45 protein-coding genes and 1 pseudogene (1 of these 46 running past the window's edge) are annotated in these 57,671 nt (G+C 41.4%); 34 read left to right on the plus strand and 12 right to left on the minus strand.

Annotated features, from left to right (window positions below):
• Positions 1-465: 465 nt before the first annotated feature.
• The 3 genes from ACTQ45_RS12460 to ACTQ45_RS12470 form a co-directional block, all read right to left on the minus strand.
• On the minus strand, positions 466-1,239 hold the full coding sequence (locus ACTQ45_RS12460; RefSeq protein ID WP_441763946.1) for a thermonuclease family protein: 774 nt from the start codon (positions 1,237-1,239) through the stop codon (positions 466-468).
• Between the two features lie 98 nt (positions 1,240-1,337).
• Positions 1,338-2,324 (minus strand): VOC family protein, encoded by a 987-nt coding sequence (locus ACTQ45_RS12465; RefSeq protein WP_441763947.1) that lies wholly within the window; start codon positions 2,322-2,324, stop codon positions 1,338-1,340.
• A 77-nt stretch (positions 2,325-2,401) separates the two neighbouring features.
• Positions 2,402-3,262, minus strand: a complete 861-nt coding sequence (locus tag ACTQ45_RS12470; protein WP_441751387.1) for a VOC family protein — start codon at positions 3,260-3,262, stop codon at positions 2,402-2,404.
• A 252-nt stretch (positions 3,263-3,514) separates the two neighbouring features.
• Between ACTQ45_RS12470 and ACTQ45_RS12475 the strand changes: the two genes are divergently transcribed.
• From ACTQ45_RS12475 to ACTQ45_RS12520, 10 genes are all read left to right on the plus strand, one after another.
• A complete protein-coding gene (locus ACTQ45_RS12475) occupies positions 3,515-5,032 on the plus strand; it encodes an FAD/NAD(P)-binding protein (protein WP_441763948.1) in 1,518 nt (505 codons plus the stop codon).
• A gap of 82 nt (positions 5,033-5,114) precedes the next feature.
• The gene (locus ACTQ45_RS12480; RefSeq protein ID WP_441763958.1) at positions 5,115-5,672 is read left to right on the plus strand and encodes a LemA family protein; all 558 of its coding nucleotides are present in this window, start codon (positions 5,115-5,117) and stop codon (positions 5,670-5,672) included.
• Positions 5,673-5,695: 23 nt separating this feature from the next.
• On the plus strand, positions 5,696-5,911 hold the full coding sequence (locus ACTQ45_RS12485) for a hypothetical protein (protein WP_441763949.1): 216 nt from the start codon (positions 5,696-5,698) through the stop codon (positions 5,909-5,911).
• 564 nt (positions 5,912-6,475) lie between these two features.
• Positions 6,476-7,237 (plus strand): hypothetical protein, encoded by a 762-nt coding sequence (locus ACTQ45_RS12490; RefSeq protein ID WP_441751383.1) that lies wholly within the window; start codon positions 6,476-6,478, stop codon positions 7,235-7,237.
• Positions 7,238-7,255: 18 nt separating this feature from the next.
• Complete coding sequence (locus ACTQ45_RS12495; RefSeq protein WP_441751381.1) at positions 7,256-8,338, plus strand: D-alanine--D-alanine ligase; 1,083 nt, start codon at positions 7,256-7,258, stop codon at positions 8,336-8,338.
• Positions 8,339-8,459: 121 nt separating this feature from the next.
• The gene (locus tag ACTQ45_RS12500; RefSeq protein WP_441751379.1) at positions 8,460-9,863 is read left to right on the plus strand and encodes a UDP-N-acetylmuramoyl-tripeptide--D-alanyl-D-alanine ligase; all 1,404 of its coding nucleotides are present in this window, start codon (positions 8,460-8,462) and stop codon (positions 9,861-9,863) included.
• A 413-nt stretch (positions 9,864-10,276) separates the two neighbouring features.
• The gene (locus ACTQ45_RS12505) at positions 10,277-11,902 is read left to right on the plus strand and encodes a DEAD/DEAH box helicase (protein ID WP_441751377.1); all 1,626 of its coding nucleotides are present in this window, start codon (positions 10,277-10,279) and stop codon (positions 11,900-11,902) included.
• Positions 11,903-11,932: 30 nt separating this feature from the next.
• On the plus strand, positions 11,933-12,331 hold the full coding sequence (gene acpS, locus ACTQ45_RS12510; RefSeq protein WP_441751375.1) for a holo-ACP synthase: 399 nt from the start codon (positions 11,933-11,935) through the stop codon (positions 12,329-12,331).
• Positions 12,332-12,454: 123 nt separating this feature from the next.
• Positions 12,455-13,612: an alanine racemase gene (alr, locus tag ACTQ45_RS12515; RefSeq protein ID WP_441751373.1), complete on the plus strand. Its 1,158-nt coding sequence runs from the start codon at positions 12,455-12,457 to the stop codon at positions 13,610-13,612.
• Positions 13,613-14,893: 1,281 nt separating this feature from the next.
• Positions 14,894-15,544 (plus strand): MBL fold metallo-hydrolase, encoded by a 651-nt coding sequence (locus ACTQ45_RS12520; RefSeq protein ID WP_441751371.1) that lies wholly within the window; start codon positions 14,894-14,896, stop codon positions 15,542-15,544.
• A gap of 379 nt (positions 15,545-15,923) precedes the next feature.
• Here ACTQ45_RS12520 and cbpA read toward each other — a convergent pair whose 3' ends face one another.
• A complete protein-coding gene (gene cbpA / locus ACTQ45_RS12525) occupies positions 15,924-16,559 on the minus strand; it encodes a cyclic di-AMP binding protein CbpA (protein WP_441751369.1) in 636 nt (211 codons plus the stop codon).
• A 248-nt stretch (positions 16,560-16,807) separates the two neighbouring features.
• Between cbpA and ACTQ45_RS12530 the strand changes: the two genes are divergently transcribed.
• From ACTQ45_RS12530 to ACTQ45_RS12620, 19 genes are all read left to right on the plus strand, one after another.
• Entirely contained in the window at positions 16,808-18,199 is a 1,392-nt protein-coding gene (locus ACTQ45_RS12530) for a hemolysin family protein (protein ID WP_441751367.1), read from the plus strand.
• 139 nt (positions 18,200-18,338) lie between these two features.
• Positions 18,339-19,025 (plus strand): O-methyltransferase, encoded by a 687-nt coding sequence (locus tag ACTQ45_RS12535; RefSeq protein WP_441751365.1) that lies wholly within the window; start codon positions 18,339-18,341, stop codon positions 19,023-19,025.
• Complete coding sequence (locus ACTQ45_RS12540; RefSeq protein ID WP_441763950.1) at positions 19,015-19,860, plus strand: Cof-type HAD-IIB family hydrolase; 846 nt, start codon at positions 19,015-19,017, stop codon at positions 19,858-19,860. The genes ACTQ45_RS12535 and ACTQ45_RS12540 overlap by 11 nt, the downstream gene beginning before the upstream one ends.
• 78 nt (positions 19,861-19,938) lie before the next feature.
• Positions 19,939-21,327 carry a L,D-transpeptidase family protein gene (locus ACTQ45_RS12545; protein ID WP_441751362.1) on the plus strand — a complete coding sequence of 463 codons (1,389 nt, stop codon included), beginning with the start codon at positions 19,939-19,941 and terminating at the stop codon, positions 21,325-21,327.
• Positions 21,328-22,184: 857 nt separating this feature from the next.
• Complete coding sequence (yycF, locus tag ACTQ45_RS12550; protein ID WP_441751360.1) at positions 22,185-22,892, plus strand: response regulator YycF; 708 nt, start codon at positions 22,185-22,187, stop codon at positions 22,890-22,892.
• A gap of 12 nt (positions 22,893-22,904) precedes the next feature.
• Positions 22,905-24,764 (plus strand): cell wall metabolism sensor histidine kinase WalK, encoded by a 1,860-nt coding sequence (walK, locus tag ACTQ45_RS12555; protein WP_441751358.1) that lies wholly within the window; start codon positions 22,905-22,907, stop codon positions 24,762-24,764.
• Positions 24,761-26,401, plus strand: coding sequence for a two-component system activity regulator YycH (gene yycH, locus ACTQ45_RS12560; RefSeq protein ID WP_441751356.1), 1,641 nt, complete (start codon positions 24,761-24,763; stop codon positions 26,399-26,401). Before walK ends, yycH begins: the two co-directional genes overlap by 4 nt.
• Positions 26,391-27,245 carry a two-component system regulatory protein YycI gene (gene yycI / locus ACTQ45_RS12565; protein ID WP_441751354.1) on the plus strand — a complete coding sequence of 285 codons (855 nt, stop codon included), beginning with the start codon at positions 26,391-26,393 and terminating at the stop codon, positions 27,243-27,245. Before yycH ends, yycI begins: the two co-directional genes overlap by 11 nt.
• A gap of 155 nt (positions 27,246-27,400) precedes the next feature.
• The gene (locus ACTQ45_RS12570) at positions 27,401-29,353 is read left to right on the plus strand and encodes a DUF2207 family protein (protein WP_441751352.1); all 1,953 of its coding nucleotides are present in this window, start codon (positions 27,401-27,403) and stop codon (positions 29,351-29,353) included.
• Between the two features lie 729 nt (positions 29,354-30,082).
• Positions 30,083-30,829 (plus strand): DUF2207 domain-containing protein, encoded by a 747-nt coding sequence (locus ACTQ45_RS12575; protein ID WP_441763951.1) that lies wholly within the window; start codon positions 30,083-30,085, stop codon positions 30,827-30,829.
• A gap of 87 nt (positions 30,830-30,916) precedes the next feature.
• On the plus strand, positions 30,917-31,099 hold the full coding sequence (locus tag ACTQ45_RS12580) for a hypothetical protein (RefSeq protein ID WP_441751349.1): 183 nt from the start codon (positions 30,917-30,919) through the stop codon (positions 31,097-31,099).
• A 152-nt stretch (positions 31,100-31,251) separates the two neighbouring features.
• Positions 31,252-31,440, plus strand: a complete 189-nt coding sequence (locus ACTQ45_RS12585; RefSeq protein ID WP_441751347.1) for a hypothetical protein — start codon at positions 31,252-31,254, stop codon at positions 31,438-31,440.
• Positions 31,441-31,451: 11 nt separating this feature from the next.
• Positions 31,452-31,628, plus strand: a complete 177-nt coding sequence (locus ACTQ45_RS12590) for a hypothetical protein (RefSeq protein ID WP_441751345.1) — start codon at positions 31,452-31,454, stop codon at positions 31,626-31,628.
• Between the two features lie 114 nt (positions 31,629-31,742).
• Positions 31,743-33,683 (plus strand): DUF2207 family protein, encoded by a 1,941-nt coding sequence (locus ACTQ45_RS12595; RefSeq protein ID WP_441763952.1) that lies wholly within the window; start codon positions 31,743-31,745, stop codon positions 33,681-33,683.
• A 623-nt stretch (positions 33,684-34,306) separates the two neighbouring features.
• On the plus strand, positions 34,307-35,158 hold the full coding sequence (locus ACTQ45_RS12600) for an MBL fold metallo-hydrolase (protein WP_441751310.1): 852 nt from the start codon (positions 34,307-34,309) through the stop codon (positions 35,156-35,158).
• Between the two features lie 229 nt (positions 35,159-35,387).
• A complete protein-coding gene (gene licT, locus ACTQ45_RS12605) occupies positions 35,388-36,218 on the plus strand; it encodes a BglG family transcription antiterminator LicT (protein WP_441763953.1) in 831 nt (276 codons plus the stop codon).
• A gap of 217 nt (positions 36,219-36,435) precedes the next feature.
• Positions 36,436-38,391, plus strand: coding sequence for a beta-glucoside-specific PTS transporter subunit IIABC (locus ACTQ45_RS12610; protein WP_441751307.1), 1,956 nt, complete (start codon positions 36,436-36,438; stop codon positions 38,389-38,391).
• 161 nt (positions 38,392-38,552) lie between these two features.
• Positions 38,553-39,992 (plus strand): 6-phospho-beta-glucosidase, encoded by a 1,440-nt coding sequence (locus ACTQ45_RS12615; protein WP_441751305.1) that lies wholly within the window; start codon positions 38,553-38,555, stop codon positions 39,990-39,992.
• Positions 39,993-41,044: 1,052 nt separating this feature from the next.
• Positions 41,045-42,349 carry a S1C family serine protease gene (locus ACTQ45_RS12620; protein ID WP_441751303.1) on the plus strand — a complete coding sequence of 435 codons (1,305 nt, stop codon included), beginning with the start codon at positions 41,045-41,047 and terminating at the stop codon, positions 42,347-42,349.
• A 419-nt stretch (positions 42,350-42,768) separates the two neighbouring features.
• On the opposite strand, the gene ACTQ45_RS12625 is transcribed toward ACTQ45_RS12620, so the two are convergent.
• Positions 42,769-43,437 (minus strand): potassium channel family protein, encoded by a 669-nt coding sequence (locus ACTQ45_RS12625; protein WP_441751301.1) that lies wholly within the window; start codon positions 43,435-43,437, stop codon positions 42,769-42,771.
• A 25-nt stretch (positions 43,438-43,462) separates the two neighbouring features.
• Complete coding sequence (locus ACTQ45_RS12630; RefSeq protein WP_441751300.1) at positions 43,463-44,839, minus strand: TrkH family potassium uptake protein; 1,377 nt, start codon at positions 44,837-44,839, stop codon at positions 43,463-43,465.
• A gap of 505 nt (positions 44,840-45,344) precedes the next feature.
• Between ACTQ45_RS12630 and rlmH the strand changes: the two genes are divergently transcribed.
• A complete protein-coding gene (rlmH, locus tag ACTQ45_RS12635; protein ID WP_441751298.1) occupies positions 45,345-45,824 on the plus strand; it encodes a 23S rRNA (pseudouridine(1915)-N(3))-methyltransferase RlmH in 480 nt (159 codons plus the stop codon).
• A gap of 417 nt (positions 45,825-46,241) precedes the next feature.
• Here the strand turns inward: rlmH and ACTQ45_RS12640 are convergent, their stop codons facing one another.
• Together ACTQ45_RS12640 and ACTQ45_RS12645 are read right to left on the minus strand one after the other, a co-directional pair.
• Positions 46,242-47,942: a hypothetical protein gene (locus ACTQ45_RS12640; RefSeq protein ID WP_441763954.1), complete on the minus strand. Its 1,701-nt coding sequence runs from the start codon at positions 47,940-47,942 to the stop codon at positions 46,242-46,244.
• Between the two features lie 243 nt (positions 47,943-48,185).
• Entirely contained in the window at positions 48,186-48,956 is a 771-nt protein-coding gene (locus ACTQ45_RS12645; RefSeq protein ID WP_441751294.1) for a hypothetical protein, read from the minus strand.
• A gap of 244 nt (positions 48,957-49,200) precedes the next feature.
• Here ACTQ45_RS12645 and ACTQ45_RS12650 point away from each other — a divergent pair, with 244 nt between their 5' ends.
• The gene (locus ACTQ45_RS12650) at positions 49,201-51,624 is read left to right on the plus strand and encodes a hypothetical protein (protein ID WP_441751292.1); all 2,424 of its coding nucleotides are present in this window, start codon (positions 49,201-49,203) and stop codon (positions 51,622-51,624) included.
• Between the two features lie 828 nt (positions 51,625-52,452).
• Here the strand turns inward: ACTQ45_RS12650 and ACTQ45_RS12655 are convergent.
• The 4 genes and pseudogenes from ACTQ45_RS12655 to ACTQ45_RS12670 form a co-directional block, all read right to left on the minus strand.
• Positions 52,453-53,058, minus strand: coding sequence for a TetR/AcrR family transcriptional regulator (locus tag ACTQ45_RS12655; protein ID WP_441751291.1), 606 nt, complete (start codon positions 53,056-53,058; stop codon positions 52,453-52,455).
• Between the two features lie 24 nt (positions 53,059-53,082).
• Positions 53,083-53,505 (minus strand): DegV family protein, encoded by a 423-nt coding sequence (locus ACTQ45_RS12660; RefSeq protein WP_441751289.1) that lies wholly within the window; start codon positions 53,503-53,505, stop codon positions 53,083-53,085.
• 72 nt (positions 53,506-53,577) lie between these two features.
• Positions 53,578-53,730: pseudogene (locus tag ACTQ45_RS12665) on the minus strand (IS3 family transposase); the annotation flags it as partial.
• 287 nt (positions 53,731-54,017) lie between these two features.
• Positions 54,018-55,118: an IS4 family transposase gene (locus tag ACTQ45_RS12670; protein WP_441751287.1), complete on the minus strand. Its 1,101-nt coding sequence runs from the start codon at positions 55,116-55,118 to the stop codon at positions 54,018-54,020.
• Between the two features lie 788 nt (positions 55,119-55,906).
• Here ACTQ45_RS12670 and ACTQ45_RS12675 point away from each other — a divergent pair.
• From ACTQ45_RS12675 to ACTQ45_RS12685, 3 genes are all read left to right on the plus strand, one after another.
• On the plus strand, positions 55,907-56,578 hold the full coding sequence (locus ACTQ45_RS12675) for a WxL domain-containing protein (RefSeq protein WP_441751286.1): 672 nt from the start codon (positions 55,907-55,909) through the stop codon (positions 56,576-56,578).
• Positions 56,579-56,657: 79 nt separating this feature from the next.
• Entirely contained in the window at positions 56,658-57,524 is an 867-nt protein-coding gene (locus ACTQ45_RS12680; RefSeq protein WP_441751284.1) for a DUF916 and DUF3324 domain-containing protein, read from the plus strand.
• A gap of 31 nt (positions 57,525-57,555) precedes the next feature.
• Positions 57,556-57,671: the start of a hypothetical protein gene (locus ACTQ45_RS12685; RefSeq protein WP_441751282.1), read on the plus strand. 1,441 nt of this gene lie beyond the right edge of the window; the window shows 116 of its 1,557 coding nt (coding positions 1-116); its start codon is at positions 57,556-57,558; its stop codon lies beyond the right edge, outside the window.

Here is a 57,671-nt window from a genome sequence, read left to right on the forward strand (position 1 = left end):
AATTGTCCCACTCGCCATCTGAGTGGTCACGTTAAAGTTTTAATTGTCCCACTCAAATCCCGAGTGGGACAATTAAAACCTAAACATCACCTATAGCGTGTAAAATCAAAGATTTACTTGAGCATAAAAGGGCTGAAATCACCCAAATACCTTCCAAATTCATTCTAATTGTCCCACTCGCCATCTGAGTGGTCATGTTAAAGTTTTAATTGTCCCACTCAAATCCCGAGTGGGACAATTAAAACCTAAACATCACCTATAGCGTGTAAAATCAATGGTCTACTTGAGCATAAAAGGGCTGAAATCACCTAAATCCTCTCTAAATTCATTCGAATTGTCCCACTCGCCATCTGAGTGGTCACGTTAAAGTTTTAATTGTCCCACTCAAATCCCGAGTGGGACAATTCCCCCCCAAAAAAAAAGCCTCCGATCCATCAAAAGATAGATCGGGCGACAAGTATACTTTTATTTCTCATAACCACATAAATCATAACCTTGAGCCATTGCCTCTTCTAAAGTTAAAGCTTCCACCGAGGCAGCCTTCTTCAAGCCGCGACAACGTTCATCCAAATGGTATTTGGTGCCAGACAAGGGCGCGATATAAACAGTTTGATAATCAGCTGAATCGCTAGAAGTTGAATTATCGCCGCCGCCTTCAAACTGGTTGGCCACCGCATTCGCCGAATCGCCGTCATCCAAGGATTCAAAAGCACTCGGCAAGCCCCACAAACCTTGGCGTTCAACTTGGGCAAAGTCTTTAGCTTCATCCAAGAACTCCAAGTAGCGTGTGTTGGGTGGGTAAATGTAAGTGACATCGGCCAAGCCTTCAGCGGCCAGCACTTCCTGCACTAAGACATCATCCGCCCAAACGTAAACTAGATCGCGCTGGTATTTGTCTAAACGCGAACCGATATCGTATTCCAAGTAAATCTGATCGGCATCCTCCAACAATTCGCTAACGCGTGCCTTTGCTTCGTCGGATAAAGGTTGCTTGCCCGTTTTAGGGTGTCGTAATTCAGGCGTATCGATTAATAGAAAGCGCGCCTTGACCTCACGCGAATCTTCCGTCAAGAAATAAGCGGTATCCCCATCGACAACTTTGACCAAGTCAACTTCAAACAAAGCAGCCATGTCAAAAGCTTCTGCTTGCCACTCGTATGACGACGGTACGTCTTCGGCCAAGCCAATCCCTAACGGCCACACGAGCCACAACATGAGTCCTATCAATAATCGTTTCATTGCCCACCTCCTCTTCTATCCTAACCTTTTTCTTACGCAAAATCTACTGGACAAAATAGGAAAAAGACCGCCATGGCGGTCTTAAAAGCGTGCGTTAGTTACTTGCGGATAATGACTGATAAGCCCGAATTATCCAGTAGACTTAATTCCTGATCATTTTCTTCATAACTAATATCGCCAGCGTCAAGTTGTTCCATAATATAAGCGATATCGTCAGATGAGCTTGCTTGCCAAATGGTAGCGCGTAAACCTTGAAGGCCAGCGCTTGGAGCAGGAGCATGTTCGCTTGTCCAACTATTGGTCCCCAGGTAGTGATGGTAATCGCCCGTCGCAAAGAAGGCAGTATCGCTCGTTGGAGCTGAGCTTTGAGCTAAGCCTAAAACTTCGCCGTAAAACCATTCCGACTCCTCAATGTTATTGACGCTCAAATGGAAATGTCCCATCGTAACGCCTTCACCAAAGCCGGTAACGTCCTGGCTTCTTTGAAGCAGATAGGGCGTGATATCTAAGGCCTCATTGCCACCTTGCGTGTAGCCAAATTCATCGATTTGCCACGAGCCGGTCGGCGTGTCTAGGTAAATTTCAATACTATTGCCTTCAATGTCACCTAGATAGGCGGCCTTACTGAAACCATGATCGGAATAGCCATGCATGGGGGCTTTGTTTTCAAGTAGGTGGGCCAGGGTCGTGCCGAACTCGACTTCGGAATCGAATAAGAAAGCCCCATGATATAAGCCACTTGTCTGGCTAGTTCTTGGGGCGGTAGCTGGGAAAATTTCTAAGAGAATCTCGCCGGCTGCGTTACCTAAAGCATAATAGTCAGCTGCCTCGTCGGCTTCAACTAAGTGCATCCCAAGTAAATGGATATAAAAATCTGCCAGAATACTCGGTTTCATCGCATTGAGTTGGTAGCCTACAGGTGTGAGGGCAGTTTCTTGTGCCTGTCTTTGGGCGTGTTCTTCTGCGCTTAAGTCTAGCACCGTACTAGCGTGTGCGAAGGGAACGCTCGTTTGCGCAAAGACGTGGGTAATGGGTAGAAAAGAAAGTAGTACTAGGCTGAGCAGTCTTCTTCTAATGTGTGTCATATGGACTCCTTCTAAATAAAGGCAGTCAGCCGGCCTTGTCAAGGACAGGGTCGGCTAAATGCGTGTGGGATGAGGTTCTATTTTGTTAAACGAACGATGGTGGTTAAACCAGAGTTGTCTTTGAATGTTAGTTCGGTGCCTGAGTTGTCGTAGGCGATGTTGTTGGCGTCTAAGCGTTCGATTACGTAGTCGTAGTCTGCTTGGTTACCTTGCCAGATTGAGGCGCGGAGGCCTTGTTGGTCCAGGCTGGCTGGTCCTGGTAGGTTGCGGCCTTTCCATAGGTTGGCGCCTAGGTGGTGGTGGTAGTCGCCGGATGCCATGAAGATGGCTTGTCCCATTGGGAATTTGAAACCTAGGCCCAGAACGTCAAGGAAAAAGTCGCGTGACGCGTCGATGTCACCTACGTGTAAGTGGATGTGGCCCATGGTTGTGCCATTTGGCATGCCGTCAAATTCTGGGCGGGCATTTTTAACGACTGCTTCGACGTCCATTTGTTCGACGATGCCTGCGATGTGGCCGTCTTCGTGGATGTCCCATTCACTTGTGTCTTTATCGACGTAGATTTCGATGCCGTTGCCTTCTGGATCGTCCATGTAAAGGGCATTACTGTAGCCATGGTTTGACGCGCCAGTTAATGGTACTTCATTTTTCACAAAGTGCATGAGGATTGTTCCTAAGTCAGCCATCGTGGGTAATAGAAAGGCCATGTGGTAAAGACCGGTTGCTTTGATTTCTTCGCGACTTGATGTTTGGAAGATTTCTAATAGGACCTTTTGGTCTGGCGTTCCCAGTGCGTAGTAGCCTTCTTTAGTTTCAATCGGTGTTAGGCCGATCACTTGCTCGTAGTAAGCAGCTAAGTTGGCTGAGTCGAGAGCGTTAATTTGGATGGCGCTGGTGATTAGATTGGTTTTTGCTTGAGTCAATGGATTCAATGTCATAGTAATTCCTCCGTTAAAGTTTTTTATGTGTAGGTGTTAAATTTATCATTCAAACGAACATTATAATGATAACGCTAATGCATGACAGTGTCAACAAATAAATCCAATGAATTCGAAATAATAATCTTTTGGGGGAAACAGATTCAGACAGAACGTGGTAAAATAAGGGGACAGTTTATAAAAGACAAAGAATCATAATTCATTGGACAAAATAGCTAAGTCAAATAGTTGGCTAGATAAAGGGGTTTTCGTATGAAGGAAAAAATAGCGGTGATTGGGATGGGCGTCAGTGGAGCAGGTGTCTTATTGGCGTATGCCAAGGAGTTGCCGCATTATCCGGCGGCTGAAGTGGAATTGGTATGTTTCGACTCGTCTGAAAGTTTTGGGCGAGGCAAGCCCTTTCGCGAGCAGTCGGTACACGCTTTGAATAATTCGCGGAGTCATACGATTAGTTATGATTTTGAAGACGAAGAGGATTTCGTTAATTGGTTAAAGATAGAAGGTCTGGAAGTACCGGAGTTTACCAGTCGCAAATTATTTGGCGATTATTTGAATGCTCGCACGCAAGCATTAGTCAGTGAGTTAGGAGCAAGCGTCATCGAGACGAAAGTGACGGCTGTCAAATGGTTGCCGGCTAGTCGCCAATGGCAGCTTCAGTTGTCGGCTGATGCCGATGGGCTTGAAGACGTTCGGGCTGAGGATTTGCTTTTTGACCGCCTGCATTTGTGTTGCGGCGAATTGCCGGCAGCTGATTATTATGACTTAAAAGGTCAGCCACATTATATTCATGAGCCCTATCCTCTAGCAGCCTTGAAGGAAGGGCCGAAGCCGGGCGACTCGGTGGCGGTGATTGGGACAGGCTTGTCGGCTTTGGACGTTTACAAATACCTATATGATGAATTGGGGATTCGCGAACTGAAGCTGTTTTCGCGTTCAAATTATTTTCCGAGCGTGCGGGGACAAGCGGACTCGCCTTATCAATGTAAGATTTTAACGGAAGAGAATGTGCGAGTATCTATCAAGCAGCAAGAGGGACGGTTTAGTTTTGAGAACTTCGAAAACTTATTGAAGGCGGAGTTGGCACAATTGGGGATTGACCTGACTTATTTTATAGAGACATTTTTTCGACGAGGAATCGAAGGGGTGTTAGTTTCCTACCATAATCCAGATCTAGTGAGTTTGATGCAACAGGTGATGTTGCAAGCGGCGATTATTCTAACGGAAGGTTGGGCGGCGATGAATGAAAGTGACCGCCAGCAATTTAATGAACGCTATGATAAGTTATTGGTTGCTTTTCGTAATCCGATGCCGCATGCTTCAGCGGTTGAATTATTAGAGGGCGTGAGAAATAAAGAGATTACTATCTTATGGGATGTGTCAATCATTGAAGCATGTCAAAGGCCAAGTGAGTTGACGCCAGAGGGGGTAGAGCCTTATTTTGTCCTCGGGCTGGGTGAGGGTGACGCGGATGTGGTGGTTGATTGGGTGGTGAATGCGACGGGCATGGACTTGGCGATGCGCGATCTTGAGGGCTATGATTTGCTGGAGCGTTTAGTCGATCAGCGTTTGGTGCAAGTCGATTCTGCGGGTGGTTTGAGTGTGAATGTTGAGTCGCTGAATCTGATTTCGCCGCGTTATGGTGAGTGGGCTAGTTTACATGGTCATGGGATGTTAGTGGGCGGTGCGATTTATCAGAATAATTCTACTTTTAAGATTCAAGGTCAGGCGCAACGGTTGGTGAGGCGTCTTTTAGCTCAGGCTGAAGTTTAATTTGGCTTAATATTTCACATTATCTTTAGAATCGATTATACTTGAATTAACAAGGTAAGTAAGAAAGGTGGAAAACATCATGATGATCGCACTAATTGGACTCGGAGTCCTGTTGATTTTAGCTTTTGCATGGATTTCAATTTATAATAGTCTTGTAAAACTTCGTACTTGGGCAGAAGGTAGCTTTAGTCAAATCGACGTTCAACTACAAAGACGTAATGACTTGATTCCTAATATCGTGGAAACGGTCAAAGGTTATGCAAGCCATGAACGTGAAACTCTTGAAGCTGTTGTCACTGCTCGTCAACAAATTGTGAACCTGCCGGCTGACGCTTCTCCTGAGCAAAAGAATGCCATGTCAAATGAGTTATCGGGTGCTCTTTCACGTTTACTAGCGGTTGCTGAGGCGTATCCAGATTTGAAGGCCAACACAAACTTCCAAGAACTTCAAAGAACTTTGGAAGATACAGAGAACAAAATTGCAACGTCGCGTCAATTGTATAACTCAAGTATTCAGCAATACAATGAACGTGTGCAAACTGTTCCTACAAATATTGTGGCGGGTGTTCATGGTTTTACAGTTAAACCTTATTTGGAAACACCAGATGCTGCTCGTCAAGCACCACAAGTTCAATTCTAAGCTTGGATTGTTTCTCGATTTGAATGGGACGTCAAAAGGATTATATCTGTAATGAATTAGAAGGCGCCAGTCCGTGGAAAGTGAGCGGGTTGGGGCTTTTTTTGGTTTGCTTGGGGCTGTTTGACGGCCACCAAAGTAAGCAGTGTAAAAGGCTAAAAGAAAAAACGTCAGCCACGATGGGTTTGACGATTTTACAAGGGCAGCAGCTAGCTTCTATCAACGTGAGCCTGGGCGAGTAACACTGCGGGTTTTCTTTGGGGGAAGAAGGAGAGGTTACATATTTAGAGTGAAATTAATTGCTGGTAGCAAAAGACGCAAGAAAGCAGGTTTAGGTTTGTGTATGACGCAAGGAAATTTACCTCGTTGCCTCCTCGACCTGCCGCCCACACGCGCATAAATGACGTTATCATGACATTATGGCGATATTCCCCACAAAGGACCTAGCTTCCTATATAATAGTATTGATGGGCGTTTACACTGTCGTTGAACTGTAATATATTTCCGTAGACAAGGTCTTTAAATTAGTCTTTAAAAAGAGTAAAATGAGGGCTAATGATAATTTGAGCTTTTTATGGGAATCATGACTCACAAAAATGACGCTTTTTTTTTATGGGGGACTCATAAAGGAAGCGTCGCTCGATTTTTGCGGGGCGTCAGACGTGCTCAAAGCCAGATAGCTACACGCCAAGCTTTATAAAAGAAAGCATTAGTATTTACCAAGTAGCGATAGAAAAGCTGGTTTCAAACTGCCAGCTGGCTTAAGGCCCTATTGTATCCAGAGTGAAAGAGGAAGGAGGAAAGAAATGAGTCGAATTAACTTGTATGTGCATTATGATTCGGTAACGAACCATATTATGACGCGTGCAATTTCTTTACGGAGTTCGGATTTTAATGAGCAGTACATGCCGACCCATTTGATTTTAGGTGAAACGCCGCCGGAGTTTGGCCGTTATGATGCGCAGACGAACTTTAAAATTTTACGTGGCCAGACGGAAGTTTACGATTATATGGAAATTTGTCGTAAGGAGAATATTCGGATGTCCAATTGGGTTGATTTTGAGAGTATCGAGTTGATGCATCAATTATCGCCAACGGAAATTTCTGAGCTGTTGTATTTGTTTCATGCGCATAAGACGCTGAGATCAGCATTCTTCTATAAGTTACAGAATAACTATGTCTTTCTAACCTTGCCAAATGGTTTAAATAAGATGTATTATCGACACGTTACTCATTTCTATCCTCGTTTTCAACGAGTGATTCAAGAGGAGACGACTGAGCTTATGAATGAAAGAAAGTCGCGCTTTTTTGGACGTAAAGAAGTTGTCGCAAGTTTGCCGATGGAGGTAGTGGAGCAGTTGAGTCCTCTATTTGCGAGTGGTATTAAAATAAATTATTCGCAAGCTGAACAAAGAGAAAACAGCTGGCGAATTCCATTAATGATTATTGAAGATGAATTAACTCTTTTGTCACAAAATCAAGTCTTGAACGAGGCAGTCGGCAGCTTAGTTTATGACACACAGAGTAAAGAGTGGACGTTAGAGTTGCATGTTGACTTGGAAAGTTAGAATTGGGAGGATTAAAGAATGAAAATCACGCTATTATACGGAGGGCAAAGTGCCGAGCACGAAATTTCAATTATTTCTGCTCACAATATTTGCCAGGCAATTATGTACAAGTATTATCAAGTACAGCCGATTTATATTACAAAAGAAGGGCAATGGCTAAAAGCACCTTTGCTTGAACAGCCAAGCGACAGCGTGGAACAATTGACGCTTCAAGCAAGCGAGACGGCCTATTGGGCTCAATCATCTGATGAGACATCACGTGGCGTCGTGATTAACCCGGGTGCTATCAAAGTTGAGGACGAAGAGACAATCGTTTTTCCAATTTTACACGGTCCAAATGGTGAAGATGGCACGATTCAAGGCTTCCTTGAAGTGCTAGACGTTCCTTATGTAGGAGCGGGCGTTACGGCGAGTGCCAATGGTATGGATAAAATTATTAGTAAACGTTTATTTGACAACAGCAATATTCCACAAGTGCCTTATGTGGCTTTCGATCAAAGAGAGTGGCGCGAAAGTTCTGAGGAATGGATTCAGAAATGTGAAGGCAGCTTGTTATATCCATTATTTGTCAAACCCGCTAATATGGGCTCAAGTGTTGGCATTAATAAAGTACATGACCGTGAGCAATTGGCGGCAGCCATCGAAACAGCTCTTCGTTTTGACCGCCGGATTTTAGTGGAACAAGGGATTTCAGCCGATGAGTGTGAAGTCGCAGTTCTGGGGAATGATGACGCGCATGTCAGTTTAGTCGGCAAATTACTCAAAGAAGTGGATTTTTACGATTACAACGAAAAATATGTCAACAACAGTGTTCATAAGCAGATACCTGCTGACTTACCAGAAGCTGTTTCTGAGAAGATTCAAGAGTATGCGCTTCAAGCTTACCGTGCAATTGACGGCAGCGGCTTGTCACGTGTGGATTTCTTTGTCACAAGCAGCTACGACGTCTATATTAATGAAATCAATACTATGCCAGGTTTTACACCATACAGTATGTATCCAAGCTTGTGGCAAGCAACTGGCCTAGAAGCCCGCGATTTAATTGAAGAATTATTACAATTAGCACTGCGTCGCTACAATGCCAAGAAAGCCCTAAGATAATTAAAGAAAAAACAGGGAAAATAGCCTCACAGTGGAACGTACCCTATTTTGCCATTGTAGTGAGAGGGCTGTTTAATGGGCGAATAATAGAATGAATGAAAGATATTAGGTGGGAAAACGAATGAAAGCTATTAAGTTAATGGATGTTGTGAAACAGGTTCAAGCAATCGATTATACAGCTAAGGACCGATCGATTTCAGTTGAAAATGTTGAATTTGATGCGCGTCGTATTAAGCCAGGAGGCTTATTTATCCCCTTAGTTGGCGGAACGACAGACGGCCACAGTTATATTCAACAAGCGATTGATAATGGAGCAGTAGCGACATTATGGTCAGGCGACCAAGCAGAGGCACCTTCCGATCAATTAGCAGTCGTATTTGTTGATGATACATTGGAAGCTTTCCAAAAATTAGCCGCTTATTATCGCAAGCTAATTAATCCAGTAGTGATTGGGATTACTGGCAGTAACGGTAAAACGACAACCAAAGATATGACGGCTTCAACCTTGAAAGCCAAATACATCGTCCATAAAACAGAAGGTAATTATAATAACGAGATTGGCTTGCCCTATACTTTATTACATATGCCTGAAGACACACAAGTGTGTGTGGTTGAAATGGGAATGAGCGCTTTCGGTGAGATTGAATTATTATCCAAGATTGCTAAGCCAGATATCGCAGTCGTGACTTTAATTGGAGAAAGCCATCTTGAGTTTTTAGGCAGTCGTGCAGGGATTGCGCGAGCAAAGCTAGAAATTTTAAATGGTTTGAAGGAGAATGGCATCTTTATTTATCCAGCCAATGAAGCCTTGATTGAAACAGAAATGCCAGAGATTGAGTTTCCAATTTATATGCGCAGCTTTGGTTTCGATGAGCATGCGGATGTTTTTGCTTATAACTTGGTTGAAGAACCGGATAAAACCTATTTCAAAACCAATATTGACGAGAATGTCATCAGCATGATACCAGTGATTGGCGCTTATAATGTATCAAACGCGCTGATTGCTTTAAGTATTGCAGAAGTATTAGATGTGCCAAGTGAACAAGCAATTTTCCAATTGGCTCAATTTAAATTAACAGCCAACCGCCTACAATGGTTGAAAACCCATCAAGGGGCACGTTTACTAAATGATGCTTACAATGCGAGCCCAACGTCGATGCATGCGATTTTAACTACTTTATCAAATATTACGTTAGAAGGGGTCGAACGTAAAGTGGCTGTTTTAGGAGATATCCGTGAGTTGGGTAATGATAGCGAGCAGTTTCACCGTGAACTCAGCAGCTCAATTCATCCAGAAGCCATCGATAAAGTATACTTGTTTGGCCCTCAAATGGCTTACCTATATGAAGAGTTACAATCTAAATTTACGCTAGACCAACTCGTTTATATCGAAAGTAGACACGAAGAGTTGATTCAAGCATTAGAAGAAGATACCCGTCCTACCGATGTTTTACTTGTGAAATCAAGCTTCGGCGTTAATCTATTACAAGTTGTTACAGCTTTGACTGGACAAGTGACTAAATAATTGTTAAGATACAGTTCTATGTTTGATGGAAGTATTCAAACATGTTACACTATTATAGAAGTTAACAAAGTATCATTTAGTCATCCAATTATTAAAATTGCACCTTGACCGCATGACGCTCTACAAAGCCTTGGCTTAGTAGTCCTTTGTCATCGCGGTTTTTTCGTTGAGAGCGAAAGACCCTGCAGATTGTTTATCAATCATATTTTGCATTAAGTGGGTTGAATATTTGTATTAGAAGCGCGGAGATTGAGGCAGCATCTAGTACACGTCAGTTATGACTTTTGTCATAACCGTAAGCATCGAGTTGATGCATCACTCTCCTTGTGAGAGATATAGTCGGACTGAATCACACTTCTAATAACTTTTATTGTCGTAAATCAAAGAAAACACAGAAGAGGAAGAATAATATATTGAAATTTTCAGAATTAGCTATAAATAAAGACTTACTTAAATCCCTAACAGACATGGGCTTTGAGGAACCAACACCGATCCAACAACAATCAGTTCCTGTTGCATTAGAGGGCAAAGATTTAATCGGTCAAGCGCAAACAGGTACAGGTAAAACTGCTGCTTTTGGTTTGCCAATGTTAAATAAAATCGATAACAGTGAAAAATCTATTCAAGGTTTAGTCATTGCACCCACTCGTGAATTAGCCATTCAAGTACAAGAGGAGCTATTCCGTATTGGTAAAGAGCAAAGAGCTCGCGTTTACGTTGTTTACGGTGGTTCACCAATTGGTAAACAAATCGAACGTATCAAACGTAACCAACCACAAATCATCGTTGGTACGCCAGGTCGTCTATTAGACTTAATTAAACGTAAAGTCTTAAAATTAGACCAATTACAAACATTAGTATTAGACGAAGCAGACGAAATGTTAAACATGGGCTTCATCGAAGACATCAAGTCAATCGTTGAACAAACACCAGACACTCGTCAAACGTTATTATTCTCTGCAACAATGCCTCCGGCGATCAAAGCTTTAGGAAAACAATTCTTAAAAGAGCCTACGCATGTTAAAGTTGAAGCGAAACAAATGACAGCTGATTTAATTGAACAACACTTTGTTAAATGTCGTGATGACGAGAAATTCGACATCTTCACACGTTTATTAGATGTTCAAAACCCAACACAATCAATTGTGTTCTGTCGTACGAAAAAACGTGTTGACGAAGTCGGACACGGTTTATCGTTACGTGGTTTCAACGCTGAATTAATTCACGGTGACATCACGCAACAAAAACGTATGAGCGTTATCAACGCTTTCCGTCGTGGCGAAATTGAAATCTTAGTAGCAACTGACGTTGCTGCACGTGGATTAGATATTTCAGGCGTGACTCACGTTTACAACTACGATATTACTCAAGATCCAGAAAGCTATGTTCACCGTATCGGTCGTACGGGTCGTGCTGGTAAAGAAGGTATGTCAGTCACTTTCGTGACACCAAACGAAATGTCTTACTTACGTTCAATTGAGACAATGACCACTAAACAAATGAAACCTTTAGCGCCACCTTCTGATAAAGAAGCGCGTCAAGGACAACTACAACAATTAATCGACCAATTAAATGATAAATTAGCTTCAGAAGATATCGAAAACTTCCGTAACTCAGCTAAATTATTATTAAATCATTACGAAGTAAATGACTTAGTTTCTGCTTTATTAAGCGAAATCATCTCAGACAACTCTTCTGTAAATGTTCAAATCTCACCACAACGACCATTACCAGGATCTGGTGGCAAACAAGGTAATAACCGTTCACGCGGACGCAACAACCGCTCAGGTGGCGGTGGTGGAAAACGTTACGGCGACCGTGAAGGTCGTGGAAGCCGTGAAGGACGCTCAAGTCGTGATGGCCGCGGCAGTCGTGAAGGACGTACAGGAGCAAGCAGTAGCGAACGCCGTGACCGTCGTGATCGTCCAGACCGCGATAAACGTGCAAGCAGCAGTGATCGCCCAAACCGTGATAACCGCAAACAAACTGCAAGCAAAACAAACAAAAGTTTTTCAATCAAAAAAAATAAAGACAACTAATTTTTAATTATTTGAAAGGGTGACGGTGAAATGCGCGTAGGTACCGATATTATTGAAATCGATCGAATCCGACAAGCCGTTGAACGTCAACCGCGTTTTCCTGAAAAAGTGTTAACAGCCGCTGAATTGAAATTGTATGAGGCCTTCCGTGAGGAGCGCCGCATGAGTTTCCTCGCTGGCCGTTTTAGCGTCAAAGAAGCTTACGGTAAAGCGATGGGGACCGGCATTGGCCGTATCAGTTTTACAGATATCTCGATTCTACCTAATGATATGGGGGCGCCTATCTTGGTGTCAGCACCATTAGTTGATAATGTTCACTTATCGATCAGTCATAGTCGAGATTACGCAACAGCGACGGTGATAGTAGACTTACTAGAGGAAGCGATTGAAACAGCTCTGCAAGAATTTTTCGAAAACAAATATAATTAATTTAGCGTCAATTAAAGCAGTCACCTCGAGTGACTGCTTTATTTATTTGACTAGAAGTTGTAAAATGAATAACAGTAAAGATTCATATTAATAGATGGAAATAGAATACGAGGAGATAAATTCATGTTTGAACCTAGTGAACATCGTCCAACCGAGGCGATTGTCGATTTAAATGCGATTCAACACAATGTGCGTGTTATGTTAGATTTAATGGACGAAGACCAAAAACTTTATGCAGTTGTTAAAGCTAATGGCTACGGACATGGGGCCCCGCAAGTGGCTGAAGCGGCTTTAGCTGCAGGAGCCAAAGGCTTGGCTGTTGCAACGGTAGACGAAGCGATTGAATTACGACAACACGGTCATCGTTTTGTCCCGATTTTAGTGATGGGCTTAACTGATCCACGTGGGATTGCAGAAATTATTTACTACAATTTAACAGTCACAGTCAGTGGCTTGGATTTCTTCGAGAAGGCTTATCAACAATTAGCAGAAACTAACCATCTGTCAATTTTAGACGATGCTAACTTACGTTTCCATTTGAAATTAGACACAGGCATGGGGCGCATCGGCTTAACGACTGTAGAGGAAATTACAGCTTTTGCCGATGCAGTCAGCGAGATAGCTTGGTTGGACTGGGAAGGCGTCTTCACTCACTTTGCAACAGCAGGTGGCGGACCAGAAGACTATATCGATTATCAATGGGAACAGTGGTTAAAGCTATCAGCGGCCGTACCGGAAAACGTGAAGGTTCGTCATTATGCGAACTCAGCTATGGGTTTATGGTATCCACGTGAACCTAAGTCAGATATTGTTCGCTATGGTATTGCGATGTATGGTGTGGATCCTAAAGACCAGTTGCCATCGGCAACGAAAGTGAGTTTAAAACCAGTTCTTTCGATTGTTTCTGAAATCGTTCATGTAAAGAAAGTTCCAGCGGGCAAACATATTAGCTATGGTGCGACCTACTGTGCAGATGAAGACCAATGGATCGCCACTGTACCAATCGGCTATGCTGATGGTTGGTTACGTCGTTTTAAAGACACACCTGTCCTTGTAGACGGCCAAGCCTGTCCGGTTGTCGGCACAATCAACATGGATCAATTAATGGTTCACTTACCTGCTGAATACCCAATTGGTACGACAGTTACTTTATTAGGCCAAGACGGCGCTCTGGAGAACCATGTGTCGAATCTTGCTAAAGTCACTGATACAATCGGTTACGAGATTCTATGTGGCATCGGTGGGCGTGTCCCACGTATTTATTTAACTGACGAAACTTAAGCAGTATTTGGTTTTGGCGAGTAGGTGCTAACTGGTGAGTTAAGCTAGCGATAAAGCTATTACAGATTAACTATGAAGGTAAGTGCCGAGCGGTTCGAAAGAATCTGCTTGGCGCTTATTTTTTTAGCGCAAAGATTATCGATGTTTCATTGGGAATCATTTGCTTGGCGACCTTGGGTTGATGGGGTTAACGCCACATGGCTATTTAGCGACCTTGGATTTGCGGGGTTAATACCACGTGTTTTTTTAGCGACGTTGAATTGGCAGGGTTAACACCACGTGTTTTTTTAGCGACGTTGAATTAGCAGGGTTAACACCACGTGGTTTTTTATCGACGTTGAGTTGGCAGGTTTAACCCCACGTGTTTTTTTAGCGACGTTGAATTAGCAGGGTTAACCCCACGTGTTTTTTTAGCGACGTTGAATTAGCAGGGTTAACCCCACGTGGTTTTTTATCGACGTTGAGTTGGCGGGTTTAACCCCACGTGGTTTTTCAGCGACGTTGAATTAGCAGGGTTAACCCCACGTGGTTTTTTAGCGACATTGAATTAACGGGGTTAACCCCACGTGTTTTTTTAGCGACGTTGAATTGGCGGGTTTAACCCCACGTGATTTTTTAGCGACGTTGAATTAGCGGGTTTAACCCCACGTGGTTTTTTAGCGACATTGAATTGGCAGGGTTAACACCACCTGGTTTTTTAGCGACGTTGAATTAGCAGAGTTAACCCCACGTGGTTTTTTAGCGAGGTTGAATTAGCAAGGTTAACCCCACGTGGTTTTTCAGCGACGTTGAATTAGCGGGTTTAACCCCACGTGGTTTTTTAGCGACGTTGAATTACCAGGGTTAACCCCACGTGTTTTTTTAGCGACGTTGAATTAGCGGGTTTAACCCCACGTGGTTTTTAAGTGACAGGGCTAATGCCATGTGCTTACAGAATGGCGTGCAGTTAGCCTTTCAGTCCCAAACTCGTATAATTTTGAGCCATCTATTTAACCATCAATACCAGCGGAGTCATTCACCTGCGGTTCACGACGATTTTATAAAGAGCCAGTGCTTTTATATAAATAGTCACGAACGTAGTGAAGTGACACCGCCTTTCTTTTTTGCAAGATGGTCGCGTGGTTATAAGTGGACTAACAGCGTACTATCATAGAGGGTTTAGATGTCTCAATTTCACCGACACATCGACTTACTTGCCCAAAAGGATGTGGAATCAAGTATAATAGAATAGAAGACTGGCCAATAGAACGATCATAAGTCTGAGAAGAAAGGAGGTAGATTATGTTAGAAATTTATGGAATGACTTTAGGACCGATTCAAGAAAATACTTATGTCCTAGTGGACCAAGAAAGCCATCAGGCATTGATTTTTGATCCAGGTGATGAGGCAGAGCGCGTGATTTCATGGATACGCAAGCAAGGGTTAGAGCCTTTAGCGATTCTGTTGACGCACACTCATTCAGATCATATCGGCGCGCTTGATGAAGTGCGTGAGGCATTTAACATCGAAGTATACGTACACGAGAACGAAGCGACTTGGTTAGCAGATCCAGAGAAAAACTTGTCAGCAATCCAACCTTTTGGTGAGGTGCGCATGCGTGAAGCAGAAAATATTTGGACGGATAAAGATATGGGCATACAAACTATTGGACCCTTCAGTTTCAAAGTCGCACATGTTCCAGGGCACAGTCCAGGTCATGTGGTTTATATTTTCGAGGAGGCTCAAATCGTCGTAGTCGGAGATGCGGTATTCCAAGGCTCAATTGGCCGTACAGACTTACCAGGTGGGGATTATGCGACCTTAATGGGCGCTATTGCGCGTGAAATTTTAGTATTACCTGATGCTTATCAACTATTTCCAGGCCATGGGGGATTGACAACAGTAGGTGCTGAAAAGGCGAGCAATCCATTCTTTGACGTCTTTCGTCGCTAGAAGTGATTAAATTTCTGTAAGCATAAATAGTAGAAGAAAAAAACACGATTCTCTTTATGTCCTGGCGGCAATTTTTTCGTCCAGAATATAAAGTTATCGTGTTTTTCACCCGTAATATGGCGATTATTTTCTAAAAAAACGTACCGTTAGATGACAGGTTCTCTTAGCGTTCACTCGGAACGTGTGGCGTGATGACAAGTTCTTTTAGCCATCCTCAAAGCAAAATGAACCTCTGAGTGCTCACCTATCAGTAAGTGAGCACTCAAAAGCTTCAAATTTGTGTCATTATGGCACTAGCTGACTGACAATCGGCAGGATGTTCATATCCTTGCCACACCATGGCGTGACAAGTCCTAATCAGGCCTGTATCTTATATAGTCTATTTCACTCGGTAGTGACGTGTTTGATAGCCGCGCTTATTTAAGTCACGCACTAAAGCGTTCAGTTTGATTTGATCTAAGTCGTTTGGTAAAACGAAATTGATACTAGCGTAAGTGTTCGTGTCTGCTTCATCTAGGGTCATCAAAGAATTAATCTCTGAGTAGCGGTGGATAATTTTGAGTAGGCGTTCGTACTCGCCTTTTTTACCAATCGTGCGAACATTAATAACATGACCTGCTGTTTGCATGGACCATGCTTGAGCAAAGTAACGTGTCATAGCGTTGTGACTAATGGTTCCTAAGAAAGTATTCTGCTCATTAAGCACGGCTATATAAGGTAAGTCGGACATTGCAAAAAACAGACCATAAATCGAATCGGTATCATGCACTATTTTAGTAGTGTTCTTTAGGAAATGAGTGACCGGGATTTTATTTAAGTCTGCCTCTGGATTGTTAAATTTATATTGGTAAATGTGATAACGGTAAATATTACCGCGAAATAATGTGTTGCTCCCATCAAGGACTGGAGCCAAGCGTGCTCCTTCTTTTTCGAGAATTGCGACCGCATCTGCGCAATTCATGGTCTCGGGGATGCATGTTAAATGATTCTTATGGATCAAGAGTTCATTAATCATTTAAGAAACTGCTCCTTTAATATCTATTCTTCTAGCGTTCTTATTTTAACAAAGAATTAACGCAGAAGCAATGTTTTCTCATTGTTTTTTAATGTAAAATTCGCTTAAGACGCTAAAGAATCGTCAATAAAGTGAATAAGTTGAAAGAAATTGCACAATCTTATTGCTTTTTGTCAATATATTTTTTATATTTAAAGTAGTAACTTTTTTTAAAAATATAACTTTATCACAAGGGAGAGAAAAATATCATGGACTCCTCGGGGAATTCATTATTGGGTCAACTATTAATAATATTCATATTAACCTTAATTAACGCCTTTTTCGCATCAGCGGAATTAGCGTTTGTATCTGTCAATCAATCTAAAATGCGTGGCTTAGCTGAAGAAGGAAACAAAAAAGCTTTAAGAGTTTTAGACCTACTTGAAAAGTCAGATGACTTCTTGTCAACCATTCAAGTAGCAATCACCTTAGCGGGTTTCCTATCGAGTGCTTCTGCATCAGCAAGTTTTGCAAGTTTAATTGCAGACTGGTTACCGACCTTTCCCGGAGCAGAACAAGCAGCGATTATAATCGTAACGCTTATTCTATCATATGTGACACTCGTCTTTGGTGAACTTTATCCAAAACAATTGGCTCTACAAATGCCTGACGAAATTGCCATGGCAACAAGTGGGGTCATTAAAATTGTCCAAAAACTATTCAGACCATTCGTCAAATTATTATCATTTTCGATTGGTCTATTGAAAAAAATCACGCCAATTGACTTTACCGCTAGAGAAGAAAGTTTCACACGTGATGAAATGAAAGTCTTGTTAGCAGAAACACGTAAAAGTGGCGCAATCGATGTTGCAGAATTTTCAATGTTACAAGGGGTCTTATCATTAGATTCTAAATTAGCTCGTGAGGTAATGGTCCCGCGAACTGATACCCAAATGGTCGATATCGAAGATAATTACGATGAGATTATGCACGAATTACTAACCAGTCCATTCTCGAGAATACCGATTTACCGTGAAGACAAAGATAATGTAATCAGCGTCATCCATGTCAAAAGTTTATTGAAAGCTGCGCGTGAAGAAGGTTTCGAGAATATTGATTTACTGTCTATTTCAAGCGAACCCTTATTTGTTCCTTCAACCATTTATATTGATGACTTATTGGTTGAATTTAAACGAGAACAAACCCATATGGCGATCTTACGCGATGAATATGGTGGTGTAGAAGGAATTGTAACCTTAGAAGACTTAATTGAAGAGATTGTCGGAGACATCGAAGATGAAACGGATGTGAACTCATCTAGCTCGGTTCGTAAGATTGATGACAATAACTATTACATTAAAGGTGGTACACCGATCGATAAGTTTAATCAATACTTTCAACTCGATTTGGAATCAGACGAAGTCGATACGATGGCAGGGCTGATCATCGAACATATCGGCTATATGCCGGACGATGACGAGAAGGTGTCTGTTCGAGCGCAAGAGTATGTCTTAACGACGAGCCATGTCGAAAACGGCCGAATACGTGGGATTCATGTGGCTCACGACGAAGAACGAGCGCTTCATACGGAATTTGACTTCAGTGATGAAGACATGAGCATGTATGATCAATTAAATCTGATTGAAGATGAGGAAGATTAATAGCCCAATCAGTCAGTACCCAATCAAATAAACAAGGCAGAGTGAACATCAGAAACGACAGTCTCTAATGTTCACTTTTTTAATACCACACTAACAGATAACAAAAAAAGGAACGACAGTAAGAAGGAGAATATAAAACATGTTAAACGAAATGATGCATCGCCCAGTCGTGATGCCAGAATTAGTCGAATTTATGCGAAATGGTCAACAGAAATTCCCAGGCGTCTTGGGAGAAATTGAAGCCTATGCGAATGAATTGGGAATTCCAGTCATTCCGCACGAAACAGCCAAGTTTATTGACTTTTTCTGTGCCACTGTTGAACCAAAAGATATTCTAGAAATCGGAACGGCAATTGGTTTTTCAGCCAGTTTAATGGCGCAACATTTACAAACAGACGGCCACTTAACGACGATTGACCGTTATGCCAAAATGTATGAACGAGCCAAAGCTAACTTCAAGCGTATGGGCTTAGAAGAAAGAGTGACACTAATTGAAGGGGACGCTGCGGATGTGTTACCAACATTAGAAGCGGCGGCATACGATTTAATTTTCATGGACAGTGCCAAAGCGAAGTACATTGAGTTTTACCCACAATGCCTACGGGTCTTAAAAACAGGAGGCGTCTTAATTATTGATGATGTTTTCCAAGCGGGGACAATTCTAGAAGACGAAAAGAATATTCCAAAGCGTGTCAGAACCATTCACCGCAAGCTGAATGAATTAATGGATACGGTCTTAAATGACCCCATCCACCGTTCATGTTTAGTACCTTTAGGCGATGGTTTATTAATGGTAAGAAAGGAAGTGGGTCAAGATGACGCATAAAGATATTAAGCTAGTAGCCATTGATTTAGATGGTACCTTGTTAACGGATGATAAACAATTACCTCAAGCGAATATTGACGCCATTCACCAAGCGATTCAAGCAGGTGTTCAAGTCGTTATTTGTACCGGTCGAACGTTACCGGGTGTGCGTGAGATTATGGCGCAGTTACCATTTGATGGCGAAGATGATTTTCTGATTCTTCAAAACGGTTCTGTGACTCACCGCTTGCACGACCTTGAAATTGTTGACCAAGTGACTTTATCTAGAGAAGCGCGTGAAGTTTTAATGGATTTTGCACGTGTTTTTGATGAAGAAGGGGCTCAATTAGTTGCCTTTGACCAAGAAGGCATGATGCTCGTTAGTCAATATGAAGCCAACAAGCTTGTCGTTAGTGACTCAAAAGCGTTGAGCACACCCATTACACCTTTCACGGCCGATGAGTTTTTAGCTTTCGAAAGCTTTAATAAAGCCATGGTTTTAGCTGAACCAGAAATTCTTGACGCTATGAAGGAGCGTCTGCCAAGCGAGTTGTTTGAACATTATTCGACGGTTCGTAGTCAACCAATTATTGCAGAGTTTCTAGTGAAGGGCGTATCGAAAGCGTCGAGCTTGAAAAATTTAGCTAAGTGTTTAGATATCGAAGCCGAGCATGTGATGGCCATTGGAGACCAACTGAATGATTTAGAGATGATTCAATGGGCTGGCCTTGGTGTTGCCATGGGCAATGCCGTCGCTCGCATTAAAGAGGTTGCCGATGTGGTGACTGGATCCAATGAGGATGCGGGTGTTGCTCAAGCGATTGAAAAGCATATTCTATCAAAGGGAAAAGCTTAATAGAATATTTATAGATTCTTCATAATTGTATGCTAAAATGCTTATTTGAATAGGAAAAAAATACACGGTGGTGGAAATATGAAAAAAGCACTAATTATTGTGCTCTTAACGATTGTAGTCCTTGGGCTCGGTTATGGCGCTGGTATCGGCTTTTACGCTGAAAAGTTTCAGGCGAACACGAGTTTTGGGAATATTGATATTAGTAATTTATCTTTGGCTGAGGCGCAAGAACGGATTGAAGCAGACATTAATCAACAAACTGTAACGATTACAGAAAACGGTAAGGGATTAGGGACGTTTTCAATGGCTGATTTGAATGCTCAAGTGAATACGCAAGCTTTCTTGGAAGCTTCATATAATAATCAAGATCCGATGCTTTGGTTGACGGGTTTCTTCGATTCGGTTGAGTACGATAATGTGTTAATGAATCACATTCGTATTGATGATCTTGCAATTGAAAATGCTTTAGCTGAGGTTGGAATCTCGAATGAAGGGCGAATTATTGCTCAAGATGCTTATATTGATTACGGTGAAGGACGCGGTTATTTCGTGGTACCTGAGGAAACCGGTACTCAGTTAGATATCGAGAAGATTAAGGAGTTAGTTGTGTCGGGTATTCAGAGTGGGTCTTCGACTATTGAAATCAACGAGAGCTATCTGCAACCTGAAGTAACAACTGAAGATGAGAAAATCACGTCGGTAATGAATCAGATTGATCAAGTATCGAACACGAAAATTACGCTAACGATTGCCGGAAAAGAAGAAGTGATTGCGAAAGAAACTGTTTTGGAGTGGATGTATTTCGATAGTAATAACGAAGTAGTCTTCGATCAGAATATGATTTACGAATGGCTCGGTACTTTAAATGAAAAGTATGCGACGTTCGATGATGTTCGTCAGTTCTCAAGTACCCTTCAAGGAACGGTTGAAGTGCCTGCAGGAACGTTAGGTTGGTCGATTGATCGAGAAACTGAAACACAGAATATCGCGGCAGATTTATATGCTGGAGTCGATGTAACGCGTGAACCTGCTATTGTAGGGACGGGTTATGCAAACTCTTTAGAAGGTGAAAGTGATATCGGCAATAGTTATGTTGAAGTCGATATGACAAACCAAATGATGTATGTTTACGTGGATGGTGCACGAGTGATAGAAACACCAATCGTTACAGGTCAAATAGGTACCTCTACGGTTGCAGGCGCCTATTCAGTCTGGAACAAAGAAACAGATACAGATTTAAAAGGCTTTAATGCTCATACAGGTGTTGATTATGTACAACCCGTTTCTTTCTGGATTCCTTTTGACGATACAGGTCAAGGGATTCACGATGCCAATTGGCAACCAGCCTTTGGTGGAGAGGTTTATAAAACCAGTGGTTCTCTAGGCTGTATCAACACGCCACCAGGTGTAATGCCACAAGTGTTTGAACATGTCACATTGGGTATGCCAGTAATTGTCTTCTCTTAAGAGCGGCATGTAATGGTTTATGAGTTGGTGTGAAGCGGCTGGCTGTTGCTAGGCTTGAAAGTCGAGCGTCATGGACCGGCCTCTAGCGCCAATTTAAAAAGAATAGTAGACAGAGGTCTGGATCATAACCGTTTAGGTTAGGCCGGACCTCTATTTTTGGTTTTTATAGGATGGTGAGGACGTGTGAGAAGAGCGACCGGGCCAATCGGCTAGATGCTAGTCAGCGAGCTTTTCTAGCCGGGACGTACAGGCGGAATGGATAGGCCACCTAAGCGAGCCATCTGCCACCTAACTCTTGCTCACCAAGCCCTCCAGAGCCAAAGGTGCCGTTCAGTTCGCCTCACGACGACTAAAGACACTCTCTTTTAATCGCCGTGAGTCGGCCGACGAACGACGCTGCTGGCTCTTAGGTTCTTTAGAAGCGAGCTGGAAAGGGAAACGTTCGCGAGAGTTTGGTAAGAACTATTTTGCCAGGAGTGAGTCAATCATTTAAAGAAAAGCATAATATTGAGTGAGTATTTTGACTATTGGTTTCTAAACGGTATAATATGAATGATATAGATAAATTATTTACTTATGTGTGTCGCATCTTTTTTTATGTTGCAGTTGCCGAGCGAGAGGCTTGAAAACTGCTCCCCAATCAGTAAACCAAAGTGCCAGTACTCATGTACGCGCACGTCAAACGGGAAGTTCGACAGAATCTATCAAAGAACGGCAAATGGCCGGAAATGTGTCCGGCAAATTTGAGATGGAAAGCTTGTTAGCTACCTGGATTTTAAGAAGAATTTAGTTATGCCTACGCCGTGAGCGCGTAGGCAGTAGAAGACTCGAAAGAGTACAAAGGAGCGAAATTAATAATGAAACACATTTTAGTCGTTGACGATGAAAAGCCGATTTCAGATATTATTGTCTTCAATTTAAAGAATGAAGGTTATGAAGTAACTACAGCGTTTGATGGTGATGAAGCCATTGAACAATTTGAGAAAGTGCAACCGAATCTAGTGATTTTAGATTTAATGTTACCGAAGATGGACGGTCTAGAAGTATGTCGCGAAATCCGTAAAACGAGTGCGGTGCCGATTATTATGCTGACAGCTAAAGATTCAGAAATTGATAAAGTATTAGGCTTGGAATTAGGTGCCGATGATTATGTCACGAAGCCATTTTCAAACCGTGAATTAGTTGCACGTGTGAAAGCTAACTTACGTCGCAATGCTTTACGCGATGCTAGCCAAGATGAGTTGCCGAACGAAATTGTCGTAGGCGATTTAATCGTTCACCAAGATGCCTATGTGGTATCAAAACGTGGTGAAGAAGTTGAATTGACTCACCGTGAATTTGAACTGATTCATTACTTAGCTAAGCATATTGGCCAAGTAATGACGCGTGAGCACCTGTTAGAAACCGTTTGGGGTTACGATTATTTCGGTGACGTTCGAACAGTTGACGTAACGATTCGTCGTCTACGTGAAAAAATTGAAGACCAACCGAGCCATCCAGTGTACATTGTGACACGTCGCGGCGTTGGTTACTTCTTGAAGAATCCAGAACAAGATCAAACATAATAGGAGTGTATGATGAAACGATCATATAATATTTTCCAATCGATCTATATCAAAATACCTCTGTTAATCATCTTCATTCTGACGATTTCATTTCAGTTTATTGGTGTGTTCTTTATCGACCAACTCGAGACTCAATCGGTCACGACTTTGAAAGATCAAATTAATACACAAGTGGATTTTCTAATTAATAATATTAGCCCCATCTTATCTAGCGATGACCAGAGTGATGGGGAAAGGGACCGGCGCTTAAATCAAGCGCTGGATTCTTTTAGTTCTACTTATCCAGCTAAAATACAAATCGTGAACCCACAAGATTATGTACTGGCGACAAATGACATTACCCAAAGGGCCGTCGGAACGCGTACTAATGATGAATTTGTGATGAATGTGGTGATTAATCAGCGAGCATTTGATAACGAGACCCTCAACCAAGAGACGTCTCAACGTAATTATAATATTTATAAACCGATTATGTCTTTTGAAGAAACGCCACGACTCCTGGGAGCGGTAGCGGTTGAAGCGGATATGATGCGTGTTTATGAGCAAAGAGACTATGTTATGGAACTGTTCTTACGAGCGGCTGTGTTCGCAATTATTGGGTCCTTTATTGTCTCTATTGTGCTGTCTTCAGGCCTTACTAGGCCGATTGAGGACATGCGGCAACAAGCCATTCGGATATCGGATGGGATTTATAACTACCCAGCCAAAATATACGGTCAAGATGAGTTGGGCGAGTTAGCCTTAACCTTGAACGACTTGGCGATAAAAGTTAAAGATGCGCAAGAATTAACTGAATCTGAACGCCAACGTTTAGATGGCGTCTTGCGTCATATGACCGATGGGGTTATTGGAACTGACCAAAGAGGCAATGTTTTGCTTGTTAATGAGCGTGCGCTTTACTTATTGGGTATTCCACAAGAAGAAGCGGTCGGTACTTCACTGCTTAAATTACTGGAAATTGAAGAGCGCTATAACTTGAAAAATTTACTAGGCGGCGATAAGGAGATTATGATAAACCGCTTTGAGGATGGAGTCGATACCATCTTAAAAGTTGAGTTTTCTGTTATTCGCCGTGAAACCGGCTTTGTGACAGGGCTAGTAGCCGTTTTAACCGACGTTACTGAACAAGAAAAAACCGATCAAGAGCGTCGTGACTTCGTATCGAATGTTTCGCATGAATTACGTACGCCATTGACGTCAATTAAATCTTATTCGGAAGCTTTAGCAGATGGTGCTTGGCAAGACCCTAATATTGCGCCACAATTTTTAGAAGTCATCCAGTCAGAAAGTAACCGGATGATCCGTATGATTTCTAACTTGTTAGACTTATCCAAAATGGATGGTGGGCAATTAACGACGAATAAAGAATATATTGATTTCAAACGGATTGTAAACCATATACTGGATCGTTTCGAATTTACCTTAGCCAGCGGGGACGCCTCTAAGAAATATAAAATTAAACGTGAATTAACGAGCCGTGATATTTATGTTGAAATCGACCAAGACCGTGTGACGCAAGTGATTGATAACTTGATGAACAATGCGATTAAGTATTCACCAAATGGTGGGACGATTACAGTCAGATTAGTCGATACGCAAAACAGTGTTGTGATGAGTGTGACTGACCAAGGTTTGGGGATTCCTCAAAAAGATTTACCCCATTTGTTCGAGCGTTTTTACCGCGTGGATAAAGCGAGGTCGCGTGAACAAGGAGGAACCGGTTTAGGTTTGGCTATTTCTAAAGAGGTAATTGAAATGCATGGTGGCCGAATTTGGGTCGACAGTCTAGAAGGTAAAGGCTCAACCTTTAGCTTTGAATTACCATTTACCGTCTTTGAATTTGATGACGAAGGGTGGGATGATTTCGAATGAAAAAATTATCTATAACCTCGATTATTGTTGTCATTTTACTAGGCATTAACTTGATGTTAGTCTATTTTTTATTGTTCAACACTAGTTTATTAAACCGTTGGTTGAACCAATTTGAAGGAGAGACAGTCATCACGACGTCAACGAGTGAACCAATTGAAGATGCCGATGATTATTACGAACTGGCGAATCCAACAGTGGATGAGATCATCACACCTTATAAACTCATTGTTAATGAAGCGGAAGCTTTATATGATGTCAATAATTATGACACTTTACAAAACGTTATGGAATTGCTAGGTAATCAAGCCATAGAAGTAGCGTCTAACAGTGTGGAAACTAATCCTGTCATGTTCCAAGAAATCGTCAATAATGATTACTTACAACTGATTTACCCAACCAAGTTTTCAGTCCTGTCCTTGAAATCAATTATCAGCATGCCTGAGACAATTTCAACTCAATTTGAATTGAACCGAATTGTGATACCAAGAGATGGAGACGATTCAGTATATCTCGTCGATACCAGTAACTATTCTTATTTAACGGCTAAGTTCAAGGAGCCAGAATTAGCGGCAGAAATATTAAGTATTGTTGATGCGGTGCGTAATGAGCAGTGGTTGCCAGTGGCTCACTATGAATTAGGCGTAAACTCAGTCTACTTACCAATTTACGAGACGATTGCGTCTTCGCAAATTTATACACTCGATAAATTACCGGATAGTCTGTTTTTAGATGATGTTTTCCCCAATAATAATTACGATATTTCTGAGCCGGATGCGAATTCGGTCAGAAGTTATTATACATTGCTAACCTCGCTCCAAATTAATGATGCGACCAATGTAATGAATATTAATCATTCGATTTCCTCAAATCAAGAATCAAACAGTATTAATCGTGAATTTGTTCTGCCAGAAGAAAAAGTACGTTTTAGTTTCTCTTACATTCAAACTTATGAATATTGGCCGAGCGACATTCGTCTTTACTCTGAGTATAATAATACGGTCACGTATCGTCGTTTTCTAAATGGTTTGCCGATATATTCAGCACCTAGTTTAGCTGAATATGGTGCAACGCGAGTGACACTGAGAACGAATCCGCACATTGAAGTCTATCGTTATCAAATGCCTTTAGTCACCATTGGGACGCATATTCATGACTTGAGTCGAGTTTATGACATTGAGTCTGGTCCGCAAATCGAAGCATTGTTAACGGAACAAGGTTTATCCTTTGCTAACTTTACCAATATCGTTTTAGGTTATGAATGGCAAAGTGATATGGAGAACTTTAAGACGGTAACATTAGTACCTAAATGGATGTTCCATATCAATAATAATTACTATTCAATCGAACAAGTCCGTGATGGGACGGTGGCTGAATTAACGAGTCAAAACGGCAACAGTGAAAGTGGCAATGGTGATGGGACAGATTATACCTTTATGACGTCACAAGCGATTTATAGCGACACTCTGTCAGCGCCTGTTTATGCCGGACTGAATCAGGATGTGATTGCGCCTGGTAAAGGGGAAGCGTTACTTTTGCCTTACAGTCCACGTTCAACTAGATGGAATAATTTGGTTAAAGTGGCACATCATTCGACTGCTTTATTGAAAGAGCCAGGAGGTGGGGCAGATGGATTTTAATCGAATTCAAAAGTTGCTAGTCGTATTTTTCCTAGCTTTTAACGTCTACCTAGTCTTTTTATTGATTGACCGAATCCCCATCCAGTCACAAAAAACAACGGATATGTCTGCCGTTAGTGTGGTGCAAGATATGCGAAACCGCGGGGTAATTATTCGTCCGGATTTAAGTGGCGACACCGAATACTTGCCATTGATTAAAACAGAACCGAATAATTACTTGCGTGAACAACAATCTCAATTGAAAAACCAGCGTTATAGTCTCAACCGTGAAGGTCTTTTAACCAGCACTTTTATCGAACCAGTGACTTTGGATTTTGAAATTACTGAAACAACCAAAGGAATATCCGCTGAAAATGCACAGATATTCCGCGAGAAGTATCTATTAGATGAAACAATGTTTATTAATGGCCAAGCCTACGGCAACTATTGGTATTCCAATCAAGAAGGCATTCTTTTCTGTCGAATGACAGCTGCAGATGGGACACCGATTGTCGACGGCAGTAGTGAGATTCGTGTTATTTTTGATGATAACTTCAATATGATTGGCTATACGCAAACATACCAGAGTGACTATACCGTTCTGGAAGAGCCGAAAGCCTTAATTTCATCACAAGAAGCGATTAATATTCTTGAGCGCCGTATTGAAACCTATTTGCCGAATGATTCCGAAATTGTGTCGGCTAACTTGAGTTACTATCGCTCATTGGAGACGGACAATTTTAATATTTACACACCGGCCTGGGAAATCATTTATTATCGTCACGAAGGGACGATTACGAATTCCGTGATAGTGGATGCCGTCAGAGGCTTTGTTGCTGAGACCAAGTCCAATCAATCACGCTAATGGCGAACGCCAGACAGTGATTCATCATATTGTTAAATAAGTCGCAGGAAACGAACGTTTTCTGTGATTTTTTATCTTTTTTACGGCCGCCTGTCCTATGATTTGGGGCGTAAATCTGATAAGATGAGAGTACTATTTTGTGAGAGGTGGAGTACATGAAACAACTATTACGTTGGCTGATGCTAGTGAGTTTAATAGGCTTTGTTTGCTTGGGGACAGGCGTTTCCTTGAGTGTTCAAGCAGAGGATGCGAGTTTTGCGATTACTGAGCAAGATGTCGTAGCGCAAGTTGAAGCCAGCGGGGCGGTTAGTTTTGTGAACACGTTTATTTATGACGTTAAGCGGTTAGATGAGGTGCAGTTTGATCTCAGTCATGAGGGGTATGCGATTCGCAATTATCGAGTCGGCGTGCAGACTGAAAAAGACGGCGAGATTACCTATTTAAACGAGAATTACAGCGCGTCGCCGAATACTTTTTCGGCTGAACAGACAAGCTTCGGAACAACTTTTCGTGCGCATTATCCACTCGAAGGTGTGCAGATGCGTTTTATTTTCGAATATACGTTGGATTTTCTGGTGACTAATTATGCGGATACGGCGAATCTTAGCTATGAATTGGTCAATGATAAAATTGCTTACTCGCATGATGTCACTGCCAGAATATTCCTGCCAGGTGTCGTGAACAATCAAGAGAATTTCAAAGCGTGGTTACATAGCGCGACGAATAGTGAGGTCTTTTTGACGGTCGAAAATAATCGTAGTGTGATTCATTTGACGATCGATGACAATCCGGCTAATCAAGCGGTTGAAGTGAATGCGATTTTCCCAGTCAGTTTAACGCCACATAATGTGAATGTGATTGAAAAAAGTATGCGTTCTGAAATCATTGCTGACGAAACGTCTTTGGCGGATGCGGAATTGGCGGCATTTGAACAAAAACGTAATCGTCATTTGATGTTGTTGATGGGCAGTATTGTGTTCGGTCCATTGAGTGTCTTGGCAGCTTACGGTTATTATTTCCGAGCACGCGAAAAGATGAACCCTAACCGTCAAGTATTACCGGAGCATTTATATGTTCTACCTGAAGCGGGAATTACGCCGGCGATTATGGCTACTTCAGTCTTTCGTGGCAAGCCGAATGCGGACGACTTTACTGCGACTTTACTGGATTTAGCTCGTAAAGGCTTTGTGGAGTTAACGGAAGTTCGCAAAGAGCGACGTGGCGTTTTCGGTGATGGTGAGAGTTCGACCATAAAGATTTCAATGGGGCGCGACTATGCGAAAGATTCGCCAACCGCTTTAGGTGTGACTGTTGGTGGGATGGCGCCACTTTTATTACATGAACGCCAAGTATTAAATTATATAATGACGGGCATCCAAGCGGAAGCCTTAGCGGCTAAGCATGATATCGCTCGTCAGTTATTGGCAGATGACTCACATGGCGATAAGACTGTGGATTGGGTGACTCTAGAACAAATGGAGGAACGCTCGAAGAAGGATAAAGATTTCCGTAAGACTCAACAAGTTAATTGGAAGAAGTTTTCTGACTATGCGGAGTTGAATGGGACGAAACGCCGTGGTCGCAAGTTACCAGAAGCGAGTGCAGCTCAAATCTGGAGTATCGCGTCTTTGTTGATCTCTTTTGGGATGGGCTTGTTAGGTGTCTTTGTAGCAGTGGAAGTGAAAGCGAATGGTTTGATTACCCTATCGGTTATCGTCTTTCTACTATCTCTGGCAGCCAGCATTTGGTTGAATATCTTAAGGGGACGACGTCCGATTGTGACTGCCGAGCAAGATCGCACGCGTCAAGAATGGCAGGCTTTCTCTAAAATGTTGACGGATATTCAAGACATCGATGTTCGAAAAGTCGCTCGTTTAGCTTCTTGGGAAGAGTCCCTTGCCTATGCAGTGTCTCTTGGAGTGATTGATGATTTACTCGAAGTTTTAAATCAACAATATAGTCAAGAGGAATTACAGAGTTTGAATTTGGATAGCCATCTGATTACCCAACCACATCTGATTAGTAGTGTGATGAGAACGTCGATTGCGAATACTTTATCTGCAATCGATCCAGGTAGTAATGCCAATGGTTACAGTGGAGGTTCATAAAGAATTTCTGGCATGCGCAGATGATGCTGGCTTAGTGGTCAGTGGCGTGGTGAAGGGTAAGTGAATCGATACTAGATGTGCTTTTAGATTTTAGTGGATTTAGTCAATAGGAGCGAGTGGATGATGAATCTGCTCGTTTTTTTGTTGGCTTGCGTTGTTGGGTTATGTTAGTGCGTTCTGGCTTGGGATGAGCTGGATGGGGGATAAGCGGTTTTGAGGATTGATGGACGTTGTTTATAGGTCATGGTTCATAGTGCAACAATTTTAGAAAGAAGTCTAAGGCATACTGACAACACACGACAAGTATCGGTGAAAATAAACAAGCAATATAAAGACTTTACAACGCTTCCTAAACTAAGGCAGTCTGCCATAAAGAACGAACATCAAGAGGAGTGCTTACGCCAACTCACGACGTTTGAAAAAAAAGAAAGCTTTCATAAAAACCATCGGAAATAGCAGTGGCTGACAGCTGATTCTTTCCCAATTAACTGGGCGTTATGCTTAGAAAACGAGTAACGCCTTAAGTGCCCAACCTCACTCATACGAGTCAATAATGACACACGACAAGGCACTCACTAAAAGTCAAGTCGTCTCTTAGTGGTCTTTAGTGTTAATAATTGATTAAAATTGGTAAAATATAGATAAAGCATGTGCTCAAGACGCATCAGGACAGGAATTAGACAGAATTATACACTTTACAACAGACTATTGAGGAGGTGATGGAGACTGATGGAACAAAGAGAAGCAATTGTTTCGAACATTGTCAGGAGTGTCATGTTCTTTACGACGGCACGTCATGCGCGTGCATTGGATATTGCCTACATAACAAATGAGCAGAAATTGACGATTGATTTGCAAGAGGATGGCAGTGCAAAAGTATCGGATTGGTTAACTTATACATCCTACCATGCAAAGACATTTCACCACACGCTCCATCTACTAGATTATGATGTAAGGAAGCTTTCTGTCAGCCTTATCGACCCAACAACGCAAACGAAGCAAGCGTTACGATTAACCGATAAGTACGAGCCTTTAAGTTACCAGATCACGAAAGTTACGGATGACCAACAAAGACTGCAATTAAATTACGAGTCACAACATGAAAAAGTCACCTTTGTTTTCGAGTATGTGATCGATAATTTTGTGACCACTTATCAAGATGTGGCTGTATTGACGACCTTACAAACAGACGCAAGTATCATCCAAGAAGAGGCGGATTTCACTGGCACACTCTTGTTACCCACCTTGCCACAACAAGATGCTCAAACGCAAGAAGTAGCCATCTCAGCTCAACTAACCAACACAAGCGAAGAAGGACAAGTCACCATTGAAAGACAGGGGAATCGTCACATGATTCGTGTAGGCATCCCTTCTGAAGCGATGACAAGCGAGACGGCCCTGACAATCCAAGTGGCAGCCAGCTTTTTTCCGAAGAATCCTAATGACTTTTCTGAACGCAGACTGAATAAGAAGTAGCATCCGAACTAAACAAGAATAGCTATGCCGCAGCCTATTATCACACCAAGCATGCGACTGTCATCTAGGAAAGTGGGAGAAAATGATATGAAGCCCCAAATACTCATCTTGTTGATGGTGATTGTTGCATTCTTACCTTTGAAAACGACTGAAGCCTTGAGTTTTGCTAACCTAGTAACCGAACAACATTTAACGATTCAAATGGCACCAGATGACTCAGCTAAAATTGAGGACCGACTTCATTATGTGGCCCAAAGAACTTTGAATTGACCGATATGATTTATCAAACGAGCAGTATGCTAAAGGACATATTATCAAGCACAAGCAAGGCGTTTAACATAGACGACTTAAATTTAGAGATAGAAATCATCAATCTAGAAACAGGTGAAAGGTAGCCGGTCGAATCGGGTGATCAAAGAGCGGTGAATCATTATCACGCTTATTCTGAAGAAGGGCCCCTAATGATTGACCTTCAAATAATCGGTTATGGCACGGAGTATGGCTTAATCCTTCATTATGATTTTGAAAACTTTGTCCCTAATTATGAAGACGTGTCAGTGATCGAAACACTGAAAGCAAACGGCGATCCCTTGCAAGATGATACCAGTTAACCGTACGCCTGATGTTACCAGACGGCTTAGATTGTTCAGTCGAGGAAACAGAAGACTCAACTAAACAAGAAGCTGAAGAGGTAGCATCATCTGAAACTTCAAAAGTAAGCGAGTCATCTGGTGTCGACTCAACAAACACCACAGAAGAAGCCGCCACAAGCAAACGCGATCAACCACTTCCCGGATAACCCTCACCAAGTTGCAGAAACAAATTTGGACGAACGAATGAAAACAGCAGAACCCTACGAAGACCTCTGGTAAAAAAATAAAAAGCCCAAATCAAAAGAAAGCAGGTGGCTCCATTGAAACAAACACAGACACACTTTACAAGAATACTGACACTTATTGTCGCACTATTGGCCCTGTGGCTAATTCCCGCCAATCAAGCAAACGCACAGGACGTGTCTTTTGCAATTCCTAAACAAGACATCGTGGCGGAAATCCTCCCCAACGGGAACGTTAAATTTACGGATATTCAAACCTATGACGTCGATTATATGAACGGTGCACTCTTCACATTGGACTACGACGGCTATGAACTCGAAAACTATCGAATTGGTGTACGCGAGGCCAACGGCGACATTACTTATTTTGAAGAAGGTGACTCGGCAGGCCAAGGCACTTATAACGTCAGTGACCGCGAATATGCCGGTTTAATCGATTTTAGAGTGTATAACCGAGCCCGCAACGAAACCGTAGACTTCGTTTACGAATATGAAATTGCGGCCCTCGTTACCAACTACGCCGACACAGCCGACTTAAACCGCCGCTTCGGGACCAACGACTACACAACAGACGTCACTGTCAAAATAGTGCTCCCAGAACTCGTGGAGAACCCAGATGATTTCAGAGCTTGGGGTTACGGTGCGGCACAAGGAGATATACAGCTTTCCGAAGAAGATGGAAAAAGCGTTGTCACTGCTACCATTCCTGATCGTACATCGTCACAATTTGTAGAAGTTCAAACCATTTTTCCACTAGCAATGACACCAAACAACCCGAATGTTGTGGATGAACCTATGAAAGAAGAAATCATCTCCACAAGTGAGGCACAAGTACAAAAAGACTTAAAACAGTTCCAAAAAGATAAGCGTAAAAACCAACTCTTTCTGATTGGTGGTATGCTGTTACCAATCTTAATCAGTGTGTACGGGACTTGGTATTATTTCACTAAACGTAAACAGTTGAACCCTAACCCCGTTAAGTTACCCAAACATATCTATGAACTGCCGGAAGATATTACACCGGCTTTGATGGCGACAGCCTATTATCGTTCGAATCCAACAACCGATGATTTCTCAGCTACTGTCATGGACTTGGCGCGTAAAGGGTATTTATCACTAGAAGAAATACCAAAAGAAAAACGAGGCTTATTAGGCTTTGGTGGCGAGAAGTCAACGGTTCTAGTCAAACGTAAAGATAATCCAGTCAGCGTTGATAAATTGCTTTATCATGAAAAACGCGCTTTAGATTATATTCTGCCAGACGGTTTAGAGCAAATATCCTTAGAAGAACTGGAAGATAAAACGAAAAAATCAACGTCCTTCCAGAAGAAACAATATTCTAAATGGACACAATTCGCACAAGATGCTCATATTCAAGGACCTTTAATTTCAGAACAACCTTCATCGACACGCTTGAACAGTGTGGTATTAGCAGTCCTTAGTCTGTTTGCACCAATTATTACGACATTAGTATTAGTTTACCTAATCTTTGCGGTAGAGGTACTTCAATGGCCAGTCTTATCCCAAATGGGCACGCTGTTGATGGCTTACTTAGGAATGGCAGTAATCAGTTTGGTCTGGGGGATTGTCTTGATAATCCTTAATGTTGTTAGACCGATTCGTTCTGCAAAAGAAGATGAACAACGTCAAATGTGGGATGGCTTTAAGAACATGTTGAACGATATCGGAAACTTCAATATGCGTGAAATTGCATCACTTCCATTATGGGAAGCTTACCTTGTCTATGCGATTTCTTTAGGTGTGGCAGATAAAGTAACCGAAGCAATGGCCATCGAGTTCTCGCAAGCGGAATTAGAAACAGGTCATTTAGGTCGAGGTTTTTACAGCAACCCTTATATTATGACTTCAATGATGCGTAACTCAGTCAGCAGCTCAGTAGCTTCAGCTGCACCTAAAAGTTCAGGCAGCAGTGGCTCGAACACAGGAGGTTTCGGTGGTGGCTTCTCTGGTGGTTCATCAGGTGGATCTGGTGGCGGAACCAGTTCAGGCGGTTTCTAAGTAAATAAAGACTCATTGTAAGCCCGGCACCTTCCTATGGTGGTCGGGCTTTTTTCTGTGTTTTAGTAAAACGCTCTTAACGTGTCAACTCATACGTCGAGTCGACAGTTTCCCCCATCTATTCTATCGACTCATTACTCGAGTCGACACATTGAAACTGGATTTACCAGCAAGATTAAAAGCTCGAGTGAAAACAAGTCCCCCTAACTAAGTTTCACCATTCAATTCCCATACAAGTCAAAACCCTGATTTTAATGTGCCGACTGACGCGTCGAGTCGACACATTAAAGCTGGATTTACCAGTAAGATTAAAAACTCGCGTGAAAATAAGTCCCCCTAACTAATTTTCACCATTCAATTCTCATACAAGTCAAAATTCTGATTTTTATATGCCGACTGACGCGTTGAGTCGACACATTAAACCTAAATCGACTACTCCACTCATCTGCCCCTCCAACAATAATCTTTAAATAAATTTACAGGCTCAGTTTAAGCACTACCAAAGCCCGTCCTATCAGTCGTAAGACCAATTGACCACAAGGTAGTCAACTTGTCATCCGCTGCTCAAAATGGTATGTTAGAGGTACTGTTTACAAGAAAATTCATATTAGAAAGTGGATATTATGCAAGTCAAAACGATAGATAACATACAATTAAACACACCAGAATTAATTCGTACAGATCAACTGAGCTTTTCTATTTTAGCAAGTGGAAGTAGCGGTAACTGTACCTATATTGAGACCAGTGGCCAGAAAATTATAGTTGATGCAGGTCTTAGCGGTAAAAAAGTTCAAGGGTTGTTAGCGCAAATTGATCGTAAGATGGATGACATTGATGCGATTTTTGTCACGCATGAACATTCCGACCACGTGCAAGGTGTTGGCATCTTGTCGCGCAAATTTAACCTACCGGTTTATGCCAACAAAGAAACGTGGCTAGCAATGGACAAAAACATCGGAATCGTTAAAGAGGAGAATCGACGTTATGTTCAACCAGATGAGATGTTGAGTTTAGGTGATTTAGACATCATGACTTATAGCGTTAGTCACGACGCCATTTCGCCTCAGTTTTATGCCTTTCAGAAAGGTAAAAAGCAATTCGTCATGTTGACGGACACAGGTTATGTTAGCCAAAAGCTCCGTAGTTTACTCGTGAATGCAAATGCTTACTTGATTGAAAGTAACCATGAAATCGAAATGCTTCGCTACGGCAAATACCCGTGGTCGCTTAAGCAAAGAATTCTCAGCGACAAAGGTCACTTGAGTAACGAGGACGGCGCCTTGGCGATGATTGATTTAATCGGTGAGAACACGAGCGATGTCTATTTAGGGCATTTAAGCCGCGATAATAACACCAAGCAACTTGCCATGCATGCCATGGAGGATATCTTGAACCAGCACGATATCGATATTCAAAAGCAAATTAAATTACACATGACCGATCCAGAAATCGCAAGCCCGTTGAAACATCTCTAATTTAACAAAATATGACTAATCGCCGTCTGCTTGAAATAAACAAGCAGATGGCGATTCTTGCTATTTTGTCCAAAAAGAATAAAAACGGTTGCATTTTAAAAAAAGTGTCGCTATAAGGATTGTTACTGGTCAAGCAGGCAAAACCTAAATATACGTAAGTGAGCTAGGGAAATTGCGCCCGTTTATTTATGTATGTTTAGGTTTTTTATTATTTTTAAGGAGGCGGACCATGCTTATTCAAAAAGTTCTCAATAATAATGTCGTTCAAGCTACAAATGAGAACGGTGAAGAAATGGTAGTTATGGGACGAGGCATTGGTTTTCAAAAAGGAACCGGCGATGCGATTGACTCGAGTAAAATTAATAAAACATTTGTACTCAAAGCAGATGACGCGATGTTTGATGACATTTACCAACAGTTGACGACAGAGGAAATTGATACTGTCTTTGCGATTGTCAAACTGGCCGAGGATCGTTTAGAACAAGAGTTTCAAAGTCATGTTTATATCACTTTGGGCGATCACTTGCGTTTCGCGTTAGAACGCCACCGCAATAATTTGCCGCTAACGAATCCTTTAGCTTGGGAAGTCCGCCGTGTTTACAAGGCTGAATATAAAGTTGGCCTCGAAGCGCTGGATCTAGTCGAAGAAAAAACCGGCATTCGTCTGGAAGAAAGCGAAGCCTCATCAATTGCTTTGCATTTGATTAATGCTCAAAAAGAAGGACAGATGATTGAACAAACCATGCGGATGTTGAAAATTGTCCAAGACATTCTACATATTCTGCGATTGCATTATGGAGTGAACTTTGATGAAGACTCGATTTCTTATCAACGGTTTGTGACCCATTTACAGTATTTCTCCCAGAGAGTGACTAATAAATTACAACAAGGATCGAATGATTCCTTCCTATATGAACAAGTGAAAAAGACGTATCCGAAAGCGTTTGCCTGTTCAGATAAAATTAAACAATATATCGAAACAACCTACGATTTTCCAGTAGGACGTGAAGAACAAGTGTATCTAACCATTCACATTCAAAGGTTAGCAACAACTAAATAACCCATCCATTATAGGATTGTTACTGGTCAAGCAGGCAAAACCTAAATAGATTGTATGAAACGATAACTTTTTAGAAAAAGGTATATTTGCGTTCATCTAATCTATTTAGGTTTTTTCTTTTGATCAAATAAAAAAAGAAGGAGGGAGTTGCCAAGGGATTAAGCAGATAGTTGATGGCCAAGAAATAAATAAAAGCTTAAGGAAGGGAAGAAATAAAATGGCGAAAAATTATGATGAATTAGCAAGAGATATTGTAGCACACGTAGGTGGCGAAGATAATGTGAGTGATTTAAGACACTGTGTCACACGTTTGAGATTTAAATTAAAAGACGAAAGTAAGGCAGATACGGATTACTTGAAGAAACGAGATGGCATTGTCACGGTTGTTCAAAGTGGTGGCCAATATCAAGTGGTTATCGGAAACCATGTACCAGACGTTTACAACACAATTGTTGAGCAAACCTCAATCAGTGGAGAAACAAGTGGATCGCAAGATGACGGACCAAAGGGGAATATCTTTGAACAATTCATCGATTTAATGTCAGGTTTGTTCCAACCTTTCCTAGGTGTTTTATCAGCAGCCGGTATTCTTAAAGGGGTTGTTGCTTTACTAGGTGCGGTAGGTATGACGTCAACCAATGGATTTTATGCCATCTTAAACGCAGCCGGCGATGGTCTGTTCCAATTTTTACCATTCATGATTGGTTTGGCAGCAGCGAAACGCTTTAAGATGAATCAGTATACAGCAATGGGTGTAATTGCCGCGATGTTGTATCCAGCATTAAATACTTTAGGTGAATTACCAGTACTTTATACTTTATTCGAAGGGACAATTTTTGAATCAGCGATTACATCAACCTTCCTAGGCATTCCAATTATTATGCCACCGGGCGGCTATTATTCATCCGTTATTCCGGCAATTTTTGCAGTTTACATAGCCTCTTTACTCGAAAAATGGTTCTCAAAACGATTGCCAGATTCAGTTAAAGTTTTCTTCACCCCATTCTTTACTTTATTACTGGGTGTGCCATTAGCGATGTTAGTGTTTGGTCCAGTTGCGACTTGGTTATCGAGTTTAATCGGTGCAGCTTTCATTGCCTTGAATGGTTTCAGCCCAATTCTATTTGGTTTAGTGCTGGGTGGGTCTTGGCAACTATTGGTATTATTAGGACTTCACTGGGGTCTCGTACCAATTATGATTTTACAAGTAACGACCAATGGCATGTCAAACATCTTAGCGGTGATTAGTGCGGTAAGTTTTGCTCAAATGGGTGCAATGATTGCGATTTACTTGAAAACAAAAGAACCTAAGGTAAAAACATTAGCAATTCCAGCGATTATTTCGTCATTGTTCGGAGTGACTGAACCAGCCATTTATGGTTTCTCTTTACCGATGCGTACACCATTTATCATGTCATGTATTGCTGGAGCGATTCAAGGTGCTTTTGTTGGAATCACAGGAACAATCGGTTACAACATGGCAGGATTAGGAATTTTCTCAATCCCAGCCTTTATTGATCCAAGTGGACAAGATACAAGAAGTGTTTGGATGTTCTTATTGACGATTGTGATTGCGACAGCAGCAGGCTTCTTCTTAACAATGCTTGTTAAAATTCCAAATTTATACGGTGAGGCAGTCTCAGTAACGACAGATAATGGTACAGCTTACACTGAGCCAACGACTAGCCAAGTAGTCGTCGAAACTGACGGGATAGCCATGCAAGAAATCGTGGCAAGTCCATTAACAGGTCGTGCAATGCCATTATCGCAAGCACCAGATGAAGTATTTGCTAGTGGAGCAATGGGTAAAGGGATTGCGATTGAGCCAACTGAAGGCGTGGTGAAAGCCCCAGTCAACGCAACAGTAGCTACACTTTTCCCGACAGGTCATGCGATTGGTTTAATTACAGAAAACGGAGCAGAAATTTTAATTCATATTGGTTTAGATACAGTAAACTTAGAAGGCCGTGGCTTTGAGAAATTAGTCGAAACAGGCGATGTCGTCGAAGCAGGTCAAGAACTTGTTCGTTTTGATATTGCTTTGATTAAAGAAGCGGGTTACCAAACAGTGACACCAATTATCGTTACGAATTCCGCGGACTACGCAGATATTCTAGTGAGCAGTGAAAGTGATATCCAACAAGGTGATTACTTATTTACAATTGTTAAATAAAGCTTAGATAAAATAGCAAGCATCTAGCGACTGAAAGCTATTTAAAAGCCGAAGCGCTAGAAGCTTACGGTTTAATGGAATCGTTTCGGTTGGAGAATTAGAGTAAGAGACGGTACACTGAAGTAAAGTACTTGTCAAAAATTTGAGGAGGCAGAAGAAGTATGGGATTTAGAGAAGATTTCTTATGGGGTGGCGCAACAGCAGCCAATCAATGTGAAGGTGGCTATGATGAAGGCGGACGTGGTTTAGCAAACGTAGATGTGGTGCCAATTGGCGAGGACCGTGAACAAATTATTATCGGTCAAATGACACACTTAGCCTTCGATGAGGACCATTTTTATCCTGCTAAGAAAGCCATCGATATGTATCACCGCTTTAAAGAGGATATCGCTTTATTTGCTGAGATGGGCATGAAAACTTATCGCTTCAGTATTGCTTGGACGCGTATTTTTCCTAAAGGGGATGAAACCGAGCCAAATGAAGAAGGCTTGAAGTTTTACGATGCCTTAATTGATGAATTATTACGCTACGACATCGAGCCTTTGGTGACGATTACTCACTTTGACATGCCGATGCATTTAATTACTGAATACGGTGGTTGGAGAAACCGTCAAGTAGTTGGTTTTTATGAACGTCTATGTACGGTTTTATTCAACCGTTACAAAGGGAGAGTCAAATACTGGTTGACCTTTAACGAGATTAACATGATTTTACACGCACCATTTATGGGCGCAGGTATCGTCTTTGAAGAAGGGGAAAACCAAGAACAAGCGATGTATGTGGCAGCTCATCATGAGTTAGTAGCAAGTGCTTTAGCAACTAAAATCGCGCATGAAGTGGATCCAGAGAATATGGTTGGATGCATGGTGGCGGCAGGACAATATTATCCAAATACGCCAAACCCAGTCGATGTGCGTCAAGCGCAAATCGATAACCAACAAAACTACTTCTTTATCGATGTGCAATCTCGTGGAGAGTATCCAACTTATGCCTTGAAACAATTAGAGCGTAAAGGGATTGAGATTCCATTTGAAGACGGCGACAAAGAATTATTGAAAGCACACACAGTTGATTTTATTTCCTTCTCATATTATTCCTCGCGCGTTTCATCTGGCGATCCGGCTGTAAACGAGAAGACAGAAGGCAATATCTTTGCCTCAGTTAAGAACCCTTATTTAGAAGCAAGCGAGTGGGGCTGGCAAATTGACCCACTTGGTTTCCGTATTACGATGAATGAATTGTACGACCGTTACCAAAAACCGTTATTCGTTGTTGAAAATGGTCTAGGAGCAATCGATACACCAGACGAAAACGGAGCGATTATTGATGATTACCGTATTGATTATCTGAAACAACACGTGGAAACAATGAAAGATGCAGTGGAATTAGATGGTGTGGACTTACTTGGTTATACCACTTGGGGTGTGATTGATTTAGTGTCAGCAGGAACAGGCGAGATGAAGAAACGCTATGGCTTCATTTACGTTGACCGAGACAACGAAGGTAACGGAACGCTTGAACGTTCGAAGAAAAAATCCTTTAACTGGTACAAGCAAGTCATTGACTCAAACGGAGAGAACTTAGATTATACCAAAGGTTAATTTAATAAAATAGAAGAGCTACGCCGAAGGGTGTGGCTTTTTCTATATTCATCACACGAAAATAGATTATTGCATGCGTTTGATTTTCTCCAGCATCCAGCCGAGTGTCTAGTAGAGTCGGCACACTCACAGGTCTCTCCAGCCGAGTGTCTAGTAGAGTCGGCACGCTCTCGGGTCTCTCCAGCCGAGTGTCTAGTAGAGTCGGCACACTCACAGGTCTCTCCAGCCGAGTGTCTAGTAGAGTCGGCACGCTCTCGGGTCTCACCAGTCGAATGTCTAGTAGAGTCGGCACGCTCTCGGGTCTCTCCAGCCGAGTGTCTAGTAGAGTCGGCACACTCACAGGTCTCTCCAGTCGAGTGTCTAGTAGAGTCGGCACACTCACAGGTCTCTCCAGCCGAGTGTCTAGTAGAGTCGGCACACTCACAGGTCTCTCCAGCCGAGTGTCTAGGAGAGTCGGCACGCTCACAGGTCTCTCCAGCCGAGTGTCTAGTAGAGTCGGCACACTCACAGGTCTCTCCAGCCGAGTGTCTAGTAGAGTCGGCACACTCACAGGTCTCTCCAGCCGAGTGTCTAGTAGAGTCGGCACGCTCTCGGGTCTCACCAGTCGAGTGTCTAGTAGAGTCGGCACACTCTCGGGTTTCTCTAGTCGATTGTCACAATCGCTATCCAATCCAGCCGAGTCTAAACTAGTTGTGATAGTCGAGTGTGAAGATTTCTGTGGTGATTTTTTGCATTTCTAAGCAATCGATTAAATGTCAGAACAAATTTAACACTTCGCTAACCCCTAGTTATTAAGAGGTTAGCGAAGTGCTTATCTCTTCATCATTCAATTAAAGCGCTATTTTACTCTAAAAATTGTCCACAAGTCATAGGCCTCTACGCACAGGTGGCGCCCATCCCCTAAGTCTCACATAAAATCTTCACAAATACCAAGCCAATAAGCATTTCGTTAAAAAAATCAACAAGCAAAATTCATAATTCGTTCAAATTTTGATGATACAATAAAGACATTGCAAGAGATAAAACTCAAACTAAGGAAAGGATGATTTTGATTGACAAACGAAATGAAACACACTAAACAAACAGACACACACGCACCAGTATCCACGCGCGACTACTCAAGCACTCGCCCTCAAACACCTAGCTTCTGGAAAGGTGTATTCGGCGGAATCGTCGGCAGTGTAGTCGTCATCGTCTTGACCGTCTTTACAGTCTTTGGCGGTGCGAGCCACCTGACGACGGCCTTTACACAAGAAGATACAACAAGTCAAACAGCACCACTTACTGACTTTGAAAATACTATAATTAGCGCAGTCGACCAAACAAAAGACGGCGTCGTTTCAGTAGGCAATATGCAAAGCGTTGCCATGCAAGGCACAAATCCCTTTGAAGCAATGTATGGCGCCCAACACGGCATCGAATTGCCAGGCGCAGAAGAAGACAACCTACAAATGGTCTCACAAGGATCAGGCGTTATTTATAAAATCGACGGCGACACTGCCTATATAGTGACTAACCATCACGTAGTCGACGGCGCACAAGCCCTAGAAATCCGCCTAACAGACGGAACAACCGTCGAGGGGACACTTGTTGGCTCAGACGAACTAAGTGACCTAGCAGTCATTAAAATGGACGCAGCCAACGTAACAACAACCGTTGAATTTGCAGACTCAGATAAATTACAAGTCGGTAGCCAAGCGATTGCGATTGGCTCGCCATTAAGTAGCGACTTTGCGACATCTGTAACCCAAGGGATTGTCTCAGGCTTGAACCGTTCAGTGGCAGTGGACTTAGACGGCGACCAAGTCGAAGACTGGAACATGACCCTCCTGCAAACAGATGCGGCCATCAACCCAGGTAACTCTGGTGGGGCCTTGATTAACTCAGCCGGCCAACTAATCGGCATTAACTCAAGTAAATTTGCAGCAACCGGTGTCGAAGGTATGGGCTTTGCGATTCCAGCCAATGACGTCCAAGACATCGCCAACCAACTGGAAACAAACGGCGAAGTCACACGACCCGTCCTAGGCGTTAGCACATATGACGTGAGCGTACTCACAGAAAACTCACGCGTCAATATCTTGAAACTAGACCCAGAAATGATGGACGGAGTAGCGGTTGTGGAAATCGCACCAAACTCAGCTGCAGCAAAAGCTGACATCCAAGAATACGACGTCATCACAGCAATAAACGGCGAAGCAATCGCCAACAACACAGAACTACGCCAACAACTCTACCGCTATAAAATTGGAGACCAAATCGAGGTCACTGTGCTAAGAAACGGCGAAGAAACAACTATTACCGCCGAACTGACCGAAGTAGCCGAAACAACAGAACTAGAAATCATCGGTGAATAAAGAACAATAAGTATCCATATCGTTTCCATAAGACCAAAGGCATTTTCCTAGCCTTTGGTTTTTTTGTGTATAACCGCGCCTCTGGAAGAAACAATTTGACAACTCTATCCTCTGAAAGCATGAGTTATTAACATTTCCAACAGTTGTACACAGAAAACCTGTTCATAACTGTGGATAACCAGCTTAAAACAGTGCACAAGTCTCGAAAACTTATCCTTTTAGCAAAAAAATAATAACTCTCAAAAAACGTAAACGCTTTCTGTTGAATTGCTCGCTAATAACTGTCAAAAACCATCAACTTATCCACAGAATTTGTGGATATCCACAGACTTATGCACAATCATTTCCACGATTATGACTGAAAACGAAAAAGACACATCAAAAAACAGCCACTTTCGTAGCTGTAGCGAATCGTTCATCTATTCAAAATGCCCTAAATAATCATGTCTTTCAAAAACATGGGAAGCGGCCATCGCGACCAAAATCGTATCGGCTTCAAAAGGCTTGTCAATAACTAGTGGAGTTAAGGGCTCGCCTCGTTCTTCTCTCATGCCGAGCAAGTTTAAGTCATATTTTCGACGGATATCTAATTCAATTAAACTCTTGCCCACCCATTTTATTGGCGTTTCAAATTCAATAATGGACGTATCATCATCCAACCTCAGGACTTCATCAATGTTGTTGCGAAGGATTTTAGAAGCAAGCCGCATGCCCGAATCCCTTTCCGGCGCGACAACGGCACTGACACCCACCTCGTACAGGACTTCCCTATAGGTCATACTGCGGGCCTTGGCAATAATTTGTGGCACGCCTAATTTCTTGCTGTGCATCACAGCTAAAACCGAACTTTCGAGATTCGTCCCTGTCGCAACCACCACAATATCACAGTTACCTAAGCCGACACTTTTCAACAAGTCAAGATCCGTGAAATCTCCAATCGCCGAGTAGGTCACTACATCCGCAACAGCATCCACATTCGCCTCGAGACCATCAATCGCAATCACATCACAGCCATACTTACTTAATTCTCGGGCAACCGTTCGCCCAAAAACTCCCAAGCCAAGCACTGCCACAGTTTTATTCTGCATATTTTTTTCCTTTCTATCTCAAGCACTAACCAATCAACACATTGGTTTTTGCATAATGAATGTCTGGACTTTTACGCTGTAAAATCGCCAGCAAGAGAGTAATAGGGCCTACACGTCCAGCAATCGTCAAAATCATAATGACAATTCGCCCAAATAAATTCAATTGTGAAGTCACATTCAGCGACACCCCTAAAGTTCCCAAGCTACTCATCGTCTCAAACAATAAATCAATCGAGCGAAGGTGAGGATGCGTCAACAATAAACTCCCATAACCGAGGGATGCAATCACCACAAAGAATAAGGCAATCATCACTGCTTGACGGACTAGACTCGACGGAAAGACACGACGATTATAGACGACTTCTGAATAACTCTTTAATTCCGAGCGAAACAAGAAATACAGAATCGCAACGGTCGTCACCTTAATCCCACCAGCCGTTCCACCAGGAGCACCACCAATAATCGTTAAAATCATATAAATAAATTTTGTAAAAGGCTGCGTATCCTGATAACTAAAGGTCGCATAGCCAGCTGTTCGGGTACTTGCCGATTTGAAAAAACTCGCGAGTAACTGCTCACCCAACGGAGCATTCCCAATAGTTGCTGGATTACTCTGTTCTGAAATCCAAATCAACACCGTTCCCGCTACTAAGAAAAAGCAGGTCGCCTGTAAGACTAATTGCGTATGAGTGCTCAAATTTCTAAAGGCTAATTTAAAGTTTTTCGGCCGCTGTTTATAATAACGAAGCGTGCGTTCCCACAACTCAAACCAAACCGAAAAACCCAAACCACCCGCAATAATCAATACTGCCAAAGTCAGCAGAATCAAAGGGTTTCTAGCAAAAGCCTGCATATCATTGACCCCAACATTATCAAAACCAGAATTCGTAAAAGCAGACACCGACAGGAAAATCGCATTAAACGCTCCATTCAAGAAGCCATAACGCGGCCAAAAATCAATCATAATAACCGCGGCCGCCGCCAACTCGAAATAAATTGTAAAACGATAAATCGAAAAAAGAAAACCAAGAAAATTAGTATTCGTATCACGATTCAACGCCGCCTGCAGAATATACTGATCCTTCAACGGAATCCGACGATGCAAATAATACAGCCCCGTGTTGATAATCGTAATCACCCCAAGCCCACCGACCTGAATCATCAAAAGCGCCACCATCTGCCCCCAAATATTATACGTTTCCCCAATCGGCAAGGACGCCATCCCCGACACACAAACCAAAGAAACCGCCGTCAACAAATGGTCAAAATAGGACGCTTCTATTTCTGGTTGATGCATGATAGGTAGCGCCAATACAAAGCTCCCAATAAAAGCGAACAAAATAAAACTCGAAACCAGACGAAAAGATGTCGACCAATTTTCTGGCTTCAACCGCTCAAACATAAAAGTCTCCTTCCTATCTCATATCGTGGCATGTTCCGCATGTTAACTGGTCTAACGTCTCGACTCAGATCATCAGTCAGTACATTAGATTTTTTGCCGCGAGTCAATTTCTAACAATAACCTTAGTGAACGAGTTTGTGCCAATACTATTATTCAAGGTGTCAAAAAAATAGTCTTTGAGCCAGCTCGCTTCTTTCATAAAATCGTCATGCAATCGTGCCAACTCCACATCCACACTAGGTACGATGGACACGCTATCGAGACGACTTTACTCTAAATCATATGATTTCTTTGAAACATTGTCAGCCGTCACCCGCCACAAGCAAATAAACCTAAACCAGCTCATCATTAGCCGCCAACAACTTGCAATGATAGCTCAATGCCATGCCATAAGCAATCAGATTGCGTTTCGTTAAAGCACTGGCATACTTGAACCCTACAATTATAATACAAAACAATCCCATAAAGTGCTATGATTAAACAGAAAAATCAGGGAGGGCGCAAGATGAATATAGAAATAATCTGTGTAGGAAAATTAAAGGAAAAGTACTTAAAGCAGGGCATAGCGGAATATTTGAAGCGGCTAGGTGCTTACGCGACAGTCAAAGTCATCGAAGTGGCTGACGAAGCCACCGGCGATAACATGTCAGAGACAGAAATCGACCAAGTCCTAGCCAAAGAAGCTGAGCGAATCAATGCCCGACTGGCCCCAGGGCGAAAAGTAATTGTCCTAGCCATTGAAGGCAAGATCATCAGCTCAGAGGAACTGGCGGCACAATTAGATCAATTCGCGACATACGGAGACAGCAAAGTCAGCTTCATTATCGGCGGCTCACTCGGCCTAGCCGATGAATTAAAAAAACGCTCAGACCTGTCGATCAGCTTTGGCCGTATCACGCTGCCACACCAATTAATGCGACTTGTACTCGTCGAACAAATTTACCGAGCATTTCGAATCAAATCTGGACATGCGTACCATAAATGATGATAAAAATAGCCTCTGATTCTATTAACAATATGGTCTGTCCAATGTTTACATCTCTCTAAAATTGTCGGGGAATCGGGGAATCACTAGATTTTCTTGAGCTAAAACAATACTCGAATGTATAGGTAAAATTTCAAATTACCATCAATCACATCAAAAAAATAAAGCAGAGTTTACAGGAAAACCTGTAAGCTCTGCTTTAGTATGACGGAATCTAATCATTCATAGTTATTTAGTAAGTATGATTACTCTGGGCTTGTTCAATTTTCCAGTGAAAGGATATTTCTTGCCGTCAAGTTCGGTGTAGTACTCCCATCAGAATAAGTATTTGATAATCAAATTAAAAAGTAATAATAAAAGTACTTTTTTCACTTAGAGGGCTATTAGTAAGGTTGACATTTAAAAATATCTTTCATTCTACCTCGTAAACACTCCACCACCGCCAGACTTGCTTTTGGCATGCACCACTTCCCCATCTGGTGTCGTTGCTGTTACAAAGACCCATTCGTGAACTTGGAGGCCGTCAACTTGGGTGGTCCAGTTTCCTTGTGCGTCGCTTTCCACAATGACATTTGAATTGTTGTTGGTAACTTCTACAGTAGAAAATGGTGTGGCCGTACCGGATATTTGTTGTTCGCCAAAGTTTCCGACTAAAACTGTGACATAGGCACCGGATTGCTCATCAGGTGTTGAAGGTTGAGCGACGACTGAATCATCCACCATGCGGCGGTAGCTAACATCATTCCAAGTCATGCCGTCCCAGTTTGTTCCAGTGGATAAGGTAGCGATTTCTTTTAGTTGGTCACCGTTGAGAAGTTTAGATGCCACTACTGTCCTGTCCTCGTTCAATTCGTAGTGAACGGGCATCTCGTATATATACCAATTGGTGGAGCCTGTTTTCTCAACTAATAAGTTGTAATGACCTAGGGCTTCTGGTGAAAAAGTTTCGATGGTTCCTAAATCGAAATGACGCATATTTAATTCCATCGGGCTAATCGCATAAACCTTGTTAAAATCAAAAATCATCGCATTCAAATTATCATCTGCTAAATAACCTGCACTTTGTCGTGGATATTTTCTTAAGGTTTTCACGTCGATGGTGTAAGTTTGTTCACCACCATCGATGATCATATCCTTGTCGAGTGTTTTCAAAGTGTAGTAAATGACTCCTTCAACTGGTTGACTTGAAATAACGCTGGGTTGTAAAACATCTTGGTCGCCAAATTGATAGGCAGCTTGTTCCAAAGGATTGTCCCGTTGCAAGACCTTCACCTTGTTCAACCAAGTGACTTGGTCATTCTCTACAGAGGCAGAACCTGTGTGCGAATATTGATACTCAATTCCCAACATATAATCATTGTTACCTTGGTTACCGGCTTCGTTTGGTTGTAAGAGGAAAATTTTTTGAATATCATATTTTCCTTCCGAAAAAGTAAAACTAGGATATTCATTTACTAATGTAGATATCGTCTCTTCGAGCTCCTCGGGGGATGTTGTTGGCACTGAAGTCGTAGGTGGTTCCGAAATAGTGGCTAATTCAGGATAAACTTCGTACAAGAACATCATAGTTGTCCCTGGATCCCCACCCGTAGATAAATTCATCTTATGATGAACCAATACTTGATAAGCTGCATCTTCCGGTAACCAATCGTATTGTGCTTGCGTTAAGGCATAAGGTTGTGGATCAGAACTCCCAATAAATTGTTGGAAAATCCCCCAATAATTTGAAACAATTTCAGGGTGAGTATCCGCATAAGCAACCGCCTCATCGTAGGATAAGGTTCGAAGAATATTATCTCCTAATGTTTCAGCGGTTGGAGTTGTTATATTGATAAAGCACATATAAAAATAATTTTCTGCTAGTGAGAGGGCATAATCACTTAGAATATAATTATCTCCAAAATAATATTGAACATTTACAGCTTGCCCAGTGCCGGTGTGCTTTATACCATTCTCAATAACAAAAATTATTGAATCCGCATCATAGTAATCAATATACCTTCCGTGTTCATCAGGTTGACTTACAATTTCATTTAATAAAGAACTTCTAAGAGCTGACATTTCTTCTTCAGAATATACCTGAGCTTGAACACTCAGAGGAAACAGAAATAACACCATGCAAGTCAGAAATAACCTTTTTATGAACCCTTTCATTTCAAACACTCCTATCCAGTTTCAAATTGAAATACTAGATACACTATATCACCATTTCTAAAAAAGGGGAGGCGTGAGTTCTCTAGTTAGTAAGCTTTGAATTTCTTCGACAGACAATGCTTCGAACGAGGTAGCTATAGCAGTGATTTCTCAAGTATCAATGGGTGAGGAGGGGGCATAGCTGTTAAAGTTAGAAGGTAGATGGCTTTATGAACCAGGGTTCAATGGCTGTACCTCATCAGGCTCAGAGCTAATGCGATACCATCGGTTCGAGCGCTCAAAGTCAATCATCCCCTCACCCAAGACGTCAAGTTCATCTGAGCGATAATCATAACGATAGTTACTGGTCCACCAGACGAAGTCTTGGAAAGTAGTCTCGATGAGATAATGAGCGGCTGATGGGCTAGTTGCTTCAATGAGAGTATAGCTATAAGCTTCAGGCGCCAGACCTGTTCGTTTTGCCAGTTTGAAAATAATATCCTGCTCGTATTGACTTCCATTAACATTGTAAAAACGTTCAATGTTAGATAGCCATTGGTTTTTAATATGCGGTCCTAATCGGGATGATGTCATATGATAGTCTATGGTACGTATAATGTTCAAAGCCACTTGTTCCTCAGAAGAAACGCTATCAATTTGACGACTAAGAATAAAGCTATCGTTATATGCCTTAGTGCGGCTGCCCGATGGCACTGCAATCAAAAGACCATCAAGAATGATTTGAAATTCAGCAGCTAAGTGTGAAAAATCTAATTGCCGAGCTTCTTGAAGCATGATTTCGGTATTGTAGTTTGGTTGGGCGTCAAAGTTTGAAAGTAAATCTTTCCAAGGTTGCTGCATATTATAACCCATAAAACTGTTAAGATCTTGAGCATAAATTGAGTTTGAGAAAGAGGAAACAAATAGTATCAGGTCTTGACCGGGCCCAGCTAAAGCTAAAACAGTCAGTAGTAATTTCCAAAAAGGCTTGGCTATCATCGTAACACTCCCTTATTTTATTACTTAGATTATAGCATTATATTTTCATTAATCATCTTTTTAATGACACATTCATAAGCATTTTATAAGCTAGTTTAAGAAAGCATGGATGTACCCATTGAAAAATTTATATATAATAGTTTTGAAAGTGATGGTTGTTTATTAATTTTGATGTGTATTAGATATGTTAATAGAATAAACTTAAGCCTTTTTAAGTTTATATCATTAATAGGAGGCAGTTATTATGAGGAAAACTTACTTTATAGACTTTTATAAGCAAAAAAAATGGCTAGTGGCTTTGCTGCTTAGCTTAATCGTTAATCCGCTTACCTTAACTTTAGTTAAGCGAGGATGGATGGTCGAATCCCATGTACAAGCTCAGGAAATGATTGACCCTTTGATTGACGTACATGAAAAGAATACTGACAAGAATCCGTTTAATCAAATTGATGCGGAAATAAATTTAACGATTGAAGTTATCCGCAATTTACCGGCACTCGATTTTTCACAAAATGAATTACCCATTATCGAAGTCATGTATAACTCTTTCTTAGAATATGTCCATGCATACGATCCCGACCAACATTATATGGGACTCATGAGAGAAGTCATGACAATGTTTGGACACACCTTCATTATCGAAGAGATGCAACCTGACAGGTCGGATTGGGATCGAGCCTTGCTGGATGAACTTCAGATTCGTATAGCTTACTATATCCTCTTGGCGGAGGATGTTCGTTATCAGGAGATGGCGGACCTAGGTATGACAGATAACTATCGATCCCAGTTAGAAATCATTTCTGAAAGAATCGATCAATTAGAAAATTTAAAAGCTGACAATTATAAGCATTGGAAGTTGGGGCAAGCAGTTGCCATTGCGACAGGTCATGCCCTTCAAATATTTGAAGACCATCAGGAAACAAACCCCTATGAATATAATTTGCGCCCTTATTATGCTATTCAGTGGGGCTCAGCCGACTTTTGGTATCGAGTGGATGACCTTTATCAAGTGATATCACTTGGAATGAGCGGCGATGGTCAACCCATTCCACAAACTTTTGATTGGATAAGTTCTTATGGGGTCAATGTGGAAAATCATTTTCCCTATGAGGATAATCATAGAGAGCTCGATGGATCGGACCATTCGTCAATGTCTGAGGAGAACCCCTTTGTTGGCAACTTTGATATTCAAGCTTTTGTCGATAAATTGAATAGTATCGAATTGGGTTACAATACGGAATACTATTTTGACTACGAAGAGGCCTATACCTTTATTTCAGAAGCACTGTATTTTATCGATTCAATCTATTTGAAACAATATTCTGAGATGGTATTTAACAATCTAATCAGTCCGTTCTATCCTGACCTCGGTACCTTTGTGCAAGAGGATTGGTTTACTGTGTACATGTATGATTACTATCTCCATTTAAACCGGCTGTACGCAGATGACGAATCCTATATCTTTGAAGGGGAACGCTATCCGATTCCACAAGATTTGTACCCTGGATTAGAAACTTATGTTGATATCAATGAACTGGCCTATGGGACCATGTATTTCTCACATCCCCACCATTATTTTAGGCAAGTGCAAATTGAGACAGAGGAAAACAGAGTCACTGGTTTATTTATCAATAATCAGTCCAGTCCTTCCCACTACTTAATTCCTACCCAGCTTGAGCAGCCTAAACACATCTTAACATTAACTGAAGAAGGACAAATGAGATTGGTGGAAGCGTCCATTGAATATGCATTTACCGGGTTGCATGACTTACCCTATCGTGCCTACCTTATTCGCAATGAAGAAAATACTTTATCTTTATTAGTGCCAAGTACAGGTGATGCTCAAACTTCCGTACCTTATTGGAATGAAATGCGGCAAGAAAACCTTGCAAAAACTCTTCCTAACTCGATTTATGTCTATGATGACTTCTTGCCATTTAATCAAGTCATGGGCTACCAGGTGACCTCTCCATATACGGGTGCGGTGGATTGGTTAGAAGATAACTGGCATCATCTCTCTCCCTCAAGGGAAGCCAGTATTCCACCCATCGCTTGGCAACTGCTGTCCCTTCAATCAACACAAGGACAACTGTTAGTCGAACCGATTTTTTTTCAAGATAGCAGAGTTTCCGGCTATGCACTGCCAAATTCATCAATTACCATTATTCGAGGTAACTACAGTTTTTATACAGATGCATTTGATGAACTTTTAAGAGTAACAGTGCCAACGGATCAAAATGGATACTTTCAAGCTAACTTTCAGCCTCATTTGAGAAACTCTGTATTTAAAATAATTTCAGATGTGGATGGCAGTGAAGTCAATCTTCAGCGGCTGAATCTATTTAAACCGACGGCTCTGGAATCCGAAAATGCTAATTTTACATTGGAGCGTTATTTTGATCAGCAAGGATATATTGAAGGACATACTTATCCCAATGCTCCCATAGTGTTAAATCTTCATAATCACGGCTTTTCTGGACCGACTTACTTTGAAGGGATGGCGGATAGCAAGGGTTATTTCTACATCGAATTTTATCCTTATGGTCCAGAAGAAGTATATATCAGTCCAAAGTTGCAAATAGAGGTGACTGATCCAACAAGTGGAACGCAATATTGCCTGTATCCTCTACCCTGGACTCAGGAAGCCTTGGACCATGTTCGTTGGTGACAAGCTAGAAAGAGTGGGGCACCGGTTAAACTTCTTAAAATGTTTGACTTGATGAATTCAATCTTAAAATGCTAAGAGTTGCTCTGAAGTTTAAAGTCGACCCATAATTTTTAAAGTTTTCAGAAAGTGATACGCCTATGCTAGTTGAAAAAATCTAACATTACTTTCCTAACGTGACTGTTGTATAGACTTGAGCCAAATTATAGAGGTGGGATGGAAGATGAGTCTCTACTGGAGTGGAAGCTATGAAAGCAATCAAAGGCTTCACCTGCAAATTCTTGTTACCGCCGGGTATCAGGGTTGGACAACTAGATAAAATCTAGCTGACTGTCACGCAAGCGGAGTGCTATAACAATGGCAAACATTCCCTATGCGTGCTTTGTAAAAAGCGACGGTGGAAATATCCATCGGCTTTCCTTGGTCGGCGTAGAAATTTAAAATCTCTGAGAACTGCGAGTGTCCCTTTTGGGTAAACATTTGAAGTATGAGGTCATAGGGAGTGGTTTTGCGTTTTCGCGTAAAAGCGGTGGGGTTGCCTTATCGAATATCTTCCAGATAAATAGGTTGGGCTTCTTCAATCAATTCCTGAAATGAAATCATCTGTTCCAACATTTAAGGTCCCTTCCTTACTAAAAGTGAGGCAGTGTCTCTTATCTGTATTATACGCTGAATCAAAAAAGTGAGAACTCATTAAATAATGAATTCTCACTTTTTTTGTCAAGCCTCTTAAGTTAATAACATTGCTGATAGTCCCAATGAACTTTTTTTGAAATAAATTTCAGTTTCCTTCCAACAGAATTCTAAAATCACCTGCAACTGATTGAGATTTCAAATGCTTTCTCCGCCTTTTCCTTCAGCAATCATCCCATTAATTCCCGATACTGTTAAGACACTCATTTCTTTAGCCATCTTTTTTAAGGTTATGTCTTGAGGGTCTGAAAGCCATAATTTGTAAACTTCCATGATTCCGCTAATGGTGTAGCTTATAACAAGGTCGACCGTAAAGTTGTCAGCGAAAAGTTCCTGTGGAATTATCAGCTTAACGCGCTGTTTAAGCGCCTCTGTGATCTTAGAGATTAAATTGATATCTCCTACTTTTTGGGCTTGAATCAAATTGCTATAAAACTCAAACTCCTCTTGGATAATACTGGTTAACTCTTCGAAAATATGGATGGGATTCTTCAATATTTCATTGATATTTAGGTCACACAGTACGTTATCAAAAGAACTAACGATATCATTTTCGATCTCTTCAATGACTTGATAGGGAGTATCGTAGTAATTGTAGAAGGTTTTACGGTTAACGTCGGCTTCTTCCGCAATCTCCTTAATAGTAATCTTTTCAAGCAGTTTGTTAGATAATATTTTGACGAGTGCTTGGCGAATGGCTCTTTTAGATTTTAAGACTCTGCGATCCCTTTTGCTTGGCTCCATGGTTTCCTCCTTTTTTTGCATCAATCAACATTCAGTTTGCCTTAAGAAAGCTCCTACACAGCCTAAACCTGTATGGCTGGCAATGGTGGGTCCAATTTCACAAAAGATAATTTCTTGAGGCTGGGCTTGTTCTAAAATGAGCGCCTCCAATTGTTTAGCTGTTTCAAAATCCCCACTATGGGCAATCACTACCGTTTGGGTTTCGCCCTGTGGGCTAGCTTGCATTGTGTTAATCACCTTATTTGCTATAAATCGTAAGGCCTTCTTTTGCGTACGTACTTTAGTAGACATTCTTAATTGTCCTTCTTCATTTATGGACAGAATGGGCTTAACTTTCAATACCTCCCCAATAATCGCGGAACTGCGATTGAGGCGTCCACCACGATACAAATGATTGAGGTCATTGAAAACAACCCAAAGGTCATATGTTGCTTGGTATGTCCACACTAAACTGAACAATTATGTTAAGAATAATAACTGTATTGAGCACTCAAAAAGAGATCCCACTCTACAGAGTCATTACTGGATGCTCATCTTTGAGAGTGTGAATCGATGCTTGTAGGCGTAGGGCGATAAATAATCGAGGGAACCATGGATACGGATAGTATTAAACCAGTTCACGTAATCAAATAAGTGTAAGTCTAATTCCTGTTGGCTGGCAAATACTTTGCCTTTAATGATCTTACCCGTCATAGGATCAATCCACTGTGGTTGTTTACCCGTCCAGTCCACTTGGACTTGTTCACCCGCTTTATGGTGAAGGACATGACTAAAACTATTTTTATATAATTAGTCACTAGTGGTGCATAAAAATTAATAAAAGTATATGTGATTCGAATTCGAGATTGTTTTCCAGTTGTTAAGGAAAAATTTCAACGCTCACGCAAGTGGATGACTCAACCAGAAATTTTTCTTATTCAGTTAACTTAGCCGCAACCGAAACCCTTCATTTTTTACCCTCAAGTGGGTCTTAATAAGGCCAGTAGCCGCTCGTAGGGTTCAAACAGTAAGGCTCGTAAGCGCCGTAACACTTGAAAGTGGCCCCAGCGGGTCTGGGTTCTCTGCCGCAGTAAAAAGGTGAGTAAATAAGCAATCATCGCTAAAATCAGCTGATTGGTGACCCCTTGTTCCGACCGGGAAAAGTAGGTCTTAATGGTTAGGTGCTGCTTGATATGTTTAAAAAACAACTCAATCTCCCAGCGTGAACGGTAAATCGCACTGATGGCATCAGCGGATAAATCGTGCCGGTTGGTAACCAGCCTTAAAGGGTCTTTTCCCTTACGCTTGACGGTAATCACCCGAAAACGTTCGGTCACGCCTAAACACGCTAGGATGTCAGACTCAATCGGTTCTTGACAGTGAGCCACTTCCGCTGAAGGAAGCAGATCGACCAGTTTGGCATCCTTCTTCAAGCGGGTCACGAAATAGTAGCCCTCTCGGTTCATCCGGTCCAATCGAAGATAATCATCGTATCCCCGGTCAAAGACATAAGTGGCTTGCCGGTCGTTCACCAAGCAGTCCAAGTGACTGTTATCGTGTTCCGCTGCCGACGTGACCTTGAATTCAGTCGGGTACACCTGATCCTTTTCCATGAAGCAGACTTTCAGATGTAACTTGACACCGGACTTCGTCTTGCGGAACTTAGCCCAGGGATAGCGCTGTTTATTCAAGGAGAAGGTGGTCGAATCCACTATAAACACTTTGTGTGGGTGGGTTCGGCTGTCCAAGGCCTCCGCTTGGCCAACCAGCTGAAGAAAAATCTCCCAGAGTACTGCAGGAGTCAATTTCGTTAAGGTACGTGACAGCTGGGTATGACTGATGGAGTCCAAACCAAGTTCTCGCTGTAAATCGGGCGAAACCATCGAGGTATCAAGATGCCGTAGACTTTCTTTTTCAGTATTAATCCCATGCAGGAAGAGCTTCAACGCCGTCTCAAAATGAAACTTTTTGACGTAGCGATTAAAGCCAGCGATGTGCTGTTTAGCTTCTTTTGATAACACTTTTAACTTAATGGAAGAAAACCATTTATTAAATGAGGTTTTTGTGTTATACTTATCCATGTGTAGGTCCTTTGTATTGGATAAGTCATCCATCTCTAGTATAAAGGATTTTTTTATGGTTATAAGTAGTTTGTGTCAATTTAAGCCGAAATTGTTTTTATTAATTTTTATGCACCACTAGTGACTAAAAATATAAAAGAAAATTAAAAAATTTCGCTAGATGGAACAAACTTTGGCAGTTTACACTTAAATAGCATATAATAATACTCGTATCTTTGGTCATTGAATGTTAGAAAGGGGAGAGTCAAATATAATTATAACTTAATAGTTTCTCTAGTTAAATTTTTGAAAAGTTGATTTAAACCAAATATCATAAGAGCTTTAAAACAATTATCTAGTATCTATTATATTATAGCACTATTAGAATGTTATTAGTTGAAGAATAGCCTAATAATAGTAAAATGGGAAAAAACTAAATATATAGAATAAATTAGATTATAAGATGATTAGAAGTGTTTTAATCTTTTAATGCAAACGTTTCTGTAAGAATCTTGATTTGGTAATATCTAATATGAAAAAGTTTGAATGTTAGAATTTTAAATATCATGAAAAGTGTTGCTTTTATAATTAAGCCAAAAAATTCTCATTGTAATTTTAGTTGAATTATTCACATGAAATGTTAAAATAGTGTAAAGATGTTGTAAGAACAGAGTTTAAATATAAGTTGTGAAAAAAGTACATAGCGACTAGCTTTATGTAAGCGCTTTATAACCTATAGCATATTATTATATAAATTCGTTTAAGAGATTAAAATAAAAAATGAGTAAGAAAAAGAAGGAGGAATAAAAGTGAAAAAAATTAGTAAATATATCTTAGCGTCTATGGTAGTTTTAGGAGCAGCAATTGCACCGATGGTAAGTGGCGTTGGGGTTGGGGCGACAGAAAATCCGAATGAAGCAAGTACTGAAATTAATGTAACCATTAACAATGGTGGTGTGTTGAAGTTTGATGATAATGTGACAGATCCATTAGAATTTGCAACTGAATATACATTTAAGGAGTATTTAAATTTTGCAGAAAGTGGTACTAGTACTTTGAAACCGGATAGCAAAAATAACAGTTTTGAATTAAAATTTACTGACGATAGATTTAGTGCAAAAGGATATGAAATTTCAGCAAAAATTACGAAATCTAATCTTACTAGCCCTGTACTGAACTTAAAACATGTAACAATAAATCAGACTAAGGATGCAGATAAGATTAAATATGAATACGCCCCTAAAAGAGCCACTGTAGCCACTGAAGAAATTAAAATTAATAGTACTGCTGCAGCACCTGTTATCAATGCCACAAGAAATAATGATGATGAGAAATACTTTGGTGCTGGTTCATGGATAGCATCAATTACTGCTGAAGAATTTTCATTTATAAGTAACTCATTAACGCCGAAGGAGAATGATTATTCAGCTACTATTACTTGGACAATTGGAGATGTAACAATTGAGGGTGACACTCCGTAATAATAAATAAAGTAAACAAACATCTCTAGTTCCCTTAGAGATGTTTTCTTTATCGACATGAATACGAAAGGAAGTAATTATGAAAAGAATTTTATTAATCGTATTATCAACGTTATTTTTAACTTTATATACTACAGACATGGCAGAAATTAGCGCTTCAAGCTACAGCATTCAAACCATCTTACCTGAAAATCAAGTCAGCGAGGCTTCTTACTTCGATATTGAAATTGAAACCGGACAAGAACAGATACTAGAAGTCCGTGTTTTCAATGAAGGTGATGAAGATATTGTGGTTCTAGTCGAAGCCAACCCAGGCGTAACCAATCCAAATGGTCTAGTGGTTTATGACGGCAGTGTAGAGGCTATTAGTTCGAATGACCCAATCAAATTTGACTCAGTTGTGGAAGTGTTAGATCAAGAAGTGACTGTTCCAGCCAATGGCGAAGCTATTGCTCGTATTAAGGTCACAGCGCCAGAAACTCCTTTTGATGGCCGCATTCTTGGCGGTCTTCATTTTAGCTTAGCTCCAGACGAAACTGAAGAAGAAGGCGGTGTCCACCATGTTTTTGCTTATGTGACGGGTTTGAATATTGTTAATAAGGGCAATGACACTAAGGTCACACCCGAAATTAGCCTTGAGAAAGCTGAAAGTATGATATACTATTCACGTCCAAGTCTTATGCTGACTTTTGAAAATCATACCCCAACTTTTATAACCCAAGTTGAGTTAACAGCCAATATTTATGGCAAAGACGATCTTGAAAATCCGGTCTTAACGCATGACTTATCCAATATTGGAATTGCACCCAATTACCAATTCCAACTTCCGGTAAGCTTTGAAGAAGAGACCCTAAAAGTGGGAGATTATGTTGTTAAAGTAACATTAGAAAATGAATACTATAACTGGGAATTTGAAGAAGACTTTACTATAACGGACTTAGAGTAGTTTAGGCAGACTATTGAAATGAGTGATTAGGATGAAGAAATTAATTAAAAACTTAGTATTAGTAACGACTTTATTTACTATAGCTTCTTTTATCATGCCTATTTTTGCGACTGAAAGTGAAGAAATAATAATTGAAAGTGTTATTGA

The sequence above is a fragment of the Fundicoccus sp. Sow4_D5 genome, assembly GCF_052116365.1.
Taxonomy (GTDB): Bacteria; Bacillota; Bacilli; order Lactobacillales; family Aerococcaceae; genus Fundicoccus.

What these genes read in the sequence shown, in the direction of transcription:
- ACTQ45_RS12460 (WP_441763946.1), bottom strand. Translation starts at nt 1,239, where the DNA reads ATGAAACGATTATTGATAGGACTCATGTTGTGGCTCGTGTGGCCGTTA.
- ACTQ45_RS12465 (WP_441763947.1), bottom strand. Translation starts at nt 2,324, where the DNA reads ATGACACACATTAGAAGAAGACTGCTCAGCCTAGTACTACTTTCTTTT.
- ACTQ45_RS12470 (WP_441751387.1), bottom strand. Translation starts at nt 3,262, where the DNA reads ATGACATTGAATCCATTGACTCAAGCAAAAACCAATCTAATCACCAGC.
- ACTQ45_RS12475 (WP_441763948.1), top strand. Translation starts at nt 3,515, where the DNA reads ATGAAGGAAAAAATAGCGGTGATTGGGATGGGCGTCAGTGGAGCAGGT.
- ACTQ45_RS12480 (WP_441763958.1), top strand. Translation starts at nt 5,115, where the DNA reads ATGATCGCACTAATTGGACTCGGAGTCCTGTTGATTTTAGCTTTTGCA.
- ACTQ45_RS12485 (WP_441763949.1), top strand. Translation starts at nt 5,696, where the DNA reads ATGGGACGTCAAAAGGATTATATCTGTAATGAATTAGAAGGCGCCAGT.
- ACTQ45_RS12490 (WP_441751383.1), top strand. Translation starts at nt 6,476, where the DNA reads ATGAGTCGAATTAACTTGTATGTGCATTATGATTCGGTAACGAACCAT.
- ACTQ45_RS12495 (WP_441751381.1), top strand. Translation starts at nt 7,256, where the DNA reads ATGAAAATCACGCTATTATACGGAGGGCAAAGTGCCGAGCACGAAATT.
- ACTQ45_RS12500 (WP_441751379.1), top strand. Translation starts at nt 8,460, where the DNA reads ATGAAAGCTATTAAGTTAATGGATGTTGTGAAACAGGTTCAAGCAATC.
- acpS (WP_441751375.1), top strand. Translation starts at nt 11,933, where the DNA reads ATGCGCGTAGGTACCGATATTATTGAAATCGATCGAATCCGACAAGCC.
- alr (WP_441751373.1), top strand. Translation starts at nt 12,455, where the DNA reads ATGTTTGAACCTAGTGAACATCGTCCAACCGAGGCGATTGTCGATTTA.
- ACTQ45_RS12520 (WP_441751371.1), top strand. Translation starts at nt 14,894, where the DNA reads ATGTTAGAAATTTATGGAATGACTTTAGGACCGATTCAAGAAAATACT.
- cbpA (WP_441751369.1), bottom strand. Translation starts at nt 16,559, where the DNA reads ATGATTAATGAACTCTTGATCCATAAGAATCATTTAACATGCATCCCC.
- ACTQ45_RS12530 (WP_441751367.1), top strand. Translation starts at nt 16,808, where the DNA reads ATGGACTCCTCGGGGAATTCATTATTGGGTCAACTATTAATAATATTC.
- ACTQ45_RS12535 (WP_441751365.1), top strand. Translation starts at nt 18,339, where the DNA reads ATGTTAAACGAAATGATGCATCGCCCAGTCGTGATGCCAGAATTAGTC.
- ACTQ45_RS12540 (WP_441763950.1), top strand. Translation starts at nt 19,015, where the DNA reads ATGACGCATAAAGATATTAAGCTAGTAGCCATTGATTTAGATGGTACC.
- ACTQ45_RS12545 (WP_441751362.1), top strand. Translation starts at nt 19,939, where the DNA reads ATGAAAAAAGCACTAATTATTGTGCTCTTAACGATTGTAGTCCTTGGG.
- yycF (WP_441751360.1), top strand. Translation starts at nt 22,185, where the DNA reads ATGAAACACATTTTAGTCGTTGACGATGAAAAGCCGATTTCAGATATT.
- walK (WP_441751358.1), top strand. Translation starts at nt 22,905, where the DNA reads ATGAAACGATCATATAATATTTTCCAATCGATCTATATCAAAATACCT.
- yycH (WP_441751356.1), top strand. Translation starts at nt 24,761, where the DNA reads ATGAAAAAATTATCTATAACCTCGATTATTGTTGTCATTTTACTAGGC.
- yycI (WP_441751354.1), top strand. Translation starts at nt 26,391, where the DNA reads ATGGATTTTAATCGAATTCAAAAGTTGCTAGTCGTATTTTTCCTAGCT.
- ACTQ45_RS12570 (WP_441751352.1), top strand. Translation starts at nt 27,401, where the DNA reads ATGAAACAACTATTACGTTGGCTGATGCTAGTGAGTTTAATAGGCTTT.
- ACTQ45_RS12575 (WP_441763951.1), top strand. Translation starts at nt 30,083, where the DNA reads ATGGAACAAAGAGAAGCAATTGTTTCGAACATTGTCAGGAGTGTCATG.
- ACTQ45_RS12580 (WP_441751349.1), top strand. Translation starts at nt 30,917, where the DNA reads ATGAAGCCCCAAATACTCATCTTGTTGATGGTGATTGTTGCATTCTTA.
- ACTQ45_RS12590 (WP_441751345.1), top strand. Translation starts at nt 31,452, where the DNA reads ATGTTACCAGACGGCTTAGATTGTTCAGTCGAGGAAACAGAAGACTCA.
- ACTQ45_RS12600 (WP_441751310.1), top strand. Translation starts at nt 34,307, where the DNA reads ATGCAAGTCAAAACGATAGATAACATACAATTAAACACACCAGAATTA.
- licT (WP_441763953.1), top strand. Translation starts at nt 35,388, where the DNA reads ATGCTTATTCAAAAAGTTCTCAATAATAATGTCGTTCAAGCTACAAAT.
- ACTQ45_RS12610 (WP_441751307.1), top strand. Translation starts at nt 36,436, where the DNA reads ATGGCGAAAAATTATGATGAATTAGCAAGAGATATTGTAGCACACGTA.
- ACTQ45_RS12615 (WP_441751305.1), top strand. Translation starts at nt 38,553, where the DNA reads ATGGGATTTAGAGAAGATTTCTTATGGGGTGGCGCAACAGCAGCCAAT.
- ACTQ45_RS12625 (WP_441751301.1), bottom strand. Translation starts at nt 43,437, where the DNA reads ATGCAGAATAAAACTGTGGCAGTGCTTGGCTTGGGAGTTTTTGGGCGA.
- ACTQ45_RS12630 (WP_441751300.1), bottom strand. Translation starts at nt 44,839, where the DNA reads ATGTTTGAGCGGTTGAAGCCAGAAAATTGGTCGACATCTTTTCGTCTG.
- rlmH (WP_441751298.1), top strand. Translation starts at nt 45,345, where the DNA reads ATGAATATAGAAATAATCTGTGTAGGAAAATTAAAGGAAAAGTACTTA.
- ACTQ45_RS12640 (WP_441763954.1), bottom strand. Translation starts at nt 47,942, where the DNA reads ATGGTGTTATTTCTGTTTCCTCTGAGTGTTCAAGCTCAGGTATATTCT.
- ACTQ45_RS12645 (WP_441751294.1), bottom strand. Translation starts at nt 48,956, where the DNA reads ATGATAGCCAAGCCTTTTTGGAAATTACTACTGACTGTTTTAGCTTTA.
- ACTQ45_RS12650 (WP_441751292.1), top strand. Translation starts at nt 49,201, where the DNA reads ATGAGGAAAACTTACTTTATAGACTTTTATAAGCAAAAAAAATGGCTA.
- ACTQ45_RS12655 (WP_441751291.1), bottom strand. Translation starts at nt 53,058, where the DNA reads ATGGAGCCAAGCAAAAGGGATCGCAGAGTCTTAAAATCTAAAAGAGCC.
- ACTQ45_RS12670 (WP_441751287.1), bottom strand. Translation starts at nt 55,118, where the DNA reads ATGGATAAGTATAACACAAAAACCTCATTTAATAAATGGTTTTCTTCC.
- ACTQ45_RS12680 (WP_441751284.1), top strand. Translation starts at nt 56,658, where the DNA reads ATGAAAAGAATTTTATTAATCGTATTATCAACGTTATTTTTAACTTTA.